The 57671-nt window shown below is 44.2% G+C and carries 56 protein-coding genes and 1 pseudogene (1 of these 57 running past the window's edge); 28 read left to right on the top strand and 29 right to left on the bottom strand.

The annotated features are described in order from the left end of the window. Positions 1-158, top strand: the final stretch of a protein-coding gene (chrA, locus tag C7H79_RS07980; protein WP_106706758.1) for a chromate efflux transporter. It extends 1201 nt beyond the left edge of the window; 158 of the gene's 1359 nt are visible here — the last part of the coding sequence; its start codon lies beyond the left edge, outside the window; its stop codon occupies positions 156-158. An 18-nt stretch (positions 159-176) separates the two neighbouring features. Next, positions 177-446, top strand: coding sequence for a chromate resistance protein ChrB domain-containing protein (locus C7H79_RS07975; protein ID WP_374058002.1), 270 nt, complete (start codon positions 177-179; stop codon positions 444-446). Positions 447-718: 272 nt separating this feature from the next. Here C7H79_RS07975 and C7H79_RS07970 read toward each other — a convergent pair whose 3' ends face one another. The 4 genes from C7H79_RS07970 to gluQRS all read right to left on the bottom strand — a co-directional run bounded on the left by C7H79_RS07970 (position 719) and on the right by gluQRS (position 3952). Further along, a complete protein-coding gene (locus C7H79_RS07970) occupies positions 719-1171 on the bottom strand; it encodes a PAS domain-containing protein (RefSeq protein ID WP_106706757.1) in 453 nt (150 codons plus the stop codon). A 56-nt stretch (positions 1172-1227) separates the two neighbouring features. Continuing rightward, on the bottom strand, positions 1228-1707 hold the full coding sequence (locus C7H79_RS07965) for an SRPBCC family protein (RefSeq protein ID WP_106706756.1): 480 nt from the start codon (positions 1705-1707) through the stop codon (positions 1228-1230). A gap of 24 nt (positions 1708-1731) precedes the next feature. Continuing rightward, entirely contained in the window at positions 1732-2898 is a 1167-nt protein-coding gene (locus tag C7H79_RS07960; RefSeq protein ID WP_106706755.1) for an NAD(P)/FAD-dependent oxidoreductase, read from the bottom strand. A 160-nt stretch (positions 2899-3058) separates the two neighbouring features. Further along, the gene (gluQRS, locus tag C7H79_RS07955) at positions 3059-3952 is read right to left on the bottom strand and encodes a tRNA glutamyl-Q(34) synthetase GluQRS (protein ID WP_106706754.1); all 894 of its coding nucleotides are present in this window, start codon (positions 3950-3952) and stop codon (positions 3059-3061) included. A 178-nt stretch (positions 3953-4130) separates the two neighbouring features. Between gluQRS and mpl the strand changes: the two genes are divergently transcribed. Further along, positions 4131-5525 (top strand): UDP-N-acetylmuramate:L-alanyl-gamma-D-glutamyl-meso-diaminopimelate ligase, encoded by a 1395-nt coding sequence (mpl, locus tag C7H79_RS07950; protein WP_106706753.1) that lies wholly within the window; start codon positions 4131-4133, stop codon positions 5523-5525. Between the two features lie 17 nt (positions 5526-5542). Here the strand turns inward: mpl and C7H79_RS07945 are convergent, their stop codons facing one another. The 3 genes from C7H79_RS07945 to C7H79_RS07935 all read right to left on the bottom strand — a co-directional run bounded on the left by C7H79_RS07945 (position 5543) and on the right by C7H79_RS07935 (position 9528). After that, positions 5543-6070 (bottom strand): adenine phosphoribosyltransferase, encoded by a 528-nt coding sequence (locus C7H79_RS07945; RefSeq protein ID WP_106706752.1) that lies wholly within the window; start codon positions 6068-6070, stop codon positions 5543-5545. Between the two features lie 131 nt (positions 6071-6201). Continuing rightward, a complete protein-coding gene (nirK, locus tag C7H79_RS07940; RefSeq protein ID WP_106706751.1) occupies positions 6202-7302 on the bottom strand; it encodes a copper-containing nitrite reductase in 1101 nt (366 codons plus the stop codon). A gap of 243 nt (positions 7303-7545) precedes the next feature. Further along, positions 7546-9528 (bottom strand): monovalent cation:proton antiporter family protein, encoded by a 1983-nt coding sequence (locus tag C7H79_RS07935; protein WP_106706750.1) that lies wholly within the window; start codon positions 9526-9528, stop codon positions 7546-7548. A gap of 118 nt (positions 9529-9646) precedes the next feature. Between C7H79_RS07935 and gshA the strand changes: the two genes are divergently transcribed. From gshA to C7H79_RS07920, 3 genes are all read left to right on the top strand, one after another. Further along, entirely contained in the window at positions 9647-10954 is a 1308-nt protein-coding gene (gshA, locus tag C7H79_RS07930) for a glutamate--cysteine ligase (RefSeq protein WP_106706749.1), read from the top strand. Next, the gene (gene gshB, locus C7H79_RS07925) at positions 10951-11949 is read left to right on the top strand and encodes a glutathione synthase (protein ID WP_106706748.1); all 999 of its coding nucleotides are present in this window, start codon (positions 10951-10953) and stop codon (positions 11947-11949) included. Before gshA ends, gshB begins: the two co-directional genes overlap by 4 nt. 221 nt (positions 11950-12170) lie before the next feature. Next, positions 12171-13088 carry a peptidylprolyl isomerase gene (locus C7H79_RS07920; RefSeq protein ID WP_106706747.1) on the top strand — a complete coding sequence of 306 codons (918 nt, stop codon included), beginning with the start codon at positions 12171-12173 and terminating at the stop codon, positions 13086-13088. Positions 13089-13149: 61 nt separating this feature from the next. Here C7H79_RS07920 and ftsH read toward each other — a convergent pair whose 3' ends face one another. Further along, on the bottom strand, positions 13150-14973 hold the full coding sequence (ftsH, locus tag C7H79_RS07915) for an ATP-dependent zinc metalloprotease FtsH (protein ID WP_106706746.1): 1824 nt from the start codon (positions 14971-14973) through the stop codon (positions 13150-13152). A gap of 786 nt (positions 14974-15759) precedes the next feature. Here ftsH and C7H79_RS07910 point away from each other — a divergent pair. Together C7H79_RS07910 and C7H79_RS07905 are read left to right on the top strand one after the other, a co-directional pair. Beyond that, complete coding sequence (locus tag C7H79_RS07910; RefSeq protein WP_106706745.1) at positions 15760-15999, top strand: hypothetical protein; 240 nt, start codon at positions 15760-15762, stop codon at positions 15997-15999. A 336-nt stretch (positions 16000-16335) separates the two neighbouring features. Next, positions 16336-16629: a hypothetical protein gene (locus C7H79_RS07905; protein ID WP_106706744.1), complete on the top strand. Its 294-nt coding sequence runs from the start codon at positions 16336-16338 to the stop codon at positions 16627-16629. A gap of 128 nt (positions 16630-16757) precedes the next feature. Here the strand turns inward: C7H79_RS07905 and hrpA are convergent, their stop codons facing one another. Continuing rightward, positions 16758-20516, bottom strand: coding sequence for an ATP-dependent RNA helicase HrpA (gene hrpA, locus C7H79_RS07900; RefSeq protein ID WP_106706761.1), 3759 nt, complete (start codon positions 20514-20516; stop codon positions 16758-16760). 285 nt (positions 20517-20801) lie between these two features. Between hrpA and C7H79_RS07895 the strand changes: the two genes are divergently transcribed. The 4 genes from C7H79_RS07895 (at position 20802) to C7H79_RS07875 (ending at position 24228) form a co-directional block, all read left to right on the top strand. Further along, entirely contained in the window at positions 20802-21146 is a 345-nt protein-coding gene (locus tag C7H79_RS07895; RefSeq protein ID WP_106706743.1) for a hypothetical protein, read from the top strand. Between the two features lie 536 nt (positions 21147-21682). Continuing rightward, the gene (locus tag C7H79_RS07885; protein WP_147383573.1) at positions 21683-21970 is read left to right on the top strand and encodes a hypothetical protein; all 288 of its coding nucleotides are present in this window, start codon (positions 21683-21685) and stop codon (positions 21968-21970) included. Next, positions 21960-23189, top strand: a complete 1230-nt coding sequence (locus C7H79_RS07880) for a hypothetical protein (RefSeq protein ID WP_106706741.1) — start codon at positions 21960-21962, stop codon at positions 23187-23189. Before C7H79_RS07885 ends, C7H79_RS07880 begins: the two co-directional genes overlap by 11 nt. Positions 23190-23316: 127 nt before the next feature. After that, entirely contained in the window at positions 23317-24228 is a 912-nt protein-coding gene (locus tag C7H79_RS07875) for a restriction endonuclease (protein ID WP_106706740.1), read from the top strand. Between the two features lie 1016 nt (positions 24229-25244). On the opposite strand, the gene C7H79_RS07865 is transcribed toward C7H79_RS07875, so the two are convergent. The 10 genes from C7H79_RS07865 to C7H79_RS07820 all read right to left on the bottom strand — a co-directional run bounded on the left by C7H79_RS07865 (position 25245) and on the right by C7H79_RS07820 (position 31881). Continuing rightward, positions 25245-25853 (bottom strand): glutathione S-transferase, encoded by a 609-nt coding sequence (locus tag C7H79_RS07865; protein WP_106706738.1) that lies wholly within the window; start codon positions 25851-25853, stop codon positions 25245-25247. A 24-nt stretch (positions 25854-25877) separates the two neighbouring features. Continuing rightward, positions 25878-26666 carry a co-chaperone DjlA gene (gene djlA, locus C7H79_RS07860; RefSeq protein ID WP_106706737.1) on the bottom strand — a complete coding sequence of 263 codons (789 nt, stop codon included), beginning with the start codon at positions 26664-26666 and terminating at the stop codon, positions 25878-25880. A gap of 87 nt (positions 26667-26753) precedes the next feature. Beyond that, positions 26754-26999, bottom strand: a complete 246-nt coding sequence (locus C7H79_RS07855) for a BolA family protein (RefSeq protein ID WP_106706736.1) — start codon at positions 26997-26999, stop codon at positions 26754-26756. Between the two features lie 48 nt (positions 27000-27047). Next, complete coding sequence (locus C7H79_RS07850) at positions 27048-27803, bottom strand: ABC transporter permease (RefSeq protein WP_106706735.1); 756 nt, start codon at positions 27801-27803, stop codon at positions 27048-27050. Next, complete coding sequence (locus C7H79_RS07845) at positions 27800-28717, bottom strand: ABC transporter ATP-binding protein (protein ID WP_106706734.1); 918 nt, start codon at positions 28715-28717, stop codon at positions 27800-27802. Before C7H79_RS07845 ends, C7H79_RS07850 begins: the two co-directional genes overlap by 4 nt. 52 nt (positions 28718-28769) lie before the next feature. After that, the gene (locus tag C7H79_RS07840) at positions 28770-29081 is read right to left on the bottom strand and encodes an STAS domain-containing protein (protein ID WP_242447195.1); all 312 of its coding nucleotides are present in this window, start codon (positions 29079-29081) and stop codon (positions 28770-28772) included. 36 nt (positions 29082-29117) lie between these two features. Continuing rightward, a complete protein-coding gene (locus tag C7H79_RS07835; protein WP_106706732.1) occupies positions 29118-29738 on the bottom strand; it encodes an MlaC/ttg2D family ABC transporter substrate-binding protein in 621 nt (206 codons plus the stop codon). Positions 29739-29811: 73 nt separating this feature from the next. After that, positions 29812-30279 carry an outer membrane lipid asymmetry maintenance protein MlaD gene (gene mlaD / locus C7H79_RS07830; protein ID WP_106706731.1) on the bottom strand — a complete coding sequence of 156 codons (468 nt, stop codon included), beginning with the start codon at positions 30277-30279 and terminating at the stop codon, positions 29812-29814. Next, the gene (mlaE, locus tag C7H79_RS07825) at positions 30279-31076 is read right to left on the bottom strand and encodes a lipid asymmetry maintenance ABC transporter permease subunit MlaE (RefSeq protein ID WP_106706730.1); all 798 of its coding nucleotides are present in this window, start codon (positions 31074-31076) and stop codon (positions 30279-30281) included. The genes mlaD and mlaE overlap by 1 nt, the downstream gene beginning before the upstream one ends. Continuing rightward, on the bottom strand, positions 31069-31881 hold the full coding sequence (locus C7H79_RS07820; RefSeq protein ID WP_106706729.1) for an ABC transporter ATP-binding protein: 813 nt from the start codon (positions 31879-31881) through the stop codon (positions 31069-31071). The genes mlaE and C7H79_RS07820 overlap by 8 nt, the downstream gene beginning before the upstream one ends. A gap of 363 nt (positions 31882-32244) precedes the next feature. Between C7H79_RS07820 and C7H79_RS07815 the strand changes: the two genes are divergently transcribed. Next, positions 32245-33081 carry a thermonuclease family protein gene (locus tag C7H79_RS07815; protein WP_106706728.1) on the top strand — a complete coding sequence of 279 codons (837 nt, stop codon included), beginning with the start codon at positions 32245-32247 and terminating at the stop codon, positions 33079-33081. Between the two features lie 170 nt (positions 33082-33251). Here the strand turns inward: C7H79_RS07815 and C7H79_RS07810 are convergent, their stop codons facing one another. After that, positions 33252-34559 carry a M18 family aminopeptidase gene (locus C7H79_RS07810; RefSeq protein ID WP_106706727.1) on the bottom strand — a complete coding sequence of 436 codons (1308 nt, stop codon included), beginning with the start codon at positions 34557-34559 and terminating at the stop codon, positions 33252-33254. 266 nt (positions 34560-34825) lie between these two features. Here C7H79_RS07810 and C7H79_RS07805 point away from each other — a divergent pair, with 266 nt between their 5' ends. Further along, positions 34826-35842: a sodium:calcium antiporter gene (locus C7H79_RS07805; RefSeq protein ID WP_106706726.1), complete on the top strand. Its 1017-nt coding sequence runs from the start codon at positions 34826-34828 to the stop codon at positions 35840-35842. A gap of 7 nt (positions 35843-35849) precedes the next feature. Here the strand turns inward: C7H79_RS07805 and C7H79_RS07800 are convergent, their stop codons facing one another. Further along, on the bottom strand, positions 35850-38567 hold the full coding sequence (locus tag C7H79_RS07800) for a cation-transporting P-type ATPase (RefSeq protein WP_106706725.1): 2718 nt from the start codon (positions 38565-38567) through the stop codon (positions 35850-35852). A 126-nt stretch (positions 38568-38693) separates the two neighbouring features. Between C7H79_RS07800 and C7H79_RS07795 the strand changes: the two genes are divergently transcribed. After that, positions 38694-39206, top strand: coding sequence for a protein tyrosine phosphatase family protein (locus tag C7H79_RS07795; protein ID WP_106706724.1), 513 nt, complete (start codon positions 38694-38696; stop codon positions 39204-39206). Positions 39207-39386: 180 nt separating this feature from the next. Next, positions 39387-40847 carry a catalase gene (locus C7H79_RS07790; protein WP_106706723.1) on the top strand — a complete coding sequence of 487 codons (1461 nt, stop codon included), beginning with the start codon at positions 39387-39389 and terminating at the stop codon, positions 40845-40847. Between the two features lie 225 nt (positions 40848-41072). On the opposite strand, the gene C7H79_RS17905 is transcribed toward C7H79_RS07790, so the two are convergent. The 4 genes from C7H79_RS17905 to C7H79_RS07775 all read right to left on the bottom strand — a co-directional run bounded on the left by C7H79_RS17905 (position 41073) and on the right by C7H79_RS07775 (position 42736). Then, positions 41073-41231 carry a hypothetical protein gene (locus tag C7H79_RS17905; protein WP_172592384.1) on the bottom strand — a complete coding sequence of 53 codons (159 nt, stop codon included), beginning with the start codon at positions 41229-41231 and terminating at the stop codon, positions 41073-41075. 202 nt (positions 41232-41433) lie between these two features. Further along, positions 41434-41760: an ArsR/SmtB family transcription factor gene (locus C7H79_RS07785; RefSeq protein WP_106706722.1), complete on the bottom strand. Its 327-nt coding sequence runs from the start codon at positions 41758-41760 to the stop codon at positions 41434-41436. Between the two features lie 99 nt (positions 41761-41859). Beyond that, positions 41860-42276, bottom strand: a complete 417-nt coding sequence (locus tag C7H79_RS07780) for a DUF6691 family protein (RefSeq protein ID WP_106706721.1) — start codon at positions 42274-42276, stop codon at positions 41860-41862. Positions 42277-42307: 31 nt separating this feature from the next. Then, positions 42308-42736: a YeeE/YedE family protein gene (locus C7H79_RS07775; RefSeq protein WP_242447200.1), complete on the bottom strand. Its 429-nt coding sequence runs from the start codon at positions 42734-42736 to the stop codon at positions 42308-42310. A gap of 153 nt (positions 42737-42889) precedes the next feature. On the opposite strand from C7H79_RS07775, the gene C7H79_RS07770 reads away from it, so the two are divergent. Continuing rightward, positions 42890-43750, top strand: coding sequence for an MBL fold metallo-hydrolase (locus C7H79_RS07770; RefSeq protein ID WP_106706720.1), 861 nt, complete (start codon positions 42890-42892; stop codon positions 43748-43750). Between the two features lie 194 nt (positions 43751-43944). Here C7H79_RS07770 and C7H79_RS07765 read toward each other — a convergent pair whose 3' ends face one another. Then, a complete protein-coding gene (locus C7H79_RS07765) occupies positions 43945-44967 on the bottom strand; it encodes a J domain-containing protein (RefSeq protein ID WP_242447194.1) in 1023 nt (340 codons plus the stop codon). 740 nt (positions 44968-45707) lie between these two features. Between C7H79_RS07765 and C7H79_RS07760 the strand changes: the two genes are divergently transcribed. The 8 genes from C7H79_RS07760 (at position 45708) to C7H79_RS07730 (ending at position 51843) form a co-directional block, all read left to right on the top strand. Beyond that, positions 45708-47243, top strand: a complete 1536-nt coding sequence (locus C7H79_RS07760) for a cupredoxin domain-containing protein (RefSeq protein WP_106706718.1) — start codon at positions 45708-45710, stop codon at positions 47241-47243. A gap of 93 nt (positions 47244-47336) precedes the next feature. Beyond that, on the top strand, positions 47337-48674 hold the full coding sequence (locus C7H79_RS18410; RefSeq protein ID WP_197714610.1) for a multicopper oxidase domain-containing protein: 1338 nt from the start codon (positions 47337-47339) through the stop codon (positions 48672-48674). Further along, positions 48659-48820 (top strand): hypothetical protein, encoded by a 162-nt coding sequence (locus C7H79_RS17900; RefSeq protein WP_172592383.1) that lies wholly within the window; start codon positions 48659-48661, stop codon positions 48818-48820. Before C7H79_RS18410 ends, C7H79_RS17900 begins: the two co-directional genes overlap by 16 nt. Positions 48821-48895: 75 nt before the next feature. Then, positions 48896-49405, top strand: a complete 510-nt coding sequence (locus tag C7H79_RS07750; RefSeq protein WP_106706717.1) for an SCO family protein — start codon at positions 48896-48898, stop codon at positions 49403-49405. A 9-nt stretch (positions 49406-49414) separates the two neighbouring features. Further along, a complete protein-coding gene (locus C7H79_RS07745) occupies positions 49415-49849 on the top strand; it encodes a c-type cytochrome (RefSeq protein WP_106706716.1) in 435 nt (144 codons plus the stop codon). Positions 49850-50208: 359 nt separating this feature from the next. Continuing rightward, entirely contained in the window at positions 50209-50397 is a 189-nt protein-coding gene (gene hemP, locus C7H79_RS07740; RefSeq protein ID WP_106706715.1) for a hemin uptake protein HemP, read from the top strand. A 245-nt stretch (positions 50398-50642) separates the two neighbouring features. Continuing rightward, positions 50643-51107, top strand: coding sequence for a bacterioferritin (gene bfr / locus C7H79_RS07735; protein ID WP_106706714.1), 465 nt, complete (start codon positions 50643-50645; stop codon positions 51105-51107). 265 nt (positions 51108-51372) lie between these two features. Next, positions 51373-51843, top strand: a complete 471-nt coding sequence (locus tag C7H79_RS07730; protein ID WP_172592382.1) for a DUF2325 domain-containing protein — start codon at positions 51373-51375, stop codon at positions 51841-51843. 203 nt (positions 51844-52046) lie between these two features. Here the strand turns inward: C7H79_RS07730 and C7H79_RS07725 are convergent, their stop codons facing one another. From C7H79_RS07725 to msrB, 3 genes are all read right to left on the bottom strand, one after another. Next, the gene (locus C7H79_RS07725) at positions 52047-53210 is read right to left on the bottom strand and encodes a cupin domain-containing protein (protein ID WP_242447199.1); all 1164 of its coding nucleotides are present in this window, start codon (positions 53208-53210) and stop codon (positions 52047-52049) included. Further along, entirely contained in the window at positions 53170-53736 is a 567-nt protein-coding gene (gene msrA / locus C7H79_RS07720; RefSeq protein ID WP_258577625.1) for a peptide-methionine (S)-S-oxide reductase MsrA, read from the bottom strand. Before msrA ends, C7H79_RS07725 begins: the two co-directional genes overlap by 41 nt. A gap of 91 nt (positions 53737-53827) precedes the next feature. Next, the gene (msrB, locus tag C7H79_RS07715) at positions 53828-54352 is read right to left on the bottom strand and encodes a peptide-methionine (R)-S-oxide reductase MsrB (protein WP_106706710.1); all 525 of its coding nucleotides are present in this window, start codon (positions 54350-54352) and stop codon (positions 53828-53830) included. A gap of 306 nt (positions 54353-54658) precedes the next feature. Between msrB and C7H79_RS07710 the strand changes: the two genes are divergently transcribed. The 3 genes and pseudogenes from C7H79_RS07710 to C7H79_RS07700 all read left to right on the top strand — a co-directional run. Next, the gene (locus C7H79_RS07710; RefSeq protein ID WP_106706709.1) at positions 54659-55627 is read left to right on the top strand and encodes an acetyl-CoA carboxylase carboxyltransferase subunit alpha; all 969 of its coding nucleotides are present in this window, start codon (positions 54659-54661) and stop codon (positions 55625-55627) included. After that, complete coding sequence (gene tilS / locus C7H79_RS07705) at positions 55596-56951, top strand: tRNA lysidine(34) synthetase TilS (RefSeq protein ID WP_106706708.1); 1356 nt, start codon at positions 55596-55598, stop codon at positions 56949-56951. Before C7H79_RS07710 ends, tilS begins: the two co-directional genes overlap by 32 nt. 432 nt (positions 56952-57383) lie before the next feature. After that, positions 57384-57671, top strand: a pseudogene (locus C7H79_RS07700) (IS3 family transposase); the annotation flags it as partial.

Here is a 57671-nt window from a genome sequence, read left to right as displayed (position 1 = left end):
ATGTTTTATGGCCGCAGGGTTTTACCGGCGCATTCGATTGGGCATCAGCTTTGATCACCCTAGTGGCTGCTATCGCACTACTTCGCTTTAAGCGCAATGTAATTGAAGTCATTGCGGCCTGTGCAGTCATTGGCCTGATCCTAAAGACCTTCCTGTGAGGTAATACTATGAAATGAATTACTCGTGAGTGTCCAAAAATTGATCGGATTGCTTGTCCTTGGTTGATAACCCGTTTTATCGACAAAGATCCTGAATTTTTGTTTGTTTCTGGCGATCGTGTAATAGCCGAAGCCGAAATTAGCGGGGCTATCCCATATGATGTGCCGAATGTAGAATTGTCTCATGTAGGTGATGAATGCAGTTTTGTTATGTTTCTAAAAAAATATGAATTAACAAATCCAGCACTACAGGATTTACTGGAGTTATTAGAAATTCCACTTCATTGAAAAATACGTATTAGTTGCACCTGAATCATGCTTCGATAATCCACCCTTTGCTATGCAAAGGGCGGATAAAAAACTATGGCTTGATGCTTCTCATCACTTGCTTAATATGTTTTTTGTTCGAGGATTTGAAGAGGATATCAAAATCGGAACCGTGATAACTGCTAAGCGATAAAACGCAATAGCTATAAAATATAATAGATTAATATCCAAACATAAATAACACTTGCTAGCTACTTATACAGCCTGATTTGTTCAATATCTGAATACAGCTGTCACTTTTTAAGTGCAGAAAGTTGCTCTTTCAATGATTTAATTTCCTCTTCCGCACGGATCTGTGGAGTAATATCATACTGCACCCCAAGGAAATAGAGCAGATTTCCGTGTGAGTCAAAAAGCGGAGACATCAGTAAGTGGTTATAAAACAATTCGCCATTCTTGCGATAGTTTCGCAGCACCACTTCTACGGATTCTTTATTTTTTATGGCTTCCCGGACTTGACTAACAGCTGTTTGATCATGTTCATTTCCCTGCAAGAAACGGCAGTTCTTGCCTACGGTTTCCTCCAATGTATAACCTGTTATGGCTTCAAATGCCTTATTGACATATACCAGGGGCAAATCCTCTAGATCAGGGTCAGCCAGTGATACTCCATTTACACATGAATCAAGAATCTTGGACAATACTTGTGGAATTAATCCAGGGTCTTTTTCAACGATAAAATCCATGATTTTCTCTCCAGGTTAATCAACTGTTGGCTAAATGCAAACTTTGCGATGATTGGTTATTTTGAACCAGCAATATCAGCTTCAATGAGTTTTTTGATGTTTTTTATGGTTCTCTCCGTTCCATCCTGAACCGCAATACGCACCAGTTTCTCAAAGGGTCGTACATGAAGATCCAAGCTTAGCAGTTCAAAAGAAAATGTTATTCTGCTTTCAGTCTCATTGATTGATTCCATCACATAATCGCATCGATAAGGATCGGATGTTCCTTTAAAACAAATTCGTTTACCGATATCAAAAGCTTCAACTTTAAAAGTTGATTCAGATCGATTACCTTGATCGACACGTACTTGCCGGCATATCGTCCCCAGTTGTATTGGGCCTTCAGTCTGTTTCTCCAATTCCTTAACTTCTGGCGACCATCGAGGGTAGTTAGCAAGCAGATCATTGCCAATAAAATTGAAAAGCTTATCTGCCGGGCTTTGAATAACTGTACTGGCCTTGCCGATTACAGGGCTATCTTTAAACAAACCAAGCATAAAATTTCTCCTGCGTAGTGTTTGCTAAACCAAGTAAGTATCGATACCTGACAATAATAAATCGTATTGAGCTTCTACAAGCTCTTTTATTGTCAGTGCTGGGATGCCGGTAATCAAATTTCCTTCCGAAACCAGCCAACCAACAGCATCCGAAGGTCCAATGCTTACGACGTAGCCTAATTCGTGGTGCATGTAGGGTTCAAGTAGCCCAGGAAAACCTGAATGTCTTAATATATTGCGTGCTACTAACTTTCCCTTACGTACGGCTGACTGTGCTGTCAGGGTATTTGATCCTAGCGATTGATAATGCGCACAGTCACCGGCGGCAAAAATGTTTTGCAAAGGCTTCTGATTAATTATAATCTGCCCAAAAGCGTTAGTCGTATATGCTTTTTGCCGATTCTTGCCCAAAAACAATATTGACATACTGGACGACAATTCAAACTGCTTCTTTGTTATCTTGTCGACTAACGAAATCTCAGCAGTATGCTGTTCACTGTAATATGTGTTAGGGTAAAAAGCAATCTCTAAATCACGCATACGAGATTCAGCATAAGCCCCGAAACCCTCAGGAAATTGTTCAAGCACATGCTCACCCGAATGAATCAAACGTAAATCTGTTTTATATTTTTTCCGAACCAGGAATTGCTTTATTTCGAAAAGAAACTGTATTCCGGTTGCGCCACCGCCCACGACAGAAATCACCTGTTTTGAAGTATTGTCTTGATCAAAAAAATTGTCCAACAAATCAGATCCATTGGCAGCAGTGAAATCATGCAAACTGAATACATTTGTTGAGTCCATAGCATCAACTGCGCTATTCTCGCACCCGGATGCAATGATCATATAATCAAAATTCAGAACTGCTTCATCATCAAGTATTATTTGTTTGTTTTTTTGGCAATTCTGCAACGTATTCTTATCAAAATTGACCGATGCCCGCACATGTTTGCATCCGAAACGATTTTCCAGATCACAAAATGAGAATAATAAATCTGTTATTGGGTACCTGAATGTTTCATGCAAATGGGTAATCTTCAGATGCTGCGCCCTGGGATCTATGAGTGTAATATCGGTATCTGGAGCAAATTGCAAAAGATTGGTTAATGCCGCAAGTCCTGCGTATCCTCCACCCACAATCACTACTTTCAGTTTTTTTTGTTTCGCTATATTAAAAGGCAAAAAAGCCACAACATCTCCTTATCTGATGCTATCAGGGAACAAAATCTCCCGCGTTATCGTTCTTTAATCTCAGCAAATCTCTGCAATATTTCTATTCATTGATACCACAGACTAGCACAGATATTACTTTGACAGATTCAATTCGAAACCAGTCACATTACAGATAAATTCATTGTGGAATAAGATTGATTTGCCAATTCTCTCTAGCCCATTGCCAGAAAGATGAAATATCACCCTTAATAATCTCCAGAGGAGGATCATGTCCCAAAAAATACAGCGCCTTGACTAATTGTGGCAATGCATTTGCGATTTCGATTGGCTCGGCGTTAGTTTGTTTACTGAGCTTTTCACCTGCTGCATTGGTAGCGACCGGAAGATGCATATATCGCGGCGTGTTATAGCCTAGCAAGTTCTGGAGAAATATTTGTCGCGGCGTAGAATCCAAAAGATCTGCACCACGCACAACATGCGTGATACCTTGCTCAGCGTCATCGACTACAACGGCCAATTGATAGGCATAAATACCATCCGCTCGGCGTAGCACAAAATCGCCAATCTCCGACTTGAGCGTTTGCGAATACATCCCCTTTAAAATATCTTGAAATTGGATTTGATTTTCATTGGTCCGAATACGCAGTGAATAGGGTTTGTCCAACGAAGGAGGATTTCTCAAGCACGCTCCCGGATAGATTGGACCACTTAAACCAATAATACTGGAATCTGCAATTTCTTTTCTTGAGCAAGTACATGGATAAACTAGATTGTGGCTCTCTAACCTATTAAGAGCTTCTCGATATACTTCAGAGCGTCGGCTTTGAAAAATAATTTCTTCATCCCATTCCATGCCTAGGCTCTCCAATGCAAATAGAATTTGACTTGTGGCTCCAGGAATTTCACGCTGGGAATCAATATCCTCAATCCTGACTAGCCACTTGCCATGATTAAATTTAGCATCGAGATAACTGCCTATAGCTGCAACCAGTGAACCAAAATGCAAAGGTCCAGTTGGTGATGGAGCAAACCGACCACGATAACTCTTTTCTATCAAATGATGGGTATTCACAAAAAGAAATTATTTTGAATTCAAAGAATACTACACTACTACACCGCACCACTATTACTAGCAAAATTTCGGCAACAACTCGCTCTATAGATGAATCATATGAACTATAATTTACAAATCAAGACAGTCTGTTGGTTTTTCTATTTCTTCTAATCGAGATTTTCTTTTAAGCTGGATCATGCACATTCATATACTTGGAATTTGTGGCACTTTCATGGGAGGGATAGCCGCCATTGCGCGGGAATCCGGATATAAAGTCACTGGATGCGATCAAGATGTTTATCCACCTATGAGCACACAACTTGAGTCTCAAGGAATAGAATTAATATCGGGCTATTCAATCGAACAAATCCAGCTTCAGCCGGACATATTTGTGATTGGTAATGTAATTACCCGCGGAAATCCATTGATGGAAGAAATTCTTAACCGGAATTTACCCTATATGTCCGGGCCACAGTGGTTATCAGAAAATATTCTGAGACATCGATGGGTTCTTGCCGTTGCGGGCACCCATGGCAAAACCACTACCAGTTCGATGCTAGCCTGGATACTCGATTACGCTGGATTAAATCCAGGCTTTTTGATCGGAGGAATACCCGAGAATTTTGGTCTATCTGCAAGAGTTGGAAATATACGATCAAAGCTTACCCAAGATCCCGAATCAGATTCAACTGAAGTTTCACCGTTTTTTGTTATCGAAGCGGATGAATATGATACGGCTTTCTTCGATAAACGCTCTAAATTTGTTCATTATCACCCCAGAACTGCGATATTAAACAACCTTGAGTTTGATCACGCCGATATCTTTCCTGATCTGCTAACCATCAAGCGGCAATTTCATCACTTTGTACGCATTATTCCCAATAACGGTTTGATCGTAATCAATGGAAAAGATGAAAATATTAAACAAGTCCTGACGCAGGGCTGCTGGACCCCGGTGGAGGAATTTGGAACTGAAGCTGGCTGGAGCGCTCAATTGCTCGCAGATAATGAAATGGATGTTTATTTTGAAGGCACCCATCAAGACCGTCTGTGCTGGGAATTATTAGGTGAGCATAACCGCATGAATGCTCTGGCGGCATTAATCGCTGCCAGACATGCTGGGGTGCCCGTCAAAACTGGAATTGCTGCATTATCAGAATTCAAGAATGTAAAACGTCGCATGGAGAAACGCGGCACTGTCAACGATATCACTGTTTATGATGATTTTGCACATCATCCTACCGCGATTCAAACAACACTAAATGGCTTAAGAGCACACATTGGTCAGGAAAGAATTATTGCGGTACTTGAACCACGTTCAAATACGATGAAAATGGGTGTCTGGAACGATTATCTTGCGCATAGTTTGCAGGAAGCTGATCATATTTTTTGCTTCACACGTGATTCGCAATGGGCAAAATCGACCTTGAGTGGATTAAATAATAAAGTCGATTGCCACGATGATTTAAATCAGTTAATACAAGATATCGCCGCGATCACAAAGCCGGGAGATCATATCTTGATCATGAGCAATGGCAGCTTCGGTGGCATTCATGATAAATTATTATCTGCCTTACATAAAAATCAATGAAAATCTGTTGCAGATGCCTACTCGCCTTCGAACTCACATAGTGCAAAGACGCTATGGCCCAGTTTCTCGAGACGCGCTCTCCCCCCAACATCCGGCAAATCGATCACGAAACAACATTCCACGATTTCTCCGCCCATATCTTCTATAAGTCCTGCTGCAGCTTCAGCAGTCCCCCCGGTTGCAATCAGGTCATCGATCAAAAGCACCTGATCTCCCGGTTGAATTGCATCTACGTGAATTTCAATACGGTCACTGCCATATTCCAGTTGGTAGTCTCTTCCTAATGTTTCTGCAGGAAGTTTATTTTGTTTACGAATAGGCACGAACCCCTTGCCTAATTGGTACGCGACTGGCGCACCAATGATGAAGCCACGCGACTCAATTCCAGCCACTTTATCAATCGTAACCACATCATAACGATTAGCAATCTCCTGTATTGTTGTATATAGCCCCAAAGGATCTTTTAACAGGGTTGTGATGTCACGAAACATGATTCCATGTCGTGGATAATGAGGAATGGTGCGAATACGAGATTTAATTGGCATATGTTCGGTTATAGTTAAACGATCAGGAAGGGAAAGTTCGATCTTCCTGCTAATAAAAAGACCTCAACCCATTACAGGTTGAGGTCTCTTAATGTGACTTCAACAACTATACTAAATCAATAAATCAGATTTTAGTGATCCATTGCAGCTTTAGCGTCAAAGCTTGCTGGAGCTTTAAGTTGGGTCATCAGATCATCGTTCCATTTTCCTTCAACGTTCATGTGCAGCGCAGCACCCAGCAATACAGCTTCAATCAGGTTGTGACTGAGGTATACATACAGACCTGGTTGATGAAATTCATAGGCTGCAGCAACTGCAGAACCAGCTGGAACAAACCAGGTTTCTTGGCTGGTAAGCGGAGTATCGCTGAATGAACCGCCTACCCAGTACAGATCAGCATGACCACCAATCAAATGCGGATATGAAGCGCGATTAGCTTGTGAATGGATAAACAGAACTTTCTCGCCCACCTTAGCTTTCAGTGCGTTGTCACCTGTAATTGCACCAACGGCGCCGTTGAATACTACGTGGGTTGGAATGAGTCCTTTAGACACTTCCAGCATATCTGCCATGCCTTCAGCTGGTGAGCCATAGGTTTTGAAGTTGCCTTTATCGTCTTTTGGCAGATAGAAATCTTGTTCGCCGATGTAATATGCTTTATCGTATTTGTAGGGTTTGCCTTTTGCGTCTTTCAGACCATCACGTGGCAATACCATAATGGCTCCGTTCATGCCAGAGATGACGTGGAATGGAATCATAGTTCCTCCGGGCGCACAATGGTATACAAATACGCCAGGTTTAACAGCTTTCCAGCGTAAAACCACTTCTTCACCAGGTTGTACCAATGTCAAACCAGCGCCACCCAGCGCACCGGTCGCTGCATGAAAATCCACATTATGTGCCAGCGTACTGGATTTTGGATTGGATAATGTCAATTCAACATAATCGCCTTCATGCACAACGATGAGTGGGGCGGGGATACTGCCATTGAATGTCATACCCCAGACTTTTGCACCTGGAGCAACTTCAACAAGTTTCTCTTCGAACGCCATATGTACTTCAACAATCTTTGGACCGCCTTTGGCAACCTGGTCGTGTACAGGTACATTTGGTGGGGCCACTAGTTGTTGTTTTACACGTGGTAATTTAGAAACGTCTTGTGCTGCTGCCACTTGGGTAGCAGCAAAACAAAGCAATCCCAGTCCTACAACTGCCTGAACAGCTTTAATCATATCTCCCTCCATAAATGATGTATTTTGCGCTTTTTTTATGCGCCATTCTTGATTTGTTGAGGCAATCTCGTAGCTTCAACACCTCCCCTTTTCTGAATCTCAAGAGTAAAGGGCAGTGCCCGAACTATACACTTTCTTCAATGCACTGTCTATTTTTGCACATCGTAAACTACTGAAATCTTTTTGATAAAGTCACAATACAAACAGGGGATTTTGACATTGCATTTAGAAATGGTGACCTATTTAACCTTGTAACAATTTAATTTCTGCAGCAGCTAAATTACCTTGTGTACCTCTAAGTACAATAATGTCACCGGCCTCAAGTCGCGTCTCGTCTGTTGGCATTAATCCGCGGATATTTCGTCTTCTAACCGCAGTTACTTCGACAGTCAAGCTGGTCAAATCAAGATCTCGTAAAGTTTTATTGATGGCTGCTGCGCCAGGGGTAATCAATATTGTCAGCAACCGCGGAAATAATTTTTCATGATCACTCTCCGTTTCATCATCTGCCCCATGGTAGAAGCCGCGCAATAAGCTGTAACGTTGCTCACGAATTTCTCGTATACGTCGCAATATACGGCCTGTAGATATATCAACAAACATCAATGCATGGGATGCCAGCATCAAGCTTCCTTCCATAATTTCCGCCACGACTTCTGTAGCACCCGCATCTTTCAACAAATCAATATCGGAATCGTCACGGGTTCGAACGACAACAGACAAGTCTGGCCGCAATTCTTGTACATGTTTCAGTATTTTTAAAGTTGAAATTGTATTGGAGTAACTCACAACCAATACTCTTGCACGCATCAGTCCTGCTGCAATTAAAACCTCACGTCGCGCTGCATCGCCGTATACAACTGACTCCCCAGCACTGGTAGCCTCATGAATTCGCTGCGGATCAAGATCCAAAGCAACAAACGGTATCGATTCTTGCTCAAAAATACGCGATATGCTCTGCCCGCTTCGCCCATAGCCGCAGATAATGACATGACTGTGCGTCACCATGGTTTGTGTTGCAATGGACGTTATTTGCATCGCGCGATGCATCCAATCTGAACTGTAAAAGCGATGAATCAATGGTTCGCTGTATTCAATCATGAATGGCGCAATAAACATTGACAGTACCATCGCTGCTAAAACAGGTTGAAGAATTGAATTTCCCACTAATCCTGCTGCGCTTGCTTGCGCCAGCAAAATAAACCCGAATTCACCAGCTTGTGCTAAATTTAATCCTGTTCTTATCGCCACACTGGACTCAGCGCCAAATAGGCGCGACAATCCGGAAATCACGGTGACTTTAAAAACAATGAGCATTATCAATATAATAAACACCCAAAGAAAGTTCTCAAAAACCACCCTCAAGTCCAGCAACATACCAATAGTCACAAAAAACAAGCCTAATAACACATCTCGGAATGGCTTTATATCGTCTTCAACTTGATAGCGATATTCCGTTTCTGAAATCAACATGCCGGCAAGAAATGCACCTAAAGCCAGTGATAAGCCTGCCAACTCAGTCAACCATGCCAATCCAAGAGTGATTAACAATACATTCAGAACAAACAACTCCGAAGATTTCTGCCTGGCGACTAAATGAAACCATGGGCGCATGAGCTTTTGCCCAATGAATAGAATAAATCCAAGAACAGCGGCTATCTTAAAAATTGCTATCGTCAGCATATAACTAAAATCGTTAGTATCCGCATCAACTTCAATCACCAATGCGGGAATGATAATTAGCAATGGAATGACCGCCAGATCTTGAAAAAGTAATACGCCAATCACTTGCCTTCCATGAGGAACATTAAGTTCCACCCGTTCTGCAAGCATTTTGCTTACAATGGCCGTAGATGACATGGCTAACGCCCCTCCAAGCACCAGACCAACCCGCCAATCTAATTGCAGTGCCCAAGCAATCATGATTACAACTAAAATCGTGATAGTCACTTGTGCCGTTCCAAAACCGAACACAATACGTTTCATGGCAATCAGTTTAGTCAAACTAAATTCAAGGCCAATACTAAACATCAGAAAGACCACACCAAACTCGGCCAGATGACGTGTTTCTTCGTTGTCTGAAATCCATCCTAGGGCATGCGGCCCTATACTGACACCTGCCAGCAAATAACCCAGTACTGGAGGTAAGCGCAAGAGCCGGAAAACGACCACGGCCAAAACTGCGATGGCCAATAAAATTAGAACCGGTTGCAGCGGATTAACCATGGCGAGTAAAAGTCATGAAGGGATACATGAAAATCATAAGATACTTCAGGATTGAGCTGATCACAATCTATTTAAGCCTTAGTGGTATAATTGCTCTGGTTCAATCATTTAAAGCAAAATGCCAGTACCTCATCTTTCCACAGCCCTGAACGGCCCTATTCTTGACCTCGAGAATCGCATCATTAATGCCATGCCAACCATCGAACATTGGATAAGGGGCAAATGGCGCGAGTACACCGTGCCGTTTTATTGTTCTGTTGACTTACGTAACAGTGGTTTTAAATTAGCCCCCGTTGATACCAACTTGTTTCCCGGGGGCTTTAACAATCTTAATCCGGACTTCATTCCTTTATGTGTGCAGGCGATGATGAATGCTATCGACAAGATTTGTCCGGACACGCATAGTTTATTGTTGATCCCAGAGAATCACACACGTAATATTTTCTATCTGCAGAATATTGCCACCTTGCAAAACATCATGCAACGAGCCGGACTGTATGTACGTATTGGCACCTTGTTGCCCGAAGTCACTACAGCAATCGATATTGATCTTCTAGATGGTCAGTCTATTAGACTTGAGCCGATTACTCGAAAAGACAATCAATTAAGTGTCGCAAATTTTGAGCCTTGTGCTGTGCTACTTAACAATGATCTATCAACGGGTATCCCTGAGATTTTGCAGAATCTGCATCAAATCGTGATTCCACCTTTGCATGCCGGTTGGGCAACACGCCGAAAATCTAATCACTTTGCCGCTTATGATCGCATTGCACTTGAATTTGCCAATCTGATTGATATTGATCCTTGGTTAATCAATCCGCGTTTTAGCTCATGCGGAGAAATCAATTTCCATGAAAAACAAGGAGAAGAATGCGTAGCAGCCGCTGTTGATCGAATTCTTTCAGTGATCAGGAAAAAGTATCAACAATATGGTGTCAAGGAAGACCCGTTCGTTATCGTCAAAGCCGATTCAGGGACTTATGGAATGGGAATCATGACTGTAAAAGATGGCTCGGAAATATATAAGCTTAACCGCAGGCAGCGGAATAAAATGGCCGTAGTGAAAGAAGGATTACAGGTCTCCCATGTGCTGGTACAAGAAGGCGTGTACACCTTTGAAACGATCAATCAGGCGGTGGCTGAACCGGTAATTTATATGATTGATCGCCACGTCGTCGGTGGCTTTTATCGAGTACATACCGGACGTGGCATTGATGAAAACTTGAACGCTCCCGGCATGCATTTTGTTCCTTTGGCATTTGAAACCACTTGCCTGGAGCCGAGCGCATCCCAATCGAACTTTATACCGAATCGCTTTTATGCTTATGGTGTTGTGGCACGCTTGGCGCTATTAGCCGCTGCACTGGAACTGCAACAAACCGATACTTCTGAAGTAGAATTAAGTACCGATCAAACTCCGGCATGAAGCTTGCCTTTATCATTGATCAACTGGATTCCATCAAAACTGACAAGGACACCAGCTATGCATTGATCTGTGAAGCCATTGCCCGAAACCATCAGATATACGTACTTTATCAACATGATATTGCATTGATCAATCATGTTGTTACAGGCTTCTCACGTGCGTTGTCACTGACCAACACATCGCCCCCGGATGGTCATTGGTACAAACTCAGTGATACTTCGGCAATCCCTTTGCGCGAATTTGACGCGGTATTGATGCGTAAAGATCCGCCATTCGATATGGAATATGTTTACAGCACGTACTTGCTGGAACTGGCTGAGACTCAGGGTGCCTGCGTAATTAACAGTCCCAAGAGTGTTCGTGATTACAACGAAAAGCTTGCCATTACTAAATTTCCACAATTTATTGTACCCACTCTAGTAACCAGCCAGGCGCATTTAATTAGAGAATTTCTTAGCACTCATCAAGACATCATCTTAAAGCCACTGGATGGCATGGGCGGTGCCAATGTGTTTCGTGTCCATCTTGCAGACTATAATATCAGCGTGATTCTCGAAATGTTGACTCACTATGGAACAAGAACCATCATGGTGCAACGCTTCATCCCTGAAATTGCTCAAGGCGATAAACGCATACTCCTCATTGCTGGCAAAGCGGTCCCTTTTGCTTTAGCGCGCATTCCAAAACTCGGTGAAACGCGGGGCAATCTCGCTGCAGGTGGTACAGGAAAAACACAACCATTATCTGCACGCGATAAGGAAATTGCAGATTCATTGAGCCCGGAACTGGCTAAACACGGTTTAATGCTGGTTGGACTGGATGTGATTGGCGACTATTTAACAGAAATTAATGTGACCAGTCCTACAGGAATGCAAGAGATTTCCAAGCAAACTGGATTTAATGTAGCGGCTATGATGCTGGATGCCATTGAAGAAAACTATGAATCAAGTAATGCCAAAAAGAAAGACATAAAAAGAATCCGGCAAGAACAATAACATGATCTGCACAGTTTGTAGAAAACTGCCCTCCTTTAAAGCTATTTCGAACACTCTTATTTTTTCGCTTTCTCCATCGAATTGAAGAACTGTTATTTCACATCAAACTTACCATAATTCTCCAATACAAAACTGAAGCTTATTAAAAATAAAAGTATTGCCTCAGTCATAAATCTATCAGTAAAATCCAATCTCAACTCATTCAGAAATATCCAATCATCATGCGCATCAATACAGTCCTTTATAAAACCATATTGCTTACTTGTCTGCTTTTTTCATCACCCCTTACACAGGCCAATCAAGTCGCTTGCTTTTCAACCAATATGGGGCAATTTTGTATGGAGCTTTTTGAAACGCAGACACCGATCACAACAGCAAACTTCATCAAATACATCAAAAGTGATGCCTATACCAATGGAATCTTTCATCGCAGCATGCCGGACTTTGTCATTCAAGGGGGCGGTTTTAAAATTATCTCTGCCGCCACTGGCGAATCGCTCACCGCCGTAAATACTTTTTCTCCGATCATCAATGAATTTAAAATTTCCAACACCCGTGGAACTGTCGCCATGGCAAAACTTGAAGGCAATCCCAACAGCGCAACCAGTCAATGGTTTGTTAACTTAAAGGATAATTCCTCAAATCTGGATAATCAGAACGGAGGCTTCACCGTATTTGGTCGCGTTATATTTGATGGAATGAACGTCATCGCTGCTATGGAAGCACTCCCCATAAGAAACCTGGGCGTCAACCTCCCTGCGACGCCATTGAAAGATTATGATGGTTCATCCGCTGTCCTGCTAAGTAATTTGGTGCGAATAAATCAAGTTGAGCTCTTTGATGCAGCGAGCATTTTCAGCCAAGGAATTCTGAGCTTTGCAGTGGATATAGGAACGGGCAATGCACTGGAAGTCAATTTGCGGTTGATTCAAGATAGCCCTTCGATTGTATTTGAACTCGCCCCAGACAGTGTGGTGTCGCTGGATAATAAACCGCTCAATATCGCCACTTTCTCGAGTGCAAATGGTCAATTACACATTCCATCGGCAATGATCAATGCATCTACCGTTATTAATAACGTGCAAATGCAATTAACTGATGCAGAATCATTTCAATTTACATTAGTCAGTTACGAATAATATTTCGATACAGAAACAAAAATAAGATAACTAATCAATCTAGAGTTAGAGCCCGTACTCTTCAATCTGATGCACGGGACATGATCGCTTGCTTTAATTTAAGTATCTCAGGTTGATTGAGTGTTTCTTTTTCCAATAGCTCCTGAGCAGTCTGATCCAGCAAGCCACGATTGGATTGAAGAATATTGACCGCACGTTCCAGAGCTTGATCGACCAGCATACGGACTGCAATATCGATCTTATTGGCAGTTTCTTCACTGTAATTTCGACTTTGTGGCATAGGAACATTCGGTTGTAGAAATGCCGATTGCTCCCGGTCATACGCCACGTTCCCCAAGGCCTCGCTCATACCATACCTCAACACCATGGCACGCGCAATATCGGTAGCGCGCATCAGATCATCTGCCGCGCCTGTGGATATTTCGTTAAACACGATCTGCTCGGATGCACGCCCACCCAGCAATACCGCCATTTTATTTTGCAACTCCACGCGGGTCATCAGATAACGATCTTCGATAGGACGCTGAATAGTGTAGCCCAGTGCGCCGACACCACGCGGAATAATGGATACTTTATGGACCTCATCGGTACCTGGTAACGCCAATGCCACCATCGTATGTCCAAGCTCATGGAACGCCACTACACGGCGCTCATCGGGATTCAACAGACGGTTACGTTTCTCCAAGCCTGCCACGATGCGTTCAATAGCATTATTAAAATCCGTCATCGCAACCGATGGCGCAGCACGCCGAGTCGCCAATAGCGTTGCCTCGTTGATAAGGTTTGCCAGATCCGCTCCGGTAAATCCTGGAGTTAGAGCAGCAACTTCTTCAATTTTAACGTCAGTGTGTAACTTTACTTTTTTCGCATGCACCTTAAGAATCTGCTCTCGTCCAATTTTATCCGGACGATCCACCAGCACCTGGCGATCAAATCGTCCGGCACGCAGCAATGCCGGATCAAGAATTTCCGGTCGATTGGTCGCTGCCAGCAGCACGATGCCACTGCTGGAATCGAAACCATCCAGTTCTGCCAGCAGTTGATTCAGCGTTTGTTCTTTTTCGTCATGCCCACCTCCCATTCCGTAAGCACCCCGTGCACGCCCCAAGGCATCCAGTTCATCAATAAAAATTATCGCCGGTGCCATTTGCCTTGCCTGTTCAAACAAATCTCGTACCCTGGCCGCACCAATTCCGACAAACATTTCTACAAATTCCGAACCAGAAATGGAGAAAAACGGCACACCCGCCTCACCCGCTACTGCGCGGGCCAATAAAGTTTTCCCAGTGCCTGGCGGTCCCACCAGCAAAATACCCTTCGGCGCTCGTCCGCCTAAACGACCATAATCCACCGGATTCTTCAAGAAATTGATAATTTCCACCAATTCCTCCTTAGCTTCATCAACTCCCGCCACATCATCGAAAGTCACCTTGGTTTCCTTTTCCACAAACACTTTGGCGCGGCTTTTACCGATCGACATCAATCCGCCTCCCATGCTGCTTCCCATACGACGAATCACAAACAGCCAGATTCCGACGAAAATCGCTGTCGGCACAATCCAGGACATTAAATCGCGCAGCCAGGTGCTTTGCACCACACCGGTATATACCACATGGTATTTATCCAGGATTTCCGCTAACTCAGGTTCCACTCGGGTAGTGACAAAATCCTTATACCCATCCGCATGCTTTTCCTTTAATGTTCCGAAAATGTGATTCTCGGTAATCGCAATCTCGGCTACCTGCCCCTGCTCCAAAAAATTCTGGAAACGACTATAGGGTATAGGCTCAACTTGAGTGTATTGCTTATACAAATTCTGCACCAACAGCAAAGACATTAATGCCATGGTAATAAACCAGAAGTTAAGATGCGTTTTTTTGTCCATTGATTGACTCCGAAATTTGGATTAGAAAATTCCCCAATTACATTGATGCAAGCAACGATAGAAGTTAATGCAATCCTGCATAAGTTTCCGCACTGTAACCCACTCCACTGCGAAGATGATAATATGGCGCCGTATGAAAAACTAACTTTTTCTTGGAACTATAAACAAACCTGAATAAGTCTCATAACTCAGCCAATTCAATTTACACCGTTAATATATACGGGCACGCCCTTGAAAACGAAGATTTATTCGGTTTCGCGGCAAAAAAACAGTTAAAACACTCCGTCGCAAACAAGCGAAGTATCAACTGCTATTTTCAATCTGCTGGTTTTCATTGTTAAGAAACAGTCATGATTTTAACTGTGTCGTGACAACAACAGTGACATTAGAATTAGACCCCGAGTTCGAATTGTCGGCAGATGCTGGGTCCTTAGCTAATCTTGAAGTATTAATAGTTATCACTAAATTAAAACTTAGATAATTAGTAAATTTAAAGCCTATATGAGGTCGATGATTGATCGTATCTGTTCATAGATAAAAGCTTAATTTAAGCCATATTTCACACTTATTGAGCACTCGTTTTCGCCCCATGACTGATATCAAATCTCGTGGTCTATTTAGGCGTTGCTAAATTCCAGATAAATTCACAAAAGGTAAAAATTTATCCAGAGCCTTCCAAACCTTGAAAATAACGGCAGAAACCACATGTTATTAATGGAGTTATATCAACGCAATATGATATCAATAGCATTTCTACAAATACTTGTTATGTGGAGGTTGATAGCGATGATCAGAGAACTTTCTTTTGGCGATGATGAATTTTATTCTGCCCATGAGTTGGATGGAGAAGAAGATGCAGTGGCAAACAGCAAAATTCCATCCAGTTATTTAGCAAAAATTATTGACGAATTTGGAACTATCAAAAATGACTTTGATGATAATGAATTCGAAATCGTCAAAAAAGACTTTGGCGACAGTGATTATGAAGAGGATGATATTACGCTTGATTCGTTAGGATTGCGCTAGGTTCTCAGGGTATGTAATTGCTCTGCTGCATGAATACTCGAACCATTCATCAGTGAAGTCTTTGCGTGCTACTGCATAACTTAACGGCTTGTTCTTGAAACAATATAGCGAACTTCAACGGCTAATTTATTCTATTCTAAAAAATAAAGCTGTTTTTGGTGTATATTAACTAACTGGCGCATAGAGTGTAGCGGCTTGTATTCCCAGATTTTATATAACCCTACACAATATTTTTATGTATTGCCCGCCAAATGTGCTAAACCGTACATACCTTTATGAGGATGACAAGTCATTATTCATGGCTCACATTAAAACGAAAATACAAGGAGAATCATCATGAATGAATTAAAAGCCTTAACATTAGCAATCACTATGTGCGCAGCTTTTTATGCAGGGAATGTACTTGCTTTCGATAAATCTTTTCATCCAAATCATCAGTTTGTCGATCAAGAAAGCATTGGGCCCAATTATGAAACCGGTTATATTCTCGATAAAGAAAAAGCTGCAAAAACAAAAACTGCAGAAGAATATATGCAGCTTCCTTCGGAAGAAGTAGTTCCCAGCGATCCTACGCCCAAGAATTCAAATATCCCTAAGGGAGCAGAGCGCAGATTAACTCCGGCCATATAACGGATTCTTAGCACTGATGTTTTGCAGTGTAAAAAAAAGCTCCCCCGCAACCTGTTGCGGGGGAGTAATTGCATCTTCACAATTTATCTCGAGTGACGAATAACTGGCTGTGGCAGTATCAGATCGAATCATGCGCGCAGACTTTCCCATAGTTTCTGTAGTCGTTTAACCGATACTGGATAGGGCGTTTTCAATTCCTGTGCGAACAAAGACACTCGCAATTCTTCGATTTGCCAGCGAAATTCCCTTAAATTTTCATCTACACGTTCAATTTCCCGGTGTTTTTCTAATCGTTGTAAATACTTTTGCCAAAGCGCATTCACTTCAAGGCTATTGTGCTCATCACGCACGGGGTTTGCGGATAATTTCTCAATCCGCAATGTCATCCCCTTCAGATAACGTGGAATCTGCAGCAAGCAGTTCCAGGGCGTATGACTGACAAATCCAAGGTAAATCAGATTTTCAAGTTGCACGTTTAGTTCGTTTTTTGCTTTATTGATCCGGATATTGGAAAAATTCTCTGATAGAGTTTGATACTCACGACCTATCTGCTGCAGCAAACGTGCCAGAGTGGTGGCAACATCCGGAAGTCGGTTCTTGGCGCGCTGTCTTTGTGCAATGAATGCTGATTCTGTGCGTGGAAGTAAATCATCACTCAATAGTGCGTGATCCATGATGGCATTCAACATATCCTGTTTCAGGTCGCCCGGATTTATCCGGGTTTTCAGTTGCATGCTGATTTCTCTTAATCCCGGCAGATTTTTTTCCAATTGTTTGAGTTGGTCTTTCAGCGCTAAACATAACAACCGTCTAATACCCGAACGCATCGCAGTTTCAGCCGCTTCTTGCGTGTCAAACAATCGGATGGCGACACTATCGGTGTGATCAATCAACGCCGGATAACCTGTCAATTGTTGGCCATTTCGCTTAAATAATATTTCATCGGGCAAATCGCCAAAATCCCATTGCGTTATCTGCTCACGCTCAATAGAATTTTTTTCGCTCTCGTCGTCACGCTGCACAAAAGTCATTTGCGCCGCTTTACCGAGTCGCCCCTGCAATTCATTAAGATCTCGATTCATGGCCAGTTCTTGTCCGGCATCATCGACTACTCGAATATTCATCAATAAATGAATTGGAATATCGTTGTTTTGCCAAACCTCGGACGGAACCGTCAAGGTGGTTTCTTTTAGCACAAACTTTTCTAATGCTTCCGGCAACGTAAGCACATGCAAAGCTTTTGAATGGCTTTCCAAAAATTTGGTGACTGATTCCGGAAGCGGCACAAGAACACGGCGAATTTGTTTGGGTAGCGCCTTCAAATACCAGGTAACCTTCTCACGAATTAAACCGGGCACCAGATAATCCAACTGTTTGCCATCCAAGCGGTTTAATAATGGTAGCGGTACAGAAACAGTAACCCCATCCAATATATGACCCGGTTCAAAGCGATAGGCAAGTGACAACACGCTACCATCCGGCAAAGTCATGCACTCAGGAAACTGCACTTCGGTCACATGATCGGCCTGGTGACGCATGAGTAATTCGCGTTCCAAATAAAGCAACCGTGGATCCTGCTGCTCAGCTTGCTTGCGCCATTTCTCGAATCCAGCACCGTTGGTTACTTGCTGCGGAATTATGGCATTGAAGAAGGCAAAAATTTCCTGTTCATCGACTAATATGTCCTGCCTGCGCGTTTTATGCTCCAATTCCTCAATTTCCTGAATCAATGTCTGATTATGTTGAAAAAAAGGCGCTTGTGTTACAAGTTCTCCTGCCACTAACGCCGAGCGAATAAAGATCTCGCGTGCTTCTTGCGGATTAATGACCCCATAATGAACCGATCGTTTGGGAACAATAATCAAGCCATACAACGTTACTTGTTCAAAGGCTACGACCTGCGCTCGCTTCTTTTCCCAATGCGGATCAGAATAGTGTCTTTTGCACAAACTACCGGCAATTCTTTCCAACCAGGCCGGATCAATTTTTGCCGCGCAGCGCGCATATAATTTACTGGTTTCGATCAACTCCGCTGCAACGATCCACTTGGCTTTACCTTTTCTCAACACAGAGCCGGGAAAAATCGCAAACTTGATGCCACGAGCCCCGAGATATTCCCCATCTTTCTCGGTTTTAAACCCGATATTGCCGAGCAATCCAGCGAGTAGCGCGCGATGAATTTCATCATAGCCCGCGGGTATCTGGTTGGGCCTAAAACCGAACTCTGTCATCAACGCATGCAGTTGACCATGAATCTCGCGCCATTCACGCAAGCGTCGATAGGATAAAAAATTTTCACGACATTGGGCGATCAGCTTGCGAGTTGATTTCTTATGATTTAATAATTCATCAAAGAAATCCCAAAGCTTCAGATAGGAAAGAAAATCCGAGCGCTCGTCCTGAAAGCGTCGATGCGCTTCATCGGCTGCCGCTTGCTGATCAAAGGGTCTGTCCCGTGGATCTTGCAGACTTAAGGCCGAAGTAATGATCAGTATTTCGTGCAGGCAATTTTCTTGTTTCGCCGCTAAAATCATACGGGCGATTTTGGGATCAATCGGAAATTTAGCCAATCGCCAGCCGATCTCGGTCAGCTGTCTTTTCTCATCGACGGCACCCAGTTCCGCCAGTAATTGATAACCATCGGCAATCATGCGTGGCGCTGGCGCTTCCAGAAATGGGAAGCTCTCCACTTCGCCAATTTTCAGCGATTTCATCCGCAGAATAACGGCTGCCAACGAAGAACGCAGAATTTCCGGATCAGTATATCGCGCACGCGCCTCAAAATCCTGCTCTGAATACAAGCGAATACAAACGCCATTCGCCACCCGTCCACAGCGCCCTGCCCTTTGATCAGCCGATGCACGGGAAATTTTCTCGACCAGCAATTGCTCTACTTTATTGCGATAGCTATAGCGATTCACACGCGCCCACCCGCTATCAATCACGTAATGAATGCCAGGAACCGTCAATGAAGTTTCAGCCACATTGGTCGCCAGCACGATGCGACGATGATGACTATTCAATTGAAAAACCCGTTCCTGCTCGGCAAACGATAAGCGTGCAAACAAGGGTAAGATCTCAATCCCACTGCGCAAGCGTTCAAAATGATGTTTGCGCAACGTTTCTGCCGTCTCTCTGATCTCGCGCTCACCCGGAAGAAAAATCAGAATATCGCCCGAGCCCAACGCCACCAATTCTTCAACCGCATGGATGATGCCGCGTTGCATATCGCTATCTTCCTCATCATCGGTGTGCAACGGGCGATATAAAATGTCTACCGGATACAAACGTCCGGTCACTTCAATAATAGGCGCATCATGAAAATGCTGTGAGAAGCGTTGCGCATCAATCGTGGCAGAAGTAACGATGAGCTTAAGATCGGGCCTTTGGGGCAATAGTTGTTGGATATAACCGAGTAGAAAATCAATATTCAGACTGCGCTCATGGGCTTCATCGATAATCAATGTATCGTAGGCTTGCAACAGCGGATCGCCTTGCGTTTCCGCCAGCAGAATCCCGTCCGTCATCAATTTGATATAACTATTCGGGCTGATTTTGTCCGAGAAACGCACTTTGTAACCAACTGCCTGACCCAACGGACTATTGAGCTCAGCAGCAATCCGTGCGGCAACCGTTCGGGCTGCGATACGGCGTGGCTGAGTGTGCCCGATGAGTCCATTCACACCCCGCTTCAATTCAAGGCAGATTTTAGGAATTTGCGTGGTTTTACCCGAACCGGTTTCGCCGCAAATGATCACGACCTGATGATGCTCGATTGCATCCTTGATTTCTTCACGCCGGAGATTAACCGGCAGATCTTCTGCATAAGCAGGAGTCGGAAGATTGGCAAGCCGCCTGGTGATGATATCGGGAGAGAATTTTTTCATAGAAATATCAATTGCATGCTTGGACCAATTCGCAGGCAGATGATCAATACAATTGATCCGGTGCGGAGGATACTGCAAGCAATAACGTCCAATTTTCTGTGGTTTATCTATAATGATTGCAGAATTTTTTCCCTTACTAAATCCAGCAATTTTTTAACGGGTTGTGATGTCGTATTTTTCTGAACCATTCACTTATGTCCATCGTATAAAGTAAAATCATGATGATAATTTATAAAGCACGTGATTTTACGACATTACCTGATAGATTATTGGACGAAATATTTTATGCATTACGTTAGCTTTTATGAACCCATCAAAGCACAAGATTTCTGGAAATGGGCATATTCTGACTTCATGTCAAACGCCCTGCGCGGAGTATTGGCCGAGTATATTATTGCCTGTGCAACAGGCTGTGCGCACAAGTCCAGAACAGAATGGGATGCCTACGATTTAGTGACCGAAGATGGTTTAAAAATAGAAGTCAAGTCCTCCGGCTATCTGCAAACATGGCAGCAGAAAAAACACAGTGCTATTCGGTTTGATATTGGTCACAAACGGGCTTGGGATGCACAAACTAATATCTTATCTTCACAAGCGGTGCGCTCAACAGGAAGACCAGTCGCGAATTGAGGATATAACCGATGAATTAGATATAATTTTGTTTAACGACCTTGTGATGTGCGTATCACCTGTCTTGGATTCGCAATTCGGTACCTGACCCTGGTTTTGCGCCCATTTCAGCCGGATGACGCTTACCATGAAAAATAAATTTAAGAAATATAAGTTTTTTCCGTACTTAAACTATAGTGCTTATATCTTATTTTCTCACGGACTTGATCAAGCAGTTTCTTTGCGGGCGGCACTGTCGTATTTACTTGTATCATTTACTTTATTCAATTCTTGGATTTATATTAAAATACATGATCATAATTAATCACAACTACGATTATACGACATCACATACAAGATTATTGGACAAAATGTCTTATATATTACGTTAGTGGCCAAGTAGCATGAGCACTCTCGAAGATGTCAGGGCTGCGGTCCTAGAACTAAGCAGCAGCTTCCCTCGGCCGGGGCTTTTGCTCTCGGTCAGCGAGCCCTACGACCTGCACACATCGTTCGCTTCCACCTACCCCAACGCCGGGAGCGCTGGTGTCTACGTCTTGCTAAATGAGGCTGGTATTGTTCTGCGCGTTGGGAAGGCGTCGTGTGGTAGGACGATTGGCCATCGTCTCGGAGACTATTTCAGGTGGGGAGATAAGGTTCTTGGCAAAGGGGTTGCAAAGAACGATACGTTCAAAGATGTTCGTTACATCGCAACCATTGCCGTTCCAAAGGATCGAGCATTTGAAGCGCCCGCAATTGAGGAGTTCTTGCTTAGAAGACTTGAATCTCCACTCAATTCTCTGGGCATGAGTTTCCACATAAGGAATAGTGCACGTGTCGATTAACTGGGCCGAAAGAGAAAGAGACACAAATAGATTGGTGCGGGTCGTCGCGCGTCATGTATTTAACACTAATTCAACGAGCCCTGAAAATGTATTTGGTCTTGCCAAACTAGCTTGGATTACAAATAGCTACGAAGGAGATAATCCTGCATATATTGAAAGCACCAAGATTCCCGCACTTGGAAATGCGCTTAGTATTAACTTTGCAGGTCATTCGCTTGATGAAGTGGCACAGCAGTGCGTGGCAATAACTGGATCGACAGAAATTGGCGGGCTTGTTCGCCGCCACACGGGATTTACTAACTTCTATGGGGCTTATCGGAACAGCGTCCGAGGGTGGATAGAAGAACATCATAAAGAGTTGGAGCAGCTTTTTTTCGCTGCGTTTCAAGCAACGAGCATTGGTGACAGAAGGAAGCTGATCGCTAGGCTCGAATGCCTGCCGGGTATTCCGAAAGCAAATCATCCTGAACAATTGATGAAAGCAGAATATTTTGTCACGCCGGCACTATTCTCACTCGATCCGGATGTCTGTTTCCCACTGATAAACGGAAATGAATGGGTTCAGAATGTGCTTGTTTCGCTTAATGTGGTGGGGTCTTCACTGTCGAATCAGTTCGCGGCGATGTCGGGCATGATTGGCGAGTCTGGAATTTCCGACGCTGCAGATTTAGATCAAGTTGGCAGGGCGATGGGGCGCGATGCTGTGGACTTCGTTCGGACGTCGACAAGAGCCCCCACGAAGCGCTTGTTGGCTCGAAAAGACACAAAGACCGTCACTCAACTTTCGCTAAAGGACGAGTCAGATGTGGATGTGATATCACGTAGCGGAAAACGGGTTCATCGGCGCCTGCACAACCAGCTTACCAACGCATTTCTTGATGTCATGGAAGATTACTTGCTCATTGAAGGTGACAGTGAAGATTGCATGTTCGACGTTCTGGTTAAGAATTACGATGGTGAGAAGAATGACCTTTTAGTTGAGACCAAAAGCACTACCAATAGCGCAAATATAAGAATGGCTGTTGGTCAGTTGTATCACTATTGGTACGTAATTGGCGGAGACGTTGATGAAGCACATCTTGCGATACTTTTACCGTCAATGCCTGAATCAAGGGACCGTCTTTTTCTTTCTGCAATGGGAATTGGAGTGTTGTGGTTTGAATGTGGAAAATTGGTCACTTCTGATGACTGGCTGGCACACCTCGCAAATGAAAGCTAACAAATCGTTGCAAGGGACGTTTGACCCGCTGCCCATTTTTGCTACCGCAAAAATGGGCATCACCTCAAACGCCCCTGAACTCAGGCGTTAGGTATCGCAGGCACCATCCTCCGCTATCCTCAACAAAATGGCCATTCCCGACTATCAGACCTGCATGCTTCCGTTTCTCCGGTATCTATCCGATGGAACAGAACACACTCTTCGCGATGCTGAAGAGAGCCTGGCAGGGCACTTCAAACTGACCCCGGCGGAGCGCGCCGAGCTTCTGCCTTCTGGTCAACAGGGCATCTTCAAGAACCGGATTGGGTGGGCGCGCACATACCTGAAGAAGGCAGCTCTCCTTGAATCGCCAAAACGCGCGGTGTTCAAGATTACTGAGCGCGGCCTCAAGACGCTTGCCTCGAACCCGAGTAGGATCGACGTCAAGTACCTGGAACAATTCCCCGAGTTCATCGAGTTTCGCGAGGCCTCAAAACCGCAGAACGGCGCTGTGGCAGTAGCCGAGCTACCGCAATCAAAGACCACACCGGAGGAGGCAATCGAACTCGCGCACCAGGGCTTACGCGAACAACTCGCTGTGGAACTCCTTAGTCGCATTCTCGGTTGCTCACCAACATTCTTCGAGCAACTCGTCGTAGAGTTGCTTGTCAAGATGGGTTACGGCGGCTCACGTCGAGACGCAGGGGAACGAATCGGGCAAACTGGCGACGGTGGAATCGACGGAATTATTAAGGAAGATAGACTCGGACTCGACACGATCTTCATCCAAGCAAAGCGTTGGCAGGGGTCAGTCGGTAGGCCTGAGATTCAGAAATTCGTCGGCGCTCTACAAGGACATCGTGCAAAGAAGGGCGTATTCATCACAACTTCCAGTTACACCGCCGAGGCCGCTGACTACGCAACGCGCATCGATACAAAGGTCGTACTCATCGACGGCAAGCAACTCGCCGGCCTGATGATCGACTTTGACGTTGGTGTCTCTCCAGCCGCAACATACGTAGTCAAGAGGATCGACTCAGATTACTTCGAGGAGTCGTAAGGCGATGCCTAACCATTCGCTCAACCGGAGCGTCAACGGCGGACCGCCCGGTTAGCTCGAACGATATGACCACAGAAAGAAAATCCGTTTGCATACAACAAGGTATCAGTCCTGGAATTAATAATAGCACAGATGAATTAAGTGCAATTTTGTTGAGCGCCTTTGTAAAAAGCACGAAGTTCTGACGCCGATATGCTGTCGCTGGCAGCTACCTCCTTGATCGAGTCGTTGTGCCCGCCTCACCGCGAACGGTGGCGTCAAAACACATTCCTAGATTTTTGTGCGGTAAAGATAGAATTTATATACCATGATAACTTTTGAATTCGACCAAACAAAAAACCAGGTCAACCTTAAAAATTGGTTAATGCACGAAATTGGGCGCCCATGAAATCACATAACAAAATGCTCAAGTACGTTCCGGCATCAAGTACCTCCACAGGACGCCCAATGCTACGCATCGTGCGTCTCTTAACTCTGCGTTAGGCCGCACCATCAGATCATGAACGTCGAAGAATACAACACCGTGCGGCGATCAGATTGGCGGAACGCAATTGCGTGGTCACTTCGGCGCCCCTATCGTGCGGCGTTTGTTGTAGGTTTACTAGCGCTCGCGGGAACAGGAAGTGTCCTCGGTTACTTTCGCTGGCAGCTTCCGCTTTTGCAATGGTCTTTTGCGGCCATTTGCTGGTTTGTGGCACTCGCCCTTTTAGCCAGATTGGTCGTTCGAATTCGAAAAAGAGAATGAATATTTTCGCTACCAGTTTGCAGCGGGCTTGTTGGCGTCGAGCTCAGACGACTCTGCCCCCGGGTCGCACACCAACCGTCATTGACTAGGCGCACTCGCATTTACAGGCAGGTGGCAAGGCGTCCTATCAGGCCGTTGAAAAACTATCTGCGTTGCTTCCGGTGTTAAAAACAGGTTCACAATGCTCATTTATTAAGCATAAACTGCGCTTTTCGCCTGCTTTTGCCTTGTATCAACTGCCTCGAATACGTTTTTCAGCCGCCTCAGTCTGTTAATCAGCTTCTTTCTGCATTACGCTTTGAAACAATTCAGATTCAACCAAACGATTCAGCCATTGAATCAGATAATCATATTGTGAAGCATAAAACCAATCCGGATTAACATTGCAAAACTGCCGGACGAAAGGAAAGATGGCCATATCAGCCAATGTATAGCGGCCATACAGCAGGTAGCCGTCCTTAGTCAGCCGTGCATTCAGGTCAGCTAAAAAGGGTTCGGCCTGTTCGCGGTAATAAGCTTCGGAATGCTCCGGAAAGCGGACGGCATATTTATAAAGATCCAACGCCGGTTTAAACGATTCGTCATTTTGCTTGATCAAGGACATGAGTTCGTTCGATTTTTCCTGATCATCCTCCAGCCAATGCTCAGGATCATTGATGGAAAGCGCCCATTGCATGATGTCCAGACTTTGTTCAAGTACTCTGCCATCGGCAAACTTTAACACCGGCACAGTGCCTTTCGGTGAACATTCAAGCATTTCTTTCGGTTTGGCGCGCAGACTGACTTCCTGCATCGCTACTTCGACTCCGCTGATTTTAATGGCCAATCGGGCACGCATCGCATAGGGACAGCGGCGGAATGTGTACAGGAGCGGTTTCATAATTCGATTACGTTTCCGATTCTTTTAAGAAGCCGAGCGATTCTGGTCTCGATTTCTTTTGATTAAATCATAAGCAGTCTGCACTTCTTTGGCTTGCTCAGTGGCCATCGCGACCATTTCCTCCGGCACGCCCTGCCCCATCAATTTGTCCGGATGATATTGACTCATTAATTTGCGATACGCCCGCTTGATTTCCTGATCTGTACTATCATTACTGACACCTAGCGCTCGGTATGCGTCCTCTAATGCACTGGGTGAGCTTGTTTGCCCACCGGCAAAGTGCATTTGATTCTTCACCATATCGATTAGCTGATCGAATGCCGCCTGATGATACCCAAGGCGCCCGGCGATCTCTCGCAAAAGCGCTTCTTCGGCGGAGTTCAACTGTCCGTCCGATAATCCCATGATAATTAAATACACCAGCAACATCTGTTTCAAGTTACTGGACCCGCCACATACAGCGAGGAATTGATTTAATTGCGGATGAACATCATAGTTAATCGTTGCACCTTGCTTGAATAAGGCAATGGCCTTTAATCGATGTTCATGCGTCATGCCAAGTTTCTGCATGAATTGCTCCACATGCGACACCTCAGTTTCTGAAACACGTCCATCCGATTTGGCCAGTTTGCCCATCAATATGAAAGCGGTTTCCAGAAAAACCGATTGACGGCGCGCAGCATTGAATGGATTCATTCCACCAGAACCGTACGCGTTAAAACGATCTATAAAGCTTCCAACAAAATAGCCCAGGAAGATGCCCAAAAAGCCAAAGATGAAAAACCCGACGAAGGCACCAAGTATTCTAAACAATGAAATTCCAGATCAGTAAATAGGGGGTGGCTATAAGTTACCCTTCGATTGAAAGATGTCAGCCAAATTGTCAGCGGTTTTCTTGAATCATTGTGATGCTGCTGTCCATTGCTCAGGTGTCAGTGTTTTCATCGATAGCGCATGAATCTCCTGCTTCATTCGCCCCCCCAGTGATTTATATACCAACTGATGCTGTTGCACTACATTCTTCCCCTTAAATTCGGAACTGACGATCAGAGCATGAAAATGAACCCCGTCGTCTCCCTCCACCAGCACATGTTCACAGGGTAACGATGATTCAATATATGTTTTAACGTTCTCTGCGGTAAGCATTTCAATTCTCCTTCATACATTATGAGTAATTAAAGTACAGCTACTATTTTACTGTCTCAGCTTATATCCGGTTCTAAGCAAATTGATGGTCAGAGCGGATATCGCTATCATGCTGACAGATACAATCAATAAGCTTAGATGAGGCGAAATATCCGATACACCAAAGAATCCGTAGCGAAACCCATCAATCATATAAAAAAATGGATTAAGGTGAGATAAATACTGCCAACCCGCTGGCAGCGAATGAATGGTGTAAAAAACGCCTGATAAAAACGTGAGCGGTAAAATTATAAAATTCTGAAAAGCGGCCAATTGATCAAACTTATCTGCCAGAATTCCTGCAATTAATCCCAATGCGCCCAGTATTGCACTTCCCAGAATGACAAACAATATTGCCCAATGCGGTAATAGTAGCGGAATATCAAAAAATATCAATGTGACCAGATAAACACCGAGACCCACCAAAAGCCCCCGAACAATGGAGGCCAGAATATAGGCAAAAAATATGGCACGATACGTGATGGGCGAAAGCAGTACAAAAACGATGTTGCCGCTAATTTTGGATTGAATCATGCTGGAAGATGAATTAGCAAAGGCATTCTGGATCACTGACATCATGATCAATCCAGGAATTAGAAAAACGGCATACGCTATATCCGGGTAAACTTCCACCCGCGTCTCTAACACGTGAAAAAAAACCAGCAGATACAATAAAGTAGAAACCATCGGCGCTATGATGGTTTGAAAACCAACTTTCCAGAAACGCAGCAATTCTTTATGCAGCAAGGTAAAAAAACCGGTCATTGTAATTTATTCCCGCTATTTCTGATGAGATTGACAAAAGCATCTTCCAGATCAGGCTGCTGCAGGTACATTTCCTGAATGTGTGTATTTTCAGATCTCAAAACCGACAAAATAAATTCTATTTGCGCATAATTGTCTATTCGCAATTCATACAGGCCATTAAAATAACTTTGCTTGAGCTGCTGCAGTGCCAAAGGTAAATGATCAGGCGACAACCTTATTCTCAGCGAATTGACTGCAGCCAATTTTCCAATCAGATTCTGCGTGCTATCCAGTGCAATAATCCTGCCTGCTTTGAGCATCGCCACGCGGCTGCACATGGTTTCCGCTTCTTCCAGATAATGCGTAGTCAGAACAATCGTATGTCCATCCTGGTTGAGTTGCCTGATAAAATCCCATAGGGTCTGGCGTAATTCCACATCCACACCCGCAGTCGGCTCATCCAGAATAATGACCGGTGGTTTGTGTACCAGCGCTTGTGCAACCAGAACACGCCGCTTCATGCCACCGGATAAAGAGCGCATATTCGCATTGGCCTTGTCGGTTAAATCAAGGCGTTCAATAATTTCGTCCACCCAGGGAGCATTGTGTTTTATTCCGTAATAACCCGATTGGATGAGTAAAACCTCGCGCACACTGAAAAAAGGATCATATACCAATTCCTGGGGAACTACACCCAGACTCCGCCGCGCCTGTTGGTATTGTGTAATAACGTTGTGCCCCATTACATTGACCGAGCCACTATTGGCCAGAGTCAAGCCGGCAATAATATTGATCAACGTTGTTTTTCCGGCACCATTGGGGCCCAGCAGCGCAAAAAATTCTCCCGGACGGATTTCCAGATCAATATCGACTAATGCGCGCACACTCCCAAAGTCTTTGCACACACGTTCGATTTCAATCGCAGACAACATCATAAGAAGAATTTAACGACAAGAACTTCAGCGACAGCAAAACCCCATCGGATCAAGGATTGCCTGGGTCTGTGACCGGGGATAACGGAATCGGAATTAATTCCGCCACCCCATATAATTGGATCAGGCTTGTGAGACTTTCAGGCATATTAATGACCTGCAGCTTATGGGTATGTTTGCGTGTTGCACGCAACCACTCAAGCAACATGCTGACAATGGTTGAATCTACTGCAGACACTTTCTCCAGATCAATAGTGAGTGGCTGATCATCAAACAGCGCAATTCCTTCTTGTGTCAGCAGCACAACATTATCAATCGTGACCGAACCCTGCACAATAATTTTGCCACTCTCGCGAAAAATCATTGTGGCGCAAGAATCTGATCGATTCACCGCCACAAACTACCTTTTTCCTTCAAGCGATTTGTTTTTATCCGTCAAGGCTTTCAAAAGCCCTTCCACGCCCCCCTTACGAACCTGACTGTTGAATGATCCGCGATAATTCGTCACCAGACTCACGCCAGCTACTGTGACATCATAGACTTTCCAGCCATCCGACTCTTTTTCCATACTGTAATCAATCGGAACAGGCTCTTTTCCGCTGCCTTGAATCACTACGGTACGCACCTTGGTCTCAGTACGATCACCCAGCGCAGGCAATGGATTTACTTTTATCGTTTCATCATGATAACTTGTCAATGCGTTGGAATATGTGCGCACCAGCAAGGTACGGAATTCATTCACAATCTTGTTTTGCTGCTCCGGTTGGGCTTTGGACCAATGCTGCCCCATTGCAAGCTGCGTCATGCGCGTAAAATTGAAATGCGGCAGAATTTTAGTCTCGATCAAATCGAACATTTTTTCTCTGTCGCCACTTTTCAGCTCTTCATCTTTCTGGATAATCCCAATGACTTCCTTCACGGTTCTATCCACTAATCTATCCGGCGCCAGATCCACTGACCATGCAGGGAATGCCAGCAAGTTAGAGAACATGAGCACTATTAACCCGAGAAACCTTTTCATCATCACCTCACCAAGTTTTAAATCGTATAAATGTAATACTAACCAACCGGAATAAAATTAACAATCCATTGAATTAAAAAGAATCATCTTCCGCTGCTTTATTAAATAAAAAGCGCCCGATCAATTCCTCAAGCACCATGGCCGAATTGGTTTTCATGATTTTATCACCATCTTTGAGCATGACCTCATCGCCCCCTGCAGCCAGTCCAATGTACTGCTCCCCCAGCAATCCCGATGTCAAAATGCTGGCGAATGTGTCTTTCGGAAATTGAAATCGGGCATCCATGCTCATTATCACGACTGCGTCGTAAGTTTCTGTACTAAAGTAAATATTGGTTACACGCCCAACCACGACCCCTGCACTTTTAACCGGCGCACGAACTTTCAAGCCGCCGATATTTTCAAAATTTCCGGACAGCGTATAGCTTTGCGAAGGACTATAAACATTCAGATTACCGACTTTGAGGCTGAGGATCATGAGTGCAATAATGCCCATAATCACAAACAATCCCACCCATAAATCCATCGTTGTCCGCTGCATTAACTCACCCCTCTAAACATAAAAGCGGTCAAAATAAAATCAAGTCCCAGAATGACTAATGATGAAGTCACAACCGTGCGCGTGGTCGCGCCGGATACGCCTTCTGCCGTCGGCGGTGCATCATATCCTTCAAAAACCGCAATGGCAGTCACCGCCACACCAAAAAAACAACTTTTAATAAATCCGTTTAATATATCAAACCGGAAATCAACCGCGCTTTGCATTTGCGACCAGTATGAACCTTCATCCACGCCGATGAATAACACAGTAACCAAATAACCGCCAAACACACCCATTACTGAAAACATCGCCGCCAGGAATGGCATGGAAATCACGCCAGCCCAGAACCGCGGAGCAACTACACGAGCAATCGGATCAACCGCCATCATCCCCATCGCCGCCAATTGCTCAGTTGCCTTCATCAAACCTATTTCTGCAGTAATGGCTGAACCGGCCCGACTGGCAAACAATAGCGCTGCCACGACCGGACCCAATTCACGTACCAAAGACAGTGCCACCAGCGTGCCAACGGCTGATTCTGAGCCGTATTTTTGTAGCGTCTCGTAGCCCTGCAAACCCAGCACCATCCCCACAAACAAACCGGATACCACGATAATGATCAGCGACAAGACACCGGTAAAATACAGTTCCCGCATGACCAGATTAAACCGGCGCAAGCTGGTACCGGATTTTAATAACACCAGAATAAAAAAACGACTGGCAACACCCAACCGCCAGACACTTTCAATCACACGATGCCCGATATTCTGAATACCGGATACGATCCGCCTAGGCAATGTTATCCTCCAGATTCAGATCCTTCGGATAGGCTTGAGCAGGATAATGAAAAGGCACCGGCCCGTCCTCTTCGCCATGGATGAATTGATGTACAAAAGGCGCGACAGATTCGTGCACTTCTTTAGGCGTGCCTTCGGCTGCTATCACACCATCTGCAATAAAATAAACATAATCAACAATCTTTAGTGATTCATGCACATCGTGCGTCACCACAATCGAGGTCATGCCGAGAGAATCCGTCAGCCTGCGAATCAGATTTCCAATCACACTTAGCGAAATGGGATCCAGCCCGGTAAATGGTTCGTCATACATGATCAACATGGGATCCAGCGCGATTGAGCGCGCTAAAGCCACCCGCCGCGCCATTCCACCGGATAATTCATTGGGCATCAACTGATGCCCGCCGCGCAAACCGACTGCATGCAACTTCATCAATACCAGATCACGAATCATTGATTCCGGCAAATTGGTATGTTCACGCATCTGAAACGCCACATTGTCAAACACAGACAAATCAGTAAACAATGCGCCAAACTGAAACAGCATGCCCATTTTACGTCGCAACTTAAACAGCGCATCACGATCCAGTTCATGCACCACTTCTCCAGCAAACTTTACATATCCGGAAGTGGGCTGAATGGCGCCACTGATTAAACGCAACAACGTTGTTTTGCCCGATCCACTGCCACCCATCACCGCAATGACCTGACCGCGCCGCATGGTCATATCGATGCCATTCAGAATCGCACGCGTGCCGTAGGAAAAATTCAGGTCCTTGACCTCAATCAAAGTTTCAGATGTCATGCCACTACACAGCCAGGTCGATGAAATAAATGATTCCAGAAATTGTCATGATTGAAAGGTTTTAGAAAATTTAGATGTTAAAGCACATGACTCAACATGAAGCAGATATCGGGAAAATTAGATAAGTGTTAATTTTAATCTACTTTTCACTGGAATATTGCGCTATATTTATTTTCTCAGCATTTTTCTTTTATCAGCATTTTTTAGAAAATCCGCATACTAGGCATGATTTTACGCATGATCAAAAAACCTCTTTCGCCCGTGAAGCCGGTTAATATTCAATGGCTCATTGCAGCATTTATTATTCTAGCCTCATGATTATGTGTTTCATCCTGCCAACGTTAGGCTGCTCAAGTTAGTTTCATGCTTGATATCAAGCAATTTTTTCTGATCCCTTACTTGATTCTCAGTCTTGTCACACCCGCACTATCCGCAACCGAAATTTACCGCAGTGTCGATGACCGGGGTCGGATAACCTATTCAGACGTACCCTCAACCGGCGCCAAAAAACTCGATATTATCAGCCAACCGGGGCATCATTTACATTCTGTTGTCAGAGTATACGATGGCGACACCATCATATTGGAAGATAAAAAACAGATTCGTTTGTTAGGCATCAACACTCCTGAAATTGAAAGCAGGTTGCGTGCGGAAGAGCCCGGCGGCGTTGCTGCCAAGAAGTGGCTGCAGACTCAGTTACAGGAAAACAAAGTCTATCTGGAATATGATCAAACCAAGCGAGATAAGTACAAGCGCCTGCTTGCACATGTTTTTACGCCCGATGGCAGACATATTAACCAGGCACTACTGGAAAATGGCCTGGCCTTCGTCAGTATCATCCCACCCAATGTACGTTACAGCGACAAACTGATTCAAGCGCAGCAGCAGGCTGAAAAACAAAAACTCGGCATCTGGTCAATGCCGAGTTATCAACCCAAACCGATCACGCAAATCGCCAACCACAACAAAGGCTGGCAACGATTTACCGGAATCCCCGTATCCATTAAGAAAAGCAGAAAATACACGCGCCTGATATTTGATGACAAGATTGATATACGTATCTTGAATACAAACCTCAATCTGTTCCCTGCATTGAATACTTATCTTGGAAAGTCGATGGAGATTCGAGGCTGGGTATCTCGCAACAAAGATCACTACACCCTGTTAATTCAGCATCCCAGCGCATTGATCATACGATAATCACCTGCGATAACTTAAAACTTCCAGTCACGCTACAAGCTAGGTTTTTTAAAAAGGCTGAACTTAATCATCACGAAATCTGCATTCACCACAACTAACCCAATATCAACATACTTCTGAACTATTTACGATTCTGTGCATCGTCCGGTGTCAAAAACTCTTCCACACAGTCAATTAGCGAAGAATCGCTTCAGCACCTTAATCATATATTCATGATCCTGCACTCCTGCACTTTCACGGATGCTGTGCATCGCCCACATCGGACAACCAATATCGACGCTACGTATGCCGAGATTCGCTGAAGCAATCGGGCCAATCGTACTACCACAGGGCAGGTCGCTACGATGCGAGTAGCGTTGATAAGGGACGTCCGCCTCTTTGCACCAGCGAATAAAATGCGCGGTTGAAATGCTTTCAGAGCTGTAGCGTCGATTCGCATTGGATTTAATTGCCGGCCCTTGGTTGACAATCACGCTATGGTCAGCTTCATAAGCCGAAGCAAAGTTGGGATGATAAGCATGCGCCATATCTGCGCTGATCAAAAAACTATTCGCAGACGCGCATGACATGGCTTCGCGATCCGATGAAGTCGCGATACTGACTCGCTGCAATATGTCGGTTAAAAAACTGCCGGCAGCTCCGATATGGCTTCTACTGCCGATTTCTTCATGATCGAAAAAGGCGCAAACCAGTGTGCTTGCAGAAGTGTTTAGTACAGCATCGTCCAGCAAAGCTTGCAATCCGGCATGGCAAGATGCCAGGTTGTCAATCTGACTGTTAGCATAAAATTCCTGGTTTGCACCCCAAAATGCGCCCTTTTGCGTATCGTAAACGGCCAGATCCCAGGACAAGATCTGTGCAGCTTCTATCTCTGCTGCCTGCGCCAATAATGCGACAAAATAAGGCTGTGGCGGCAATTGATCTGCGGTCAATTGCGCGAACAATAGAAATAGCTCATTTTGCTTATGCAACTTCAATCCGTCTTCATTGACCCCCCGATTCAAGTGAATCGCAAGATTCGGCAAGCGCACTAATGATTGATCGAATCGCACTAATTTGTGCGAGAGATTTCCTTTACCATCAACATAGCTTACTCGCCCGGCCAAACTTAAGTCACGGTCGGTAAATGTTGCAAGGATCGGTCCGCCGTAAATTTCAACGCCAATCCTGGCAATGTCATTGCTCGCGGTCGCAGCGTTCGGTCTGATGCGGAATCCCGGTGAATCCGTATGTGCTCCCACAATCTTGAAACCCGCTTCAGCAGGCGCTTTATGTCCCAACACAAACAACACGACCGAAGAGTCATCGCGCACCACGTAATATCGACCGCCTGCCTGCAACTGCCATTTGACCGCCTCATCAAGCTTAACAAACTGAAATGGCTGTATCGCAGCTTCTACCGAAGCAACGGCATGCCAGGGACTCGGGCTTTCATCGATGAAATCCAGCAAATGCTGTACGTATTGTTTTGCATTCATTTTTTAAATTCTGTAGCTTATATTTGATAGATAGAGGTTTATTTATAAAGACAAAAATATACAGCGGACACTTAGTTAATTCGGTACCGGTATAATTCGATTCGACACAGTTAATAATTTTTCATTTTTATTTACTCTAACTTTCCTGACAAGATATTCAGTAGAAATAAATCACACAATAATGCTAACACTTACAGCGAAATCTTATTGCAAAAAAATTCTGGATTTAAAAGCCAAGATATTCTCATTCTCGCGTATGACACTGTATGTCTAACGCTTGGCTGATTTGGCTTGAATTCAGCCTTTGTGCCATGTTGATCGGCTTGGCAGGGACTCAGTTATGCCGTTACGCCAACATCATCGCAGATAAGACCGGTTTGTCAGGAAGCTGGATTGGTCTTATTCTACTTGCCACGGTAACTTCATTGCCTGAACTGATTACAGGAATCAGTGCATTGACATTGGCCAACGTACCCAATATTGCAGTGGGTAGCTTGCTGGGCAGTTGCATTTTTAATTTGGTTATTCTGGTGGTACTGGATTATCTGGTGCGCGGTGAATCATTGTATCGTCGTGCCAGTCCAAGCCACATTCTTTCCGCAGGATTTGGCGTGATACTGATCGGATTTGTAGGATTGAATGTATTGCTGGTCGACAAAGCCAGTTTCAATATTGCGCACATTGGAATTTATACGCCTGCCATCGTATTGTTCTACATTGTTGCCATGCGTGCTCTATATATCCATGAGCGCGCTCGGGTAAAGGAATTCGTTGAAAAAGTCACGGATCGCTACCCAAATATGACTCTGCATCAGGCTTATAGGCGTTATTTGCTGTCCGCATTGGTGGTGATCGCGACCGGGATATATTTACCGTTTGTGGGTACTCAACTGGCTGAAGTGATGGGCTGGCACAATACCTTTGTAGGCACGCTATTCATTGCCGGCATCACTTCGCTCCCTGAACTTGCAGTCAGCATCGCTGCATTTCGCATGGGTGCACTGGATATGGCTATCGCCAATCTATTAGGCAGTAACTTGTTTAATATTCTTATATTGGCACTGGAGGATATAATTTATCTTTCAGGCCCACTCATCACTTACACCTCACCATTACATGCTTTTTCCGCCCTATCGGCAGTTATTATGAGTGGCATCGTCATCGTTGGCTTGGTTTATCGACCCAGCACTCGTCTATTCATCAGCATTGGCTGGGTTAGCCTGAGTCTGTTTACTCTCTATCTGCTAAATACCTATGTGTTTTTTCTGCATGGCGGTGAGTAATTCAACATTATAAACTCTGAATACCTCGCCTTCTCAACACAAATTTCTCAAATTCAATCAGTAAAAATAAAATTAAACTGATCACAATGATCCGTCCCCAAGCTTCTGCATCCAGAGCAGTAGTGCCAAACAATTGTTGCATAACCGACCAGTAGGTAAACAGTAACTGCATTAACAGCAACAAACCGACCGCCAATAATACATAGCGATTGCCGAATAGCCCCTGACGTGAAAAAACGGAAGCCAGCAGATAGCGGCAATTGAACAAATAGACGATTTCACACATCACCAGTACATTCACCACCACCGTTCGACTCAATTCAACACTGGAACCTTGCGTGATTTCCCAGAAATATAGCGCGAAGCTGCCAGCAATCATTAATAAGGAAACAAAGACAATGCGCCATACTAAAAATCCTGACAAAATTGATGCATGGGGATCATGCGGTGGACGCGACATTACCCCACTTTCAGGCCGTTCGAATGAAAGTGAAATCGCCAGCGTCACCGTCGTCACCATATTGATCCACAAAATCTGTACCGGCGTGATGGGCAAAGCCATGCCCAGAATGATGGCGAGGATCAGAATGCCAGCTTCGCCGCCACTGGTGGGAATGATATAAACAACTGTTTTGCGGATATTATCGTAGACTGTGCGACCTTCCTCCACGGCATGAGCAATCGAAGCGAAGTTATCATCTGTCAACACCATTTCTGCAGCTTCTTTAGCGACTTCGGTGCCCTTTTGCCCCATCGCGACACCGATATCGGCACGTTTTAACGCCGGAGCATCATTCACACCATCTCCCGTCATCGCGACAACTTCACCGTTATTCTGCAAAGCAGTCACCAGCCGCAGTTTATGTTCCGGATTTGCGCGTGCAAAAATATCCACGTCTGCAACAACCTGATGCAATTGGACATCATCCATATCATCCAGCTCAATACCCGTGATCGCGCGTTGGCCATCCCCAATCCCTAATTTTGCACCAATGGTACAGGCGGTAATGCAATGATCACCCGTGATCATTTTGACGTGAATGCCAGCCGCATGACATTGCTGCACGGCCGTAATGGCTTCTTCGCGCGGCGGATCGATAATGCCAACCAACCCGAGCAAAGTTAAACCCGCTTCAACATCGGAGATTGAAAGTGTTTGTTGCTTTGCCTGCACCACGCGACTGGCCATCGCAAGCATTCGCTGTCCGGTTTTACTGGTTGCGCTTATCTTGGCACGCCAGAAATCAAGCTGAATCGGATGATCTTCTCCTTGGCTGAGTTGATAGCTGCACATGGCTAAGACTTCTTCCGGCGCACCCTTGACATAAATCAAACCATGTCCGGCATGATCGTGATGCAGCGTTGCCATGAAACGATGTTCAGATTCAAAAGGGATCACATCTGCGCGGGGTAGTGTTTTTTGCTCAGAAATTGGATCCAATTCCGCCTTCATTGCCAGGGTGATAAGTGCGCCTTCGGTCGGATCACCTTGAATTATCCATGTGTCATCACGTTGATGCAGCGATGCCTCATTACATAACAATCCGGCCCGAAACAATTCCAGCATATCAACATAATCAGTAATCTGGATTTCCTTTCCATCCCGACTAAACCCGCCTGTAGGCACATAGCCCACACCACTTACTCGCAACTGATCATGAGCAGTTATGACATTCTGCACGGTCATTTCATTACGCGTCAGCGTGCCGGTCTTATCCGTACAGATGACGGTTACCGCACCCAGTGTTTCAACTGCGGGCAGTCTGCGTACAATAGCGTTGCGTCGCGCCATATTCTGCACCCCCAGAGCCAGCGTAATCGTCATGATAGCGGGCAATCCCTCCGGAATCGCGGCAATAGCCATGCTCACTGCGGCCATAAAAATCTCATCCAGGGGGTAATCCTGCAGTAATAATCCATACCCAAAGATACTCGCAGCCAGCACCAGGATTGCAATCGTCAGCCAGCGACCAAAAATTGCCATTTGTCGCAACAAAGGTGAAGCCAGCTTATCAACCTGCGCGATCATCTGACTAATGCGCCCAATTTCGGTATGCTGACCGGTGGCAACCACAACGCCCATTCCTTGACCATAAACCACCAGCGTGCCTGAATAAGCCATGCAGAAACGATCCCCGATCGCCGTTATGGCTTCAACTGCTTGAATGGATTTTTCGACTGCCTCGGATTCGCCGGTTAATGCAGCCTCTTCAATGCGCAAATTTTTACAACTGAACAACCGCAAATCAGCAGGTATCTTGTCGCCAGATCGCAGCAATACAATATCACCGGGTACCAATTGTTGCGCTGGAATCTGCATTCGTTGCCCTTCGCGCAAGATATTCGCGTTCAGCGACAACATGCGCCGGATTGCATTGAGTGCTTTTTCCGCCTTGCCTTCCTGAATAAAGCCGATGATGGCATTTATGATCACTACACCAAGAATAACGCCGCTATCTATCCAGTGCCCCAGAAATGCCGTCACCACAAATGCACCCAGCAAGATATAAATCAGTACGTTATGAAATTGCAGCAAAAAACGGGTAATGACACTTTCCGTTTTGGGTGGTTTTAAGCGATTGGCGCCATATTTTTCCAAACGAAGTTTTGCTTCCGTTGCAGCCAAACCACTCTGCTCTGTCGCAAATTCTTTCAGAACTTTCTCTACTGAACAGCTATGCCATAAGGCAGTTTCATTAGCAACCCTATCGGAATCATACGACATAAAATTTTCCTTTGACACAAGAAGCAGATGAATAAGGATAGCAGGAATAATTTGTATTTGATTATCCAGTGCAGCTACAATGAATAGCGTGTATTTAACTTTTCAACATAGCTAATGGGGTTTTCTATGAAATATTCTTTCATTCTGGTAACGCTTGTGATTATCCTGTTCTCTACCGTGACTCAGGCTTCCGGCCGCGTGCCTTTTGGACATCAGGTTGGCCCAGTACAAAACTACAGTCGCGCTACAGAACAAATCGCTATTTCCGGACTTATCAGCGAGGGCGGCACGGAAGCATTGGCAGCCACTGGCTTTAAAACTATTATTGACTTACGCACTAAAAATGAAGGAACTGACGAAGAAAAAGCACTCGTCGACAAAGCTGGCATGATGTATTTCAACATTCCAACAACCGTAGCAGGAATCACTAAAGAACAAGTCGCTGCATTTACCAAAATTATTGAATCAGCCCAAAAACCGGCTTTGGTTCACTGTGGATCGGGCAACCGGGCAAGCGCCATGTGGGCCAGCTATCGAATTACCAAAGGAATTGATCCAGAAGCAGCCATTGAAGAGGCCCGTAAATTGGGTTTACGCCCACCACTTGAGGAAAAGTTACGCGAAATCATGCTCAACTGAGTCATCAATTCGGTATTCAGGTTGACATGCAGTTTCAGAAAAACTGACAAACATAACAATTTTGTTGGTGATAGCACCAGAACCAAGAAGCTATGCGAAGGCAATGATTTTATCAGTTAAACGTGAGGAGGCAAGTCTAACTAAACATACATACATACATACATACATAGGAGGTTTCAGATGAATAACGATGATCGCAAACCCACGACAACAGATGCCGGGATTCCTGTTTCCAGCGACGAACATTCGCTCTCCGTGGGGCCCGATGGTCCCATTTTGCTGCAAGACCACTACCTTATTGAGCAAATGGCCAATTTCAATCGGGAACGGATTCCGGAGCGCCAGCCACACGCGAAAGGGGGCGGGGCGTTCGGACACTTCAAGGTAACCCACGATGTCAGCGCCTACACGAAGGCCGCAGTGTTCCAGCCGAGTACGAAAACAGATACGTTGATCCGGTTTTCCACGGTGGCCGGCGAACAGGGCAGCCCGGACACCTGGCGTGACCCGCGCGGCTTCTCATTGAAATTCTATACCGGTGAGGGCAACTACGACATGGTGGGAAACAATACTCCAGTGTTCTTTATTCGCGACCCCATGAAGTTTCAGCATTTCATTCGCTCCCAGAAACGCCGTGCGGACAACGGCCTGCGCGACCACGACATGCAGTGGGACTTCTGGACTCTGTCGCCCGAGTCGGCTCACCAGGTTGCTTGGCTGATGGGTGACCGCGGGATACCGAAGACCTGGCGACACATGAACGGCTATTCCAGCCACACCTACATGTGGGTCAATGGAGACGGCGTGCGTTTCTGGGTGAAGTACCACTTCAAGACCGACCAGGGCATCGACTTCCTCACGCAGACAGAAGCTGACCGGCTGGCCGGCACTGACGGAGACTACCACCGGCGCGACCTGTTCCAGGCGATCAAGCGAGGCGATTATCCCAGTTGGACTCTGAAGGTGCAGATCATGGCCTTCGACGAAGCCAGGACCTACCGGTTCAACCCCTTCGACCTGACCAAAGTATGGCCACACGGTGATTACCCGTTGCACGAGGTTGGTCGTTTGACGCTGGACCGGAACCCGAGCGATTTCCACACCGAGATTGAGCAGGCTGCATTCGAACCCAACAACCTCGTGCCTGGGATCGGTGTCAGTCCGGACAAAATGCTGCTCGGCCGCCTCTTCGCCTACGCCGACGCTCACCGTCACCGACTGGGAGTCAACTACAAACAGATCCCGGTTAACCGGCCAACAGTTCCGGTTCACAGTTACAGCAAGGATGGTGCGATGCGGGTCCAGAACGTGTCCGATCCTGTGTATGCGCCGAACTCGAAAGGGGGCCCGAAGGCAAACGGCACACGCTATCCAGAAACAGCCATCTGGGAGGCCGGCGGCGAGTTCATCCGCGCTGCCTATACTCTGCGCAAAGACGATGACGATTTCGGCCAGGCCGGCACCCTGGTACGTAAGGTAATGAACGACGAGCAGCGGCAACGGTTGGTGTCCAACGTCGTTGGACACCTTAAGGATGGCGTGTCCGCGCCCGTATTACAGCGTGCATTCGAGTACTGGCGTAACATCGACAGAGAAATCGGCGACCAAATATTTAAGGGAGTAAACGGCAGCTCAGCCTAGCCGCGCACAAGTGCCCCACCGAGCTGTTATGGTATTCCTTCCAGAGCGTGGGGCTTGACGTAATCCTCAATTGAAAACAGCGGACGACTCCTAACACTGATCCACAACGATATTCCCATAGAAAATACAGCAAATCCTTATTGTAGTTTCGACCCTGTAAGAGAACCGGCAATACCACGACCTATCAACATGCGTGTTAGTGCTCCAGCAGCGAAAGAGAATGCATCAGACTGCGGTCGCTTCAGCATCCCTTTCTTCAACCATCGGTTGCGTGGCTTTTCTCAACATATTGACAGCAACATAAAACAAAACCAATGCAAACAAAACAGTCAAAGGCACATTAGGCAATTTCTGTGTCAGCAATATCCCGATGGGTGCCACCAATAACCAACCGCAGCAATTGCTGTGATGTCATCATAGACTGATTTGACCACTCACCGACCACCTGTGATCCAGTAAAATAATATCAATGGGCATGCCACACTCATTTGCTAGCTTGTCATTTACTATCTTAACTACGACTTGCGTTTGCTACAGGAATGCGTCGCAAAAAATTCTATCAGCACTGCGAAAAATTTTCAGTGTCTTAAGTGGAATGTGGCTTACAGTAGAGATTAAATAAAGCTTCCATGATTTGAATGGCTTCTGGGCTTGCCAGGCTATAGTAAATGTACTTACCCCTTCGTTCTGTCGAAACCAGATTTTCTTCACGCAGCACAGTTAATTGCTGCGATAAGGTGGGTTGGTGAATACCCAGCAATTCTTCCAATTCACCCACATTCCGTGTTCCCTGGCTAAGTTCGCATAAAATAAGCAATCGATCTTCATTAGCGAGAATTTTCAGCAATGCGCACGCATCCGAAACTGATGTATGTAATGCTGTCATACCGTTTAAAACTGGTTCGATTTTCATGTTTTACCATTTCTTAAAGTAATTTTTAGAGTCTTCTTAATTCAATAATGACTACAAGGATATTAATCCTAATTTATTTTCTACTACTTGTCAGTAATCTTATGAAGGTTTCTGCTGATTCACTTCGAAAATACCCATACCCAATAACATTGCAATCAGAAAAATGATAGCTTCCACACTACCGGATCCAACCAGAACGAGTGCTGGTCCAGGCCAAATTCCGGCTATTCCCCAGCCAACTCCGAACACAATCCCTCCCATTATCAAACGAGCATCAATCTTGGTAACACTTGGTATCTGCATCGATCCTCCTAAAAAATTTTTCTTACGCTTCTTTGCAATAGCAAAAGCAATAGAGCTCACGGCCACCGCGCCGGCCATAACCCATATCAATGAAGAATCCCAACGACCAGTTATATCAAGAAAAGCTAATACAATTGCCGGATTAACCATGCCAGATAAAATAATCCCCATTCCGAAAACAATTCCGGACACCCATGCCATCAAGAGAACCATTTGATAACCTCCATTACTTGCGATGTATAAACTAATTGGCAACCACATGTCTTACCAAATAAACTGTCACCACAGCTGTCAATATAAAAATTGCTGTTGCAGTAAAGGAGCGGGGCGATCCTCGCGATAATCCACAAACTCCATGGCCACTCGTACACCCTGATCCCAATCTTGTACCGTAACCAACTAGTAAGCCGGCTAATAACAACATAATATGACTGGTCTCAATCCGTATCTCCGGGAAGACGAAAAAAAAGTTCCACATCACTACTGATAAAACCAATCCTGAAATAAAAGCGATACGCCAGCTAATATCCCCCCTTTGCAAACGAAATAAACCGCCTATAATTCCGGATATACCAGCGATACGTCCATTAAACAGCAATAACATCGCCACTGCAGAACCAATACCGAGTCCTCCTACCATGGCATGCCATGGTATTACATCCAAATAATTAATATACACTTTGCCTCCTTTGTAAAAATAATGCCGATCTTCCTACTACCAAACACCGTTTTTCCTACTATTATAGTATAATATACTTTAAAATATAGTAATATTTATTTGCAAATTTTCAGTAATAATGCCACTTAAAACACTCTGGAGAATAAAATGCAACCCGCCATACAAGCTTTCTTTGATCCAGTAACGTGTACGATCAGTTATGTTATTTCTGATGAAGCGGGAGGTAGTTGCGCCATAATCGATCCAGTCTTGGATTATGATCCAAAATCAAGCAATACCTTCACTCACTCGGCCGACGCGCTAATCGCATTTATTCATGATCAACATCTTTCGTTGCAGTGGATTCTCGAAACACATGCGCATGCGGATCACTTGTCCTCAGCCGACTATCTGAGAAATCAGCTGGGGGGGAAAATTGGCATTGGGCAAAATATTCCCGCTGTTCAAAAAACATTCAAAAAGATTTTTAACTTGGGTGATGAATTCATACCTGATGGTCATCATTTTGACCATCTGTTCGCAGACGGTGAGTTGTTTCAGATCGGCAAAATCACGACTAAAGTCATCACAGTATCAGGCCACACGCCCGCCGATGTCGCATATCAAGTCAACGATGTGATTTTTGTAGGTGATACGCTTTTTATGCCGGATATAGGCACTGCTCGTGCAGATTTCCCTGGTGGAGATGCACGTCAGCTGTTTAAATCTATTCAAAAAATACTGGCCTTTGCCCCAGACACTCGCCTATTCATGTGCCACGATTATCCGCCCACTCATCGCCCAGCAAAATGGGAATGTACAGTTGCTGAACAAAGCGCACACAACATTCACATCCATGCCGGAGTCACCGAAGACGAATTTGTAAACATGCGTAATAAACGAGACACAACGCTAGAAATGCCTAATTTACTTCTACCATCAATACAGGTAAACATCAGGGCAGGCAAACTACCTCCAGTCGAATCCAATGGTGTTGCATATTTCAAAATACCGATTAACTTAATTTGATTCTTGCTATTAAATTTAAGTCGGATTTAAAGAAAGCCTCACCTTACCCTGGTTCTTGCAACTTACTGTTGAAAAATCTTTCGAAGGTGTTGCTACAGACTGAAATAAGCATAAAGGTAATAAACGCCTATCCAATAAGCATTTAAGTTTGTTTCTAATACCGAATCGTCAACACAGAAATTCACCAACAGATGTTAAACTCGCAATGTGATAAAGTTACCATGTTGCTGATCAAATTTTACCGCAATAAAGCGCGTACCCACAGAGATTCCATTACTTTCGTGACGCTTATGCGTTACTTCAGCTACCGCCTGAAAATTTGGCGCGTCGATTTTGATAACGTCTTTGAAATCCAGTATCACATTAGTCAGAAAGCGTATCCCCGCAGGCGACAAATCTTGAAATACACCTTGATCCGGTTGCCCCGGCCAAAACAGGTAAAAAGACAACTCTCCTCGTACGGCAATTCTCTTCATGGTGCGACGAGTTGACTCCAGGTTTTCGTAATGTAACAGCATCAGTGGACTTGCGCATTCCAAACAGCTTTCACTTTGATATAAGCCTGTTTGCGGAATATAGGGCGTCTTGCAGAAACAGCAATAATGCGTAATCATTGCACGATATGGTTTGACAGAATTTTCTGACGCTTTTAGTACAGAGATCAATTGCGGTAGAGTAGTTTTCTCATGCGCAGTTTCTTTCGTGGCATGAAATAATGTGCTCGCTAAAAGTGCATCATACTGCTTGCGTGTCGCCGAATTAGATAGAATGCGGTAGGCTTCATCAAGCAATCCTGTATCTTGTAAAGAATTTTTCTTTAATATCTGATAACTTGCCTTAATCGTAGTAATTGGTGCATCGGGTTGAACTTGAAGAATCCGATAATAATTACGCTGATTTAAGCTATCTGCACGTTCTCTCTCATTTTGCTCTGCATCAAACTTAATGTGGGGTCCTAATGCACCCTGGCTAAGAATTTTAATATGATAGCGATTTAATAACTCTTGATCATATGCAGCTCGTTGGAGTGGATCCGTTAACGTATTATAAGCAAGATTAAGTAAATTCACGTTCCAATCCGAACAAGCCAGTTCAGGATAAGTCTGAAGTTTCTGCATCAATACCCAATAGCTTTGCTTAATCACCGCCATCGGTGCATCAGGCTGGATATGAAGAATTCGATAGAAATTACGCCGTTCAATCATGATTACTGGCAATTTTAGCACCTTATTAATCTAATTATCTGCGCTGTTGATCAATATGTATTGCTATAAACGCACCCATCACTGGTGCATGGAGAATCAAGCAGTTGCCTGTTCTGGATCTCCTGTTTGTTGAATGAGTTCAATCAATTCAACGCCGGCGATGACATCAGCTAACAGCTTATAGCCTCTCAAAATAATCATAGCCCTCTCCTTTTCATTCAAAATCGCTTCGATATCCACAAAATCAAGTTAAATCAGTAATAGCTGCGCTGCGTACAAAATGATTTCACATGGAAAATCGATGGTATTTGTATAGAACCGCCGAGTTTTTCATTTCTCTATTATCGTTTAGATGCAGCTAACTGACAGTAATAATTCCTACACAATATTGGACATGTATAGGACAGTTACAGGACACCATCAGTGCAAATTCAGGAGTCTTGTCACTTTCTATGTATATTTTTTAAGAATAATCTGACTTGATAAATAAGTTAAAAAATAAATGAACAACTAAAAACAAGAGGAGGAATATTAGTTTTAGCTCTTGATTTAAAACATGGAAAGGTATTTTAGACTAAGAATTGCTTAATTGATCAGAATGATCAATTTAAGTAGTAAGAGGGGATGGCATTCATCTCATTAACTGCTCCAGTTGATGATAGTCAGAATAAGTTTTCTAGAGCCATAGCATATTAAAAACGCACTCAGTGCGTGTTTTAGAAAAACAACTTGATATGTAGGGGGGATAAATCATGAAGTTCGACGAATATGAATCTAATCAAGGCAATAATACTGATGCGAATTCTCCACCCAATGAATCGCGACGTGCGTTTCTTAAAACAGCGGGGAACACGACTCTAGCTGCATCAACCAAACATAATCAGCGCAATGTAGTTTTACAAATCACCGCTCTAGTAGCATTCTGCGGATTGCTAAGTTTACGATCGGTTTCTGCCCTTGGTGCGACTGTCGAGCAGGCTGTTGGTAACAGTCCCGTGGATGCTTCAAACCCAGCGCTTACAGCAGGACTACGTGGTGGCGGTGATGGTGGCAGGCGTTGCAATGTTCCTACAGATGGCACGCCAAGTCCAGTTTTCGGCGCTGAATCATTTACACAGCAGATGTTGCTATTTGAGGAATTTGGTGCCACTAAATTGCGGAAGCCATGCACCAACTGCACCCTAAGCTTGCCAAAACCATCTGATACTTATAGCTCTGTGAATGGCGCAGCGATGGACGATTATCTGGCACAGGAAATACACCCCTTTCCAACCATGATGCGCAACAATAACGTTTCCAATCCCTGGCAGGATGTCATCGAAGATACCCATACGGGTCCACTGCACCCTCTAACACCGGAAGCACTGTTGACTACTTATAATGATGGCAGGCCACCAGGACCACAATACGGCCATCAGAGATGGCAAGAGTTTTATCCTCAGGTAAAGGTCGAGACAGTGGTAACCGGCGCCCAGGATAATCGCGGGCATCGCAATCAATTCCAGAAGCATCAATATAAATCAGGCGAATTTGGCCCCGGCGGACTGTATCATAATACGACCGGGCAGCCTGGATTTGAAGGCACAACGGCAGGTATACAACCTAGATTTCATCCTTCCATGCCGGTGCAGGATCCTCAATCACTCTGGACTTTCAATGGGACATTTCCGCCAAAACTGCTCATGGTACGTTATGGAGAGCCAATACTGTTCCGTAACCATAATGGACTGCCCATCAAGTTCGAGGCAAATCGCGGGTTTGGCAATCACTTTATTACAACACATGAACACAATGGCCATACACCGGCTGAAAGTGACGGGTATACCCATGCTTTTTTTCTCCCCGGTCAATTTTATGATTACCGCTGGCCTATGACCCCGGCTGGGTATGATTCCATCAACAAGGATGCCACCGACAAAATGGCATCGACGCCATGCTTGCCTGGAGAAAAGATGGTCATCAGTAAGCCAGGTGCAACGCCCCCAACCTCATATACCAAGACAAGAGTGACTTGCCCTGCAGAGGGTCGTATTAATATCCCGGGCGACTGGCGCGAGATTATGAGTACCCACTGGTTTCATGATCATATGCTCGACTTCAATGCCCAGAATGTCTACAAAGGTATCGCCGCGATGATGAATTACTACAGCGCCATTGATCGTGGTAACGAATGTCTGAACGATGGCGTAAACCTGAGGCTCCCCAGCGGGTGCGCCATGGGAAAGTATAGCTGGGGTAACCGCGACTACGATATCAACCTGTTACTTGCCAGTAAAGCCTGGGGGTAGGATACCGCTTCCTATACCGGTACAAAAGTTAACGACACCACTGGCCAACTATGGTTTGCAACCTTCAATGAGGATGGTTTCATCGGTGACCGCATGACAGTCAACTGGCTTTTTGATCCCTACTTAAACGTACGTGCGCGGCAATACCGTTTCCGTATTCTGAATGCCGATGTGTCGCGTTTTTTCAGGATTGCCATGGTCATCAAACGTACCAATAATAGCGGAAAGTTTCCTGGCGAGACCGCGGATGTTTCGTATGATCGGGTGCCGTTTCATATGATTGCTAACGACGGCAATATCATGGAACACGCGGTGCCTTTTGACGGCAGCATGGATTTGAATACTGACGGAAACAAGTGGGATCATTTTGGAATCCTGTCGACACAGGCGATCGCAGAGCGTTATGACATTATTGTTGACTTCAGCACAAACAATACCGCAGGTATTCAACCCGGCGATAAAATTTACATGGTTCAACTGCTGGAGCATCAAGATGGCAAGGAACCCAAACGCATGGTGCCGCTTGCAAAAGTGCTGTCCGGGAACTATAGCAATTGCGACACTGCTGTTGGCAAGTTTTTGGAGCTCAGGGTAGTGCAATACAACTGCACGGATAAGAGCATGAGGCCTGCTGACTATGTTCCCGGCAAACAGAAAATGATTCCGTTACCCGCGATTAGCGCAGCAGAACTCGAGAATGCCAAGCATCGTACCTTTGTTTATGGAAGAGGAGCTGCCACTGATATGGAGCCCGTCATTATCACGCAAGCCCGCATGAAGAACAGCCCGGCCCCCAATCGTCCCGGCAATAACTTCACGTATGATATCAACGGCCAATCTGCGAATCTAACCGAGTTTGAGCAGCTGCCTGTACATGCTCCAAAACCATGGGGTATTGAGACCGATGGCGGAGATTCGCTGGGCATGAATCCGCACCGGGTTTCTGCTGCACCGGTAATGGGTGACCTCGAGATCTGGCATCTGGTAAATGGCGGCAATTCATGGAGTCACAACGTACATGTCCATATCGAGGAAGGACGGATCCTGACGCGCGACGGCAAGACTCCACCCGAATGGGAAAAATGGGCGCGCAAAGACATCTATCGCCTGGGTCACCTTGACGATAGCGGAGGTGAAGTCACTTTTGCTATCCGCTTCCGGGAGTTTGGCGGCACCTATATGTCACATTGTCACAATACCCAACACGAGGATCATGCACTGTTGCAACGGTGGGACGTCAATAATCCTGGCCAGCTTAAAGCCTTCCTGACACCAGAACCGAAGTGGAATGGATGCACCTATACGGACAGCGTTACACTTCCGACTGCCGCTAGTGGCGATGTTGAAGTCGCTCAGGATTTCTTTAATCATAACCAGGCAAGCGATCTGCTCTGTCCTTCTGGCGTCACTGCCGATTGTCCGGGGTTGTAGCCGACACCACGCTGGAGATCAAGCCGTCATTGGCACAATTCACCGGCGTGGATGTTTTTAATGAATCTGTCGTGGACCAGCTGTATTTGGATTTAATAGCCAGGTTTCATAATCCAACTGATTTTTCTGGAATCATGGAAATGTGAGTAGTAGAAGCAGCGCGCTGTGCTCTTGCTTTTATATCTACTGGTTACTACCAATACATCCGTGGATTTTATGTTATGTATAAATATGTCTCAATCAGTAGAAGGGTGATAGCAGTTTTGCTTCTGGCGACCATTATGACGCTTGGAATGATTCCTTCCGATTCAAAGGGAGCGCGAGGCGCGAATCATTTTCCCAATGTACTACTCATTACTCATGAGGGGAAAGCAGTTTATTTCTACGAGGATCTTATCAAGGATAAAGTAGTTGTCATCAACTTTATTTATACGAGTTGTCCGAATAGCTGCTCGCTGGAAACTGCGCACTTACGTGAGGTGCAAAGTATTCTTGGGAATCGTGTTGGCCAGGATATCTTCATGTATTCCATCAGTATCGATCCGGTTCAGGATACTCCTGAAATCCTTAAGCAATATGCCGATAAATTTAATGTACGACCTGGCTGGACATTTCTTACCGGCAAGAAAGACGATATTATTCTGTTACAGAAAAAATTTGGCTTATCCATAGATGAAATCGAGAACGGTGATAGCCAGGATCATAACATCAACATGATCATCGGCAATTAAGCAACCGGAATGTGGATCAAACGCTCGCCTTTCGAAAATCCGAAAGGGCTGGCAAACCTTATCGGCTACCGAATGTTCGACGGTATGGTGCATCAGAAAAATACCAAAAGCTTTGAGAATGCTCCCGAGGTACCAAATTTCTCACGCGGACATTATCTTTATCGCACCCGTTGTGCTGCCTGCCATACTATGGGCCAAGGCGACAGGCTCGGACCAGATCTTTTGAACGTAGTAGACCGGCGGGACAGAGTATGGCTTATCCGTTGGCTGAAGGCTCCGGATCAAATGCTGGCAGAAAAGGATCCCATCGCCCTGGAACTATTTGTAAGATACAAAATACCTATGCCCAACTTACAGCTTAGCGACATTGACGTGGGGCACCTTATTGACTATATGGCATCCGAGAGTCGCAATATAGCAGAGCAACATAGCGTTGCTGAATAAGTGAGTATTTTGTTCGTGCTTTTAACACCGTAGCAGCAACGCAGATAGTTCCTCAACGGCCCGTTAAACCAAAGAACTTTATGCTTTCGCTATTATTCAGATTTTGACGGGCATCGCCACGCTTTCCCGCACAATCCAGATTAAAGTCGCTACTAAATCCAGGAATTCCAGCCCCCCGATTCAATAATGCCAATTAGCGTGAAAACGGTATTGTCATGCTAATGCAATTGCAGATTTCGCAATCGCCCGATATACGATTCACATTCGTTATGCTCTAAACCTGTTTCTAAAAAGTGCTTGCGTTTTATCTGCACATCTATATAATGAGAACAATTCTCATTATCATTTGAATATTAATTATGAATGCAGCAACTCTATCGCAATCCAGTAGTACAGTGAATGTAAATCAATCAGAGCCAATTGATTTACATGCATTAATAGATAGCAATTCCTTATTTAAAAGTGGTGATGTTGTGATTATTTTGCATAAGGGTGAACGATACACACTGCGTCGCACACGCAATGGCAAGTTAATCCTGAACAAATAGTGGATTGTACGCACATATCATGTATATTGATGTCTGAAGTTATCAATGGAATCGTTATACTTAAAATCATCTGAACCGCGGTGAAGGTAAGTAGAAATATAACGTGGATTCATGGCAGGTATTTTCAGTAACACATTGTTTGCGACATAGTGAAAATTCGATGCCACAAACAATTTAACAATGCCTGAAGAGATTTCTGCTCATGAATTGAGTCCACATAATGATATTTGTTTTAGGAGCTAAAAATGAAAGGTAACGCAGATATTATTCGCTGGCTAAATCAGCAGTTACAACACGAGCTAACTGCCATTAACCAATACTTTCTGCATGCTCGCATGTACAAGAGTTGGGGATTTATCAGTCTTGGAAAACACGAATTTGAAGAATCTTGTGAAGAGATGAAGCACGCCGATCTTTTGATTGAAAGAATTCTGCTTCTGGAAGGTTTGCCAAATTTGCAGGATCTAGGCAAATTACTAATCGGTGAAACCGTTGAAGAATGTGTTGCTTGTGATCTGAAACTTGAACTTACATCACGAGAAACTCTGCTGTCTGCGATAGCAGCCTGTGAATCAGTCCAAGACTTTGCATCACGAGAGATTTTTGAACATATTCTCGAAGATACCGAGGAGCATATTGATTGGCTGGAAATCCAGCTCGGTGTCATGCAAAAAGTCGGTATTCATAACTGGTTACAAAGCCAGATATAGCTTTCTCATTACTGCTGGAGTTTTCTCTTCCTTCTCCAGCGGTACTTTCAGCCAGCCAGCCTGCTCTTTATTCAGGTCAGCCAGCCAATTTTTTTGCTGATGATTTGAAGGAAATTTTATTATGAAATTTTTCAAGAAGCAGGCTGTCATGGCTACATCATGCACTATTTCTCACTCTCATAACTTTCTTGCTGCGCATGCAGATACTTCGTTATCATGTAGTTACAAATTTGCTAAATTAGCTCATTTGCTGAAGCAAAGCTTCATGCTGCTCAAACAAAGAGTTGTCAATAAACCTTCAGTTTCAATTAGAAACTCTAGCGTTATGAACTGGGCGCCTTTGATTAAGGCATCAACTTCGTTAGAAATCAATAATTGCAAAAACCATAATTATCCATTGCAAGGAAAAACCATTTTATGTGTTGGCGGCAAAATCAAACTATATCCAGAGTATGATCAGATAGTAAAAAATTCTGGTGGTAATTTTGTATCTTTTCATGGCGATTCAAATGATACCTTGGATAATTTATTTCAACTTATGGAAAAAATAGCCGATATGATTATTTGCCCAGTAGATTGTGTCAATCATGAAGCATTCCAGACCATCAAATATTACTGCAGGTTTTCCGGCAAGCCATGTGTATTACTTGATCGCTCTGCAGTCAATAGTTTTAGCATGGGCATTCGTATGTTAACCATAATGATGACAGAGAAATCATACAGAATTGGACACTAATCTTAACTGGTATTTTGTTGCCTGATCATTAAGCTGCTGAAGCTGTTTCAGGTTTTATTTGTCTGAAGAAATTTTTCGTCAAACTTACACTTTGAACGACAAATATAAGCATACTCAGAAAAATCGCATTTGCTCGTTTCTGCCAACCCATTACAAATCGGGCGTGACAACCTATTGAGGTATTCTGAATTTCTTAGTAAATCCTATTTAACCACTTCGATGTATCCATTGATATACCATTGATAGAGTATTTGTTCAGATTCTTCATTCATATTTGAAGATGGCAAAATTTCTTGATCATCTGCAAGCTTTAGCAGTAAAGGATATGTATCATTACCAACATCAAAAATTTCACCATTCATAAAGAACTTGTTGGCGCCACTTAACATTCTACTTTTCAAGTTCAGTTGCACGCCACTCTTAATAATTTTTTGTCGAAAGGAAGCCGGACTCAGAGGGTTTGTCGGCGGTTCAAAATAAACATGAGATTTTGGCTCTGAAAGATAAACGCCCAGAAAATTTTCAATCTCATTGCGATTCCATTTAATTTTTTTCAGAATCGAATCTACTTGGGACAGCATTGCTGCGTTAATTCTTGATGGGTGAACTTGCAATCGCAAGCCGGGATCTGCATACCTCCCTTCCGTTACTAAGTTATCTTGTAGATAAACAAGAAATTGCGTCATCAATTCATGTGAACTGGGTGCGCGAAAACCAATCGAATAAGTCATGCAATCAACCTCGGCGATACCATTATGCGCATATTTTGGAGGCAAATAAAGCATATCACCAGCATTAAGTATCCATTCTTGTTCCGGCAAAAAATTTTTCAAAATTCTCAGTGGGGCATCCGGAATAAATTGATCATCCTGTTGAGCAGATATTTGCCAGCGCCTGGATCCCATACCTTGTAACAGAAACACATCATAAGAATCAAAATGCGGTCCGATTCCACCGCCTTTGGGTGCGTAACTCACCATTAAATCATCCAGGCGAGCATGTGGGATAAAACAAAATTTCTTTAATAAATTACGCGCGGCAGGAAGAAAATGATTCACTTCCTGTACTAGTAAAGTCCATTGTTTTTTTGGCAATTTGGCAAAATCATCGCTACTCAATGGACCATGCTTAAGATGCCATCCGCTTTTTTTCTGCGCAACCAGGCGGGATTGTACGTCTTCAGTACATGCATACTGTATCAGCTCATCACGTGTTAACAAACCATTAAAGCCAGGCAATGCATTTCTGATCAGCAGCGGACGTTTTTGCCAGTAATCTCTTAGAAATTCCTTGGAGGAAATCCCTCCCAATGAAATAATCTTATTATTAATGCTTAGTTCCCCACAATTCTTCCAAGCGTTTATCACGTCCACAATTGTTCCGATAATACTTATATCGCAAAGGATTCTTTAAATAATAATCTTGATGATATTCTTCAGCCCGGTAGAATTCAGTCACTGGCAGAATTTCAGTAACTATGGGCTTACTAAATCGTCCTGATAGATCAATCGTCTTTTTTGAAATTTCAGCTTGTTCTTTTTGCTCAGAATTGCGATAAAAAATCGCACTACGATATTGCGAACCAGAATCACAGAACTGCCGATTGGGAGTTAACGGATCAATTGTAAACCAAAAGGCATTCAATAACGTGGAATAACTGGTTTTTGTTTTATCAAAATAAACCTTAACTGCTTCAACATGTCCCGTTTTACCAGCAACAACTTGCTCATAGGTTGGATTTGCAACTGCACCTCCAATATAACCGGATATCGTTGACACAACACCCTCCATTTTGTCGAAATCAGATTCGGTGCACCAAAAACAGCCGCCTGCAAAAACTGCAGTGTCTAAGTTCTCATTAGTCAAATAAGCGGGTTCCGACTCAGCAATCATTGAGTCAATTTGATGGCATGCACTCAAGAAAATAAACAAGAAAATTATACTAAAAAAATATTGCTGACGAAAAACTCGCTCCCACATAAAATTACCCCCTCAGCGCCGGTAGTTGGTCAACTATTGGAACAAATTTCAGCGCTACTCCGTTATTACACCATCGTTCCTTTCTGGGTGGCGGACCATCCTTAAACACATGGCCCTGATGCCCTCCACATCGTGCGCAGTGATATTCAATCCTGAGGATAATCAGTTTAAAATCTCGCTTAGTACCGACATGTCCAGAAATTGGTTGTGTAAAGCTTGGCCATCCCGTTCCGCTCTCATACTTGTACTGACTCTCAAACAAAGGCAAATAGCAGGCAGCACATATGAAAGTTCCTTCCCTATGTTCGTGATTCAATTCGCTGCTACCCGGATCCTCAGTATGCTCTTGAAACAATACCCGAAATGCTTCTGGAGACACTAAGTCACGCCATTCTTCATAAGGTTTTTTCAACCGTTCAACCATTGCATCATTCATCGCTTGCGCAAGCAGTTGTTCAAAAGTCAAAAATGTCGTTACAGGTAATATAGTGGTCAAACTGATTCCTCGGAGAAAAGTACGCCTATTCATATGAATTCCTCACAACATTAATAGCGATATCTAACGAGATTGTCGGGTAGTAGCAAAGATTGGAAGATATTAATTTACAATTCATTGATAAAAAATAAACAAATAAACCAGTCCTATGATAATTGCTGCTCTGCTCTTTTTACCATCAATCCGTAAATCAACTGAACAATTCAATACTGCCTAAATCTCTTGTACAGTTTTAAATTTGAGACTATTTATGGACATTTAGTTTCTGACACACTCTACCGTGCAGATTTTTCTACAAATCCTGTATCATCACAGTTTTAAGATTATATCTCAGCCTACATGAAAATAACTTTTCTGGAATTTGAGCAAAGTATTGCTGAATTTGAATCAAAAATAGAGGAATTACGTTTCGCACAAGATGATTCTGCGCTGGATATTTCAGCAGAAATTGCTCGTTTACAAGTAAAAAGTCAGTCACTCACAAAAAATGTCTATGCAAAATTAACACCTTGGCAAATTTCACAAGTTGCTCGGCATCCGCAACGCCCGTATACGCTGGATTATATCGAACACTTATTTACTGATTTCCAGGAATTACACGGTGACCGTAGTTTCTCGGACGATCATGCTATTGTAGCCGGTCTGGCTCGTTTTAACGGCCAAACTATCATGGTAATTGGGCATCAAAAAGGTCGTGACACCAGGGAAAAAATTTACCGAAATTTTGGTATGCCGAAGCCGGAGGGATATCGCAAAGCAATGCGTTTAATGCGCTTAGCTGAAAAATTTTCTATTCCGTTAATTACATTTATCGATACCCCTGGTGCGTATCCCGGCATTGATGCAGAAGAACGGGGGCAATCGGAAGCCATTGGTAAGAATCTCTATGTCATGGCACAGCTCAGAATTCCCATCATTTGCGTAATTATTGGGGAGGGCGGTTCTGGAGGAGCCTTAGCGATAGCAATAGGCGACGTGATTCATATGTTGCAATATGCTACATACTCAGTAATATCGCCTGAGGGCTGCGCATCAATTTTATGGAAAAGTGCTGATAAAGCACCGGAAGCTGCTGAGATCATGAGCATAACAGCTGATCGGTTAAAATCCTTTAATTTGATTGATAGTATAATTACTGAGCCTGTGGGTGGAGCACATCGTGATTATCCTTCAGCCATGCAATCGTTAAAAAATGTTTTATATGAATCTCTTCGCAAACTCCAAGATTATTCTATCGAAACACTCTTAGAAAAACGACTGGAACGTCTTATGACATATGGCTCATTCAAGGAAGTTAAAGTCGAATAACATTCTGTGCAACATTCAGGATGTATTACTTGCATACATTAAACCAGGTGACCACTTAGTCATCGCTTTGAGTGGCGGTGTTGATTCAGTTGTGTTGCTGCATATACTCGCCACACTATCCAAGGAAATGCCTTTCACGCTCTCTGCCGTGCATGTTAATCACGGCATTAGTAGCAATGCAACCCTTTGGAGTAAATTCTGTTGCGATCTTTGTCACTCGTATGGAATTTCTATCTATATTGCTTATTTAAAAATTAAAAAAGAAATTGGCGAAAGTCTTGAAGCAATCGCTCGAGAAGAACGATATCGCGTATTCAACCAGATACAGGCAAATTATGTGGTGCTAGCGCAACATATCGATGATCAAGCAGAAACATTATTATTACAATTATTTCGAGGTGCTGGCATAAAAGGATTATGTGGCATGCCTTTAGTTAGAAAACAACTACCTAATTCAGTACCGCAGATACTTCGGCCATTGTTAGAAATATCTCGCAACGAAATAGAAACCTACGGGCGATTGAACAAATTAGCCTGGATTAACGATGAAAGTAATGACAGCATCATTTTCAATAGAAATTATCTACGGCATGAAATCTTGCCGCTAGTAAAAAAGCGATACCCTAACTATCCTAAAACATTATTACGTGTCAGTCGACATTTTTCCGAAGCTTCGTTACTGCTGGATGAATTAGCCGCTATAGATAGCGAGCATTGTCTGGTTTCAGGAAAGCTTCAAGTTGATCGCATGCGTATACTTAGTTTTCCACGTGCAAAAAATATTCTACGTTACAACTTGTTGCAGCAGGGCATAATTCCTCCCAGCAAAGTAAAGTTAGAAACGATTTTGCATCAGATTTTGACGGCAGAACCAGATAGCCAACCTCATATCAGTTTTGGCAATGCTGAAATTCGCTGTCACAAAGGTTCAATTTATATCCTACCCCATAAATCCTTACTTCTAGGTTCGACTCATTATGTTTGGAATGGAGAAACGCAACTCGTATTGCATCATTTTAATGGCGCTATCCATTTTACAAAAGTAACAAGCCAAGGTATTAACCAAAAAAAAATATCTACTGATCATCTAATCACTATTCGTGCACGTAAAGGCGGAGAACGTTTTATGCCGGCCTGTAATCGCCCTCGCAGAAGCTTAAAAAACTTGCTGCAGGAAGCGTCAATTCCACCATGGGAACGTAACTCGTTACCTTTAATGTTTTATGGAGAAAAACTGATATGGGTTCCTGGTATCGGAATTGATTGTGAATTTCAAGCAAAACCAGATGAATTAGGAATCTTACCTATATGGTACTCTATGTAATAACAGGGAATTATGTATATATTAAACGGATTCTCAAATCAAAAACTATCATTCTAAACTACTTCCTTTTACGAAAGCTAAATGGTTTTTGTCACTGAAAATGCAGGATCTATTGGAAGTAATTTCGTTTTAGATTGATTAGCACCATCTGATGAGAAAGTTGTAATTCTTGACAAATTATTTTAAGCAGTGAATCTAAAAAATTTACTACCAGTAACTAAACATCCCCCGAAATCTTTTTATACAAGATGATATCGCTGATACACAACTGATCGTTCAAATACTGACTAAGTAAAAACGGTAATCCTCCCCTATATTAAAGGTGCAATACAGTAGAATTTTCTATCCTAAACGAATAGGATTTTTACTGATGAAGAAGGAGCGATTTACGGAAAGCCAGATGCAGAATGAATTTCTGAAGTAGGTGCTTGGAAAAAAGTGGTAAAGCCCCAACAGCGCAAGGTGATAGCGCAGTGGGTGGTACAGAACAAGACGGTTAGTATCGATCTGGCTTGTGCAACATTTGGCATTTCTGAGACCTGCTATCGCTATCGCCGGGTACTCAACGCTGAGAACGAGGAAATCGCCGACTGGTTGCTACGGCTGACGACCTGTCACAAACGTTGGGGCTTTGGTCTATGCTACCTTTATTTGCGCAATGTGAAGGGTTTTGAATGGAATCACAAACGCGTGTATCGTATCTATCGAGAGCTGGAACTT

Origin of the sequence: Nitrosomonas supralitoralis (assembly GCF_003011925.2) — a bacterium.
GTDB classification, from domain to species: domain Bacteria; phylum Pseudomonadota; class Gammaproteobacteria; order Burkholderiales; family Nitrosomonadaceae; genus Nitrosomonas; species Nitrosomonas supralitoralis.
The sequence above is the reverse complement of the archived record's forward strand: the minus strand, read 5'-3'. Positions and strand labels throughout refer to the sequence as shown.

Bases quoted from the DNA above. Each gene is read 5' to 3' on its own strand.
- C7H79_RS07970 (WP_106706757.1), bottom strand. From the start codon at position 1,171: ATGGATTTTATCGTTGAAAAAGACCCTGGATTAATTCCACAAGTATTG.
- C7H79_RS07965 (WP_106706756.1), bottom strand. From the start codon at position 1,707: ATGCTTGGTTTGTTTAAAGATAGCCCTGTAATCGGCAAGGCCAGTACA.
- mpl (WP_106706753.1), top strand. From the start codon at position 4,131: ATGCACATTCATATACTTGGAATTTGTGGCACTTTCATGGGAGGGATA.
- C7H79_RS07945 (WP_106706752.1), bottom strand. From the start codon at position 6,070: ATGCCAATTAAATCTCGTATTCGCACCATTCCTCATTATCCACGACAT.
- nirK (WP_106706751.1), bottom strand. From the start codon at position 7,302: ATGATTAAAGCTGTTCAGGCAGTTGTAGGACTGGGATTGCTTTGTTTT.
- C7H79_RS07935 (WP_106706750.1), bottom strand. From the start codon at position 9,528: ATGGTTAATCCGCTGCAACCGGTTCTAATTTTATTGGCCATCGCAGTT.
- gshA (WP_106706749.1), top strand. From the start codon at position 9,647: ATGCCAGTACCTCATCTTTCCACAGCCCTGAACGGCCCTATTCTTGAC.
- gshB (WP_106706748.1), top strand. From the start codon at position 10,951: ATGAAGCTTGCCTTTATCATTGATCAACTGGATTCCATCAAAACTGAC.
- C7H79_RS07920 (WP_106706747.1), top strand. From the start codon at position 12,171: ATGCGCATCAATACAGTCCTTTATAAAACCATATTGCTTACTTGTCTG.
- ftsH (WP_106706746.1), bottom strand. From the start codon at position 14,973: ATGGACAAAAAAACGCATCTTAACTTCTGGTTTATTACCATGGCATTA.
- C7H79_RS07910 (WP_106706745.1), top strand. From the start codon at position 15,760: ATGATCAGAGAACTTTCTTTTGGCGATGATGAATTTTATTCTGCCCAT.
- C7H79_RS07905 (WP_106706744.1), top strand. From the start codon at position 16,336: ATGAATGAATTAAAAGCCTTAACATTAGCAATCACTATGTGCGCAGCT.
- hrpA (WP_106706761.1), bottom strand. From the start codon at position 20,516: ATGAAAAAATTCTCTCCCGATATCATCACCAGGCGGCTTGCCAATCTT.
- C7H79_RS07895 (WP_106706743.1), top strand. From the start codon at position 20,802: ATGCATTACGTTAGCTTTTATGAACCCATCAAAGCACAAGATTTCTGG.
- C7H79_RS07875 (WP_106706740.1), top strand. From the start codon at position 23,317: ATGGCCATTCCCGACTATCAGACCTGCATGCTTCCGTTTCTCCGGTAT.
- C7H79_RS07865 (WP_106706738.1), bottom strand. From the start codon at position 25,853: ATGAAACCGCTCCTGTACACATTCCGCCGCTGTCCCTATGCGATGCGT.
- C7H79_RS07855 (WP_106706736.1), bottom strand. From the start codon at position 26,999: ATGCTTACCGCAGAGAACGTTAAAACATATATTGAATCATCGTTACCC.
- C7H79_RS07850 (WP_106706735.1), bottom strand. From the start codon at position 27,803: ATGACCGGTTTTTTTACCTTGCTGCATAAAGAATTGCTGCGTTTCTGG.
- C7H79_RS07845 (WP_106706734.1), bottom strand. From the start codon at position 28,717: ATGTTGTCTGCGATTGAAATCGAACGTGTGTGCAAAGACTTTGGGAGT.
- C7H79_RS07840 (WP_242447195.1), bottom strand. From the start codon at position 29,081: ATGATTTTTCGCGAGAGTGGCAAAATTATTGTGCAGGGTTCGGTCACG.
- C7H79_RS07835 (WP_106706732.1), bottom strand. From the start codon at position 29,738: ATGAAAAGGTTTCTCGGGTTAATAGTGCTCATGTTCTCTAACTTGCTG.
- mlaD (WP_106706731.1), bottom strand. From the start codon at position 30,279: ATGCAGCGGACAACGATGGATTTATGGGTGGGATTGTTTGTGATTATG.
- C7H79_RS07820 (WP_106706729.1), bottom strand. From the start codon at position 31,881: ATGACATCTGAAACTTTGATTGAGGTCAAGGACCTGAATTTTTCCTAC.
- C7H79_RS07815 (WP_106706728.1), top strand. From the start codon at position 32,245: ATGCTTGATATCAAGCAATTTTTTCTGATCCCTTACTTGATTCTCAGT.
- C7H79_RS07810 (WP_106706727.1), bottom strand. From the start codon at position 34,559: ATGAATGCAAAACAATACGTACAGCATTTGCTGGATTTCATCGATGAA.
- C7H79_RS07805 (WP_106706726.1), top strand. From the start codon at position 34,826: ATGTCTAACGCTTGGCTGATTTGGCTTGAATTCAGCCTTTGTGCCATG.
- C7H79_RS07800 (WP_106706725.1), bottom strand. From the start codon at position 38,567: ATGTCGTATGATTCCGATAGGGTTGCTAATGAAACTGCCTTATGGCAT.
- C7H79_RS07795 (WP_106706724.1), top strand. From the start codon at position 38,694: ATGAAATATTCTTTCATTCTGGTAACGCTTGTGATTATCCTGTTCTCT.
- C7H79_RS07790 (WP_106706723.1), top strand. From the start codon at position 39,387: ATGAATAACGATGATCGCAAACCCACGACAACAGATGCCGGGATTCCT.
- C7H79_RS07785 (WP_106706722.1), bottom strand. From the start codon at position 41,760: ATGAAAATCGAACCAGTTTTAAACGGTATGACAGCATTACATACATCA.
- C7H79_RS07780 (WP_106706721.1), bottom strand. From the start codon at position 42,276: ATGGTTCTCTTGATGGCATGGGTGTCCGGAATTGTTTTCGGAATGGGG.
- C7H79_RS07770 (WP_106706720.1), top strand. From the start codon at position 42,890: ATGCAACCCGCCATACAAGCTTTCTTTGATCCAGTAACGTGTACGATC.
- C7H79_RS07760 (WP_106706718.1), top strand. From the start codon at position 45,708: ATGAAGTTCGACGAATATGAATCTAATCAAGGCAATAATACTGATGCG.
- C7H79_RS18410 (WP_197714610.1), top strand. From the start codon at position 47,337: ATGACAGTCAACTGGCTTTTTGATCCCTACTTAAACGTACGTGCGCGG.
- C7H79_RS07750 (WP_106706717.1), top strand. From the start codon at position 48,896: ATGTATAAATATGTCTCAATCAGTAGAAGGGTGATAGCAGTTTTGCTT.
- C7H79_RS07745 (WP_106706716.1), top strand. From the start codon at position 49,415: ATGTGGATCAAACGCTCGCCTTTCGAAAATCCGAAAGGGCTGGCAAAC.
- hemP (WP_106706715.1), top strand. From the start codon at position 50,209: ATGAATGCAGCAACTCTATCGCAATCCAGTAGTACAGTGAATGTAAAT.
- bfr (WP_106706714.1), top strand. From the start codon at position 50,643: ATGAAAGGTAACGCAGATATTATTCGCTGGCTAAATCAGCAGTTACAA.
- C7H79_RS07730 (WP_172592382.1), top strand. From the start codon at position 51,373: ATGCTGCTCAAACAAAGAGTTGTCAATAAACCTTCAGTTTCAATTAGA.
- msrA (WP_258577625.1), bottom strand. From the start codon at position 53,736: ATGATTGCTGAGTCGGAACCCGCTTATTTGACTAATGAGAACTTAGAC.
- msrB (WP_106706710.1), bottom strand. From the start codon at position 54,352: ATGAATAGGCGTACTTTTCTCCGAGGAATCAGTTTGACCACTATATTA.
- C7H79_RS07710 (WP_106706709.1), top strand. From the start codon at position 54,659: ATGAAAATAACTTTTCTGGAATTTGAGCAAAGTATTGCTGAATTTGAA.
- tilS (WP_106706708.1), top strand. From the start codon at position 55,596: ATGGCTCATTCAAGGAAGTTAAAGTCGAATAACATTCTGTGCAACATT.